Below are 57,671 nucleotides of genomic sequence, written 5' to 3'. Positions count from 1 at the left end.
ATCCCGGTTTCTTGCGATGGCAATGAAGATGAGGGGCCTATTAACCATAACCTTGGCGCCGATCATGTTGCTTATGCAGTGTTGTTTCCTGAACTCAATGATCAATTATTCGGGCTGTTTGGTTCACTGACCAATGCAGAGCTTGATGATTACACGCTAAATATTGATCTTAGATTGGGTTGTGATGTGAGTTTATTTGGTGGTGGCGCTGATGATGAAATTTGTAACGGTTTAATTGACGGTTTTGGTAAAAATATCAACAATGGCTTCGAGCAAATGTTTATTGTCACAACAGAGAGGGACATTCCGCCAACAGTCGAGGTATCTGAGCCAAAATCGCTGTGGATACTGATGTTTTTAAGCACAATCTTAATTTCATTTTTTCGCCGACAAAGTTAGATCTTCAACTTATTAATACCAAAAAGCCGAGCAAAGTGATTGCTCGGCTTTTTTTGAGTAGATTTTAGAAATAGGCATTATCATTCATTTAATAACTGCCGGTGCGAATGCGTTCGCCGCGAGCGCGTAAATATTCAAGGGTAAATAACATCATTGCCGACAACGTGACCAACAACACTGCCACAGCGAGAATAGTGGGGCTGATTTGTTCGCGCAAACCTGAAAACATTTCTCTGGGAATGGTTCGTTGCTCGGGACCCGCAAGAAATAAAATGACAACGACCTCGTCAAATGAAGTAACAAACGCAAATAACGCACCAGATATAACACCGGGGCGAATTAGCGGCATAATTATTTTGAAAAAGGTATAGGTTGGAGTCGCGCCAAGCCCCATTGAAGCCCGCATTAACGAGAAATCAAACCCGGCCAAAGCAGCATTAACGGTAATAATGACAAAGGGAGTACCCAGTGCTGCATGGGCAAAAATGACCCCTAAGTAGCTGCCAGACAGCCCTAGTTTGGTGTAAAAGAAATACATGCCAGCTGCGGTTATGATCAGCGGAACAATCATTGGTGATAGTAACATCGCCATGATCAAGCGTTGAAATGGCATTACTGGGTTTGACAGCCCTATGGCAGCAAGGGTGCCTAGAACTGTGGCGATTATTGTGGCGCAAAGGCCAATGAAAAAGCTATTTCTAATGGCTAATTGCCACTTATCATCGGTCATAAATTCGCTATACCATTTCAGCGAGTAAGCTTCGGGATCTAATGCCATCATGCCAGGGGTGAATGAAAAGTAAGGTTCGACATTAAAAGACAGTGGCACAATCACCAAAATAGGCACCATCAAAAAGGCCAATACCAACCACGCGGTTAGTCTGAGTCCATGCATGCCAATTTTTTGTGGCAAAGTATAATAGTTTGGAAATTTCATGGTTGCACTCCAGTGGCATTAAACCACATAGGATTAATCAAAATCATTAAAAATCAGCAGCTCACCTGCTTAACCAAGCTTGATGTTACTAACACCGACCAAGCGATCGTACATCCAATACAACAATAAAATAGCGCCGAGCAATAATGAACCTAACGCGGCCGCTAATTCCCAGTTATTCGATGACTGCATATGGAACGCGATGATGTTACTAATCATTTGACCATCGGTGCCACCAACCAAGGCTGGCGTGATGTAATAGCCGATTGAAACAATAAAGACTAACAAGGCACCAGCGCTGATCCCTGGCAAGGTCATAGGCAGATAAATACGAATAAAAGCGGGAATAGGTTTAGCACCTAATGACATCGCGGCGCGTAAATAGGTTGGGTCTATGCCTTTCATCACGCTGTATAGCGGTAAAATCATAAAAGGCAGTAAGATGTGCGTCATCGCGATAACCGTTGAAAATTGGGTGTACAGCATATCTAACGGCTCGGTAATTATATTAAGCGTTTGCAATACACTATTGACCACGCCATTGGTTTGCAGCAAGGCAATCCACGAAGTGGTGCGGACCAACAATGAGGTCCAAAAGGGCAGTAATACAAACACCATCAAAATATTGGCTGTTTTGGTCGGGGCTGTCGCTAAATAGTACGACAAAGGAAAACCAATCACTACGGTCAGCAAGGTAATCAATAACGCAATTTTTAGACTTTTCAGATAGAGTTTGACGTAGATTTGAGTATCTCGAGCAACCACTTCATCTTTGGCATTGTGCATCAAATCGAGCGCAGTCAGATAAAAACTGGTAGTGAAAACAGCGCCAGATTTTTTGATCACTCGCCATATTTCTACGTTGTGCCATTGCGGTTTTAAGCTAAATAATTTGGCTGCGCCAGTTTGCTGTAACTGCGCTTCATCTATTTTCTTTAGTTTACGTGCGGTTGATTTTATGACACTGGAGCTGCCGGGCAGTGAGCGATTGATCTCTTCTGCCAATTTGCCAGATCGGCGAGCGTGTGCCAGTTTTTTTAATTCAACAGCAAATATATTAATTATCCGATCGTCGGGTAAGTTATTTTTAGTTGCATCCCAATCTTCCAAGGCGGTTAATGTTGCTGGGACTAATTGGGCTACGGTTGGGTGATATACACTGCGGTAGAGCATGGTGCCAATCGGAGCGAGAAAAGACACGATAACAAAAATTATTAACGGGGCAGCAAATGCAAAAGCAACCAATTTTCGACGACGAATAATTTTACGGCTTTGAATTATTTCCGTCGCTGATAGCTCTGATAAAGAAGCTGAGTTAACATTACTTTCTGATGTCGACTCGGAATTTAAAACGGTTTGTTGCATAGGAACTGCCTTATCTCTGGTGATGCTATTGGTCAATTGATTCAGCCGATATGATCGGACTGAATCAATCATTTAAAAACCAAACTAGCTTATCCGCTACTCAGGTTATTTAAGTAGCCATTCATTGAACTTTTCACCGAGTGACTCGCCATAATCGGCCCAAAATTCACCGCTGGCTTGCAGACCTTCATCAAGGTGCGCAGAAGGTAATTTAGGAATAACTGCTTTGTCGACATAGGCATATGAAGAGTTACGAGTTGGGCCATAAGCCACTTCTTGCATGCCACTTTCAGGACGAGAGCTCGTTGCATAACGAATAAAATCTTCAGCTAATGCTTTCTTTTTACTGCCCTTTACAATAGCCCAAACGTCTAGATCATAAACATGCGCATCCCACACCATTTTAAACGGCTTTTTATCACTTTGAATTGCATCGAAAATCCGGCCGTTGGCCGACTGCACCATGACTGCACCACCGTCATTAAGTAGTTGCGGTGCTTGCGACCAGCTATCAAACCACACTATTTGATCTTTAATTGTGTCTAATTTAGCAAAGGCGCGCTGTTGACCTTTTTTAGTGGCAAGCAATTCATACACTTGCGCTTTAGGCACACCATCGGCTAATAAAGCCCATTCCATGTTTACCTGTGGACGTTTTCGCAGGGCGCGTTTGCCAGGGAAAGTCTTGGTATCGAACAAGTCATTAATCGAGTCAGGCGTACCACCTTTAATTGTTTTGTCGCTATAAGAGAACAGTACGGTCCAAATAATATTGCCGACCCCACATTCATTTGATAAAGCTTCCGGAATAAAATCTTTATTCGCTGCTACGCCGTCATCACCGGCCGGTAAGGTATCATGCGGGAAAATTTCTAATAGGCCTTCAGAACAAGCCCGTTCAAGATCAATAACTTCAATATCAACTACATCCCAAAGAATGTTACCACTTTCGACTTGCGCTTTAATTTCGGCAATACCACCTGAGTAGTTCTCAAATAAGATCTTATGGCCGGTTTTTTTCATGTAAGGATCTAGCATATGCTTTTGTTGAGCAGCGCCATAGGCACCACCGAACGATACTGCGGTAAACTGTTCCGCTATAGTAGGGCTTACTGCTGTGCAAAGCGCGAGTGCTGCGCCGAATCGCTTGAGTTTATTCATTGTTGTTCCTCTTGCGTTTTTGGTGGGTTAATATAAATATTTGAGTTTAGGGTGCTAACGCTAGTCCACTGGCGGTCGACCAAGTTAATTTTGCGAGTTCGCCGGGCTGGAAAATTGGCGCCATGCTGTCATTAAGAGACTTGACCATTATTTCTAATCCATTGGATAATTTGAAGAAATAACGAATGGAATCACCGACATAGAGCCTGGTCATAAAAGTGACATTAATGTGATTATCCATTAATTGGCCGTTGGCAATAAACAAGTTTTCGGGCCTGATCATTACATTGCAAGGCTCATTTTCTTGCGGTGAATTTGAGTTGCTCGTGGTAACGATAGCGCCATCTTCGAGTCGAACATGGTTTAAGCCGTCACTGCACTTGATAACCGTGCCAGCGATCGAATTATTTTCCCCGATGAAATTGGCCACAAAAGCGTTGGCTGGTCGCTCGTACAGATCTTCAGGAGATGCACATTGTTCAACAATGCCGTTGTTAAACACCGCAATACGGTCAGACATGGTCAGCGCTTCAGTCTGGTCATGGGTAACATAAATAGCAGTAAAACCAAGATCTTGATGTAAGCGTTTAATTTCAAACTGCATTTGTTCTCGAAGATTTTTATCGAGCGCGCCAAGAGGCTCGTCCATTAATACAATGCTCGGTTCAAAAATTAAGGAGCGTGCTAGGGCCACTCGTTGTTTTTGGCCACCTGAAAGCTGACCTGGATAACGTTTAGCAAAATTAGATAGCTCAACTAAGGCTAAGGAGTCTTTAACTCGTCGCTCTACTTCACTGGCAGGTAACTTTCTAACTTTTAGTGGGTAGGCGAGATTTTCTGCAATAGTCATATGAGGAAACAAGGCGTAATGTTGAAAAACCATGCCGATATTACGATGATAAGGCGCAATGTTAGTGACGGGTTCGCCGTTGATAAGAATGTTGCCGCTGGTGACATCTTCAAAGCCTGCTAGCATCATTAAGCAGGTGGTTTTTCCTGAACCTGAGGGACCAAGTAAGGTGACAAATTCTCCTTTTTTTGTATCGAGATTGAAATTTTTTACAACCAAGTTTTTTTGATCATAGCTTTTTTTAACATTCACGAATTGGACATAGTGATCATCGTCATTTGCCTGATTCGCTGCGGCTGTGCTACTTGTCATCAATTTGAAACCTCTACTATTATTCTGTTAGTGAACTGAGAATATTGCCGGGTTTTTCACTGGAACCTTAAGATATTAAGCTTCAGGTTACATACTATTAGTATTGTTCGAACGTTATAATGTTGTCTTTTTAACCAAGCCAAAGAAAATTGCACTATTGACCATAGTGCAGAGTGTTAACACTTCTATAGATCCAACGCTAACTCAATGTTCGATCCAGATGGGGTTACTTATCACCGTGGCCTTGATGGATTAAAATCAGCCAAATAATTAATAGTCACGGCCTATTTCGTATTTTTAATGCTTTGAATTAAAATAATTTTCTAGTTGGCCACACAGCTTCGTACTTTATTATCTTGTGGTTGAACAGCCCCAGATTGCTGGTCTTTAGGGTTAATTACTCGCACGGTGGCGACTTTATTTTGAGTGAAAAAGTCAATTGCGTCTTTGCCCTGAACCTTGTTATTGCCAACTAAAGATCCCTTGATCCCGCCAAAAGGTAAATAAGGGTGAGGCGCACAAATACCCACATTAACGCCAACCATGCCAACGTCTGCTTGGTTGATAAAATGCTCGGTGTAATAGCTATTTTGAGTAAAGATACAAGCCCCGTTACCCATGTCGTGTTGCTTAATCATTTTTAACGCGCCATCAATACAGCCAACTTTGATCACACTTAACACTGGACCGAAGATTTCTTGTTTGGCAATTGTCATGCACGGGGTTACGTCGGTAAAAATAGTCGGACCAATAAAGTAACCATCATTGTTTAACTTAGCAACAACTGGATTACGGCCATCGAGCAACAAGGTTGCGCCCTCGCTGATGCCTGTTTCAATTGCACGGTGAATTCTGTTTTTGGCGGTTGCTGAAATGACCGGGCCCATAAATACCTCGGGGTCCATTGCATCACCTAGGGTTATTTTTTGTGAAGCGGCGAGCAAACGTTCGATAAATTCATCGTAAATCTCAGCCACAACCGCAATGTTAGACACCGCTAGGCAGCGTTGACCTGCAGCGCCATAACCAGACATTAAAATATTATCAATCAACAAATCAAGCGGGGCGTCTTCCATCGCAACCAAGAAGTTTTTGGCGCCACCGAGCAGCATGGTTTTCTTGCCACTGCGGCCACAACCTTGCGCTATCGCTTTGGCGGTTGGGGTTGAACCAACCAAACAGACACCTGCGACATTGTCATCGTCATACCAAGCTTCAACGACAGAGCGATCGCCATGCACGACATTAACCACGCCTTTGGGCAGACCAATATCGACTAGTAGCTGCATCATTTTTTGCATAAATAACGGAGATTCAGTCGATGGCTTATAAACAAAGGTATTGCCAGCGCCGATAGCAAAGGGAATAAACCAGCCGAATACTAAGGCGGGGAAATTAAAGGGTGCTACGCCGCAGAAAACGCCGAGCGGCGCTTTAATCAGGCGACCATTAATATTGTTGGCAATGCCTTGCACAGTTTCACCTTGTAACATGGTCGGAATAGCACAAGCCATTTGCAGAATTTCGATCACCCGGCTCACTTCACCGCGCGCTTCCGATATGTGCTTGGCTTGATCCAAAGCAATGGCAATAGCAAGTGCTTCTAAATTGTCTTCCATCGCCCGTAACATTTTAAAGATATAATCCATCCGTTTTGGCAGAGGCAAGTCGCGCCAAGCTGGGAAGGCGTCGGCTGCTGCCTGAACGGCCTGACTCGAGGTAGCAGCGCTTGACAGTGGAACGTCACCAATGACTGCGCCCGTTGATGGGTTATATAAGGACTCTTTGGCGCTATTAGGTTGTTCTACCCATTGGCCGTTGATATGATTTTTTATGGTAATAAAATTGGCATTCATTATTGCAGCTCCGGTTCTTCTACGTGATGTAGTTATACCTAGAACATCGCTGGAAGTGGACGTTCTCTCGGATCTGAATATAGGGTAAGGAGAAAGGGCTTTATAGTACCAACTCAGTGCCTTTTTTTAGATCCAATAGTCTAACTTATCGCCCAGTTCCGAGTCGCGCAGACATAATAAAACGCATTGTTTAGCGTTGTGATAAGTTAAGTTATCTGCTTGATTAATTCGCTTAACAACTTGATTCCCGGCCTAATTTTTTCAGTTTGGATCGCTGAGTAACCGAGCCTGAAATAGTTCTTTTTGACATTGTGGTGGAAATAAGAATTGCTCGGCTCAAGCACTATGCCATGTTGTAACGCGAGGCTTTTTAACTGATTGGCATCAAGCTCAGCTGGCCCCTGGACCCAAAATGCCGAGCCACCAAAGACCGGAGCGGTGGCCGAACCCGGTAAATAATCTTGCAAGGCTTGGTCTAATGTATGCCAGCGCTCTTCATAGACCTGAACTAAATTACGGATTAAAGAATCGTGATGACCACGGGCCAAAAAGAGACCGATGGCGCGTTGATTGTTCATTGGTGGATGACGTAATATCATTCGTCTAAATTCGCGTAGCTCGTTAATTAGTTCCTTTGATGCGACCATGTAACCTAGCCTTAACCCCGGCGCTAAGGTTTTTGAAAAACTACCGAGGTAAATAACGCGATCGTTATCATCGAGGCTTTTAAGCGCAGGAGTCGGATGGGATGCAAAGGTCGTTTCGCACTCATAATCGTCTTCAATAATAAGAAAGTTTTTGCGCGATGCTTGTTCTAATAAAGCGAGTCGACGTGGCAAGGGCAGGGTGACAGTCGTCGGAAATTGATGGCTAGGCGTGGTGAACACAACATCGCAATTGTCGAGCTGTTCGTTGATAATTAACCCATCATGATCAATAGCTAATGGTTTTATTTTGGCACCAGTAAGGCTGGCGATACTGGTTAAATCTGGATAACCAGGATCTTCTAAGCCAAAGGTTGACTTTTTATCCAGCAGCAAGCGCAGCGTCATATATAGCGCGTGTTGAGATCCCACTGTAATAAGAATTTGTTCAGGATCGACCCAGATACCGCGTCGCGGTAAAACTCGGGTATGAATTTGCTCGATTAGCAAGGGATCATCCTGATCAAAACGGTCACCTGACCAGTCCCTAATCGATTGCACCGACATCGACTCACGGCTGCACTCGCGCCAATGATTGGTTGGAAACATTTTAGGATCGAGTTGGCCGTAAATAAATGGATAAGGGTAATCTTGCCAGCGTGATATTTTATTATGGGTCGGTGGGGTGCTGCGTAATTTTATGCAGCGCTCCCAATTAGGCGACGTACCTTTAACCGCTGGGATCTGAACCGAGTCACGAACGCAGCTCTTGAGAATTTTTTCATCAACATAAAAGCCGGCGCGCGCCTTTGACACAATATAACCGTCATCAATTAAATGTTCATAAGCCAAAATAACGGTATTGCGAGAAACCAATAACATTTCAGCTAACTTGCGGGTTGAAGGCAAGGCAATGTTACGCGGAATATGACCACCGACAATGGCTTTACTTATCTGCTCACGGATTTGTTGCTGCAAGCTTGCATCGCTATCCGGCGACAGCTGAAATAGATGATTTAGCATGTATTACCTTTATCAAAACTCGGGTGCTGATCATCTAAATACGGCTACAAATTGATAAAATACGACAGTGAGACGTTATTATATTGAGACGGAAAGATCATGAAACAGCGGCTGCTACAATAAAATAGTCGCTCTACCATATAGTTAATTTACCGTCAGTGTCTATCTAATTTTTGAGCAGATTGCTTAGTCTGCCAGCATTTTTGTTAATGCTGGCTTGGCATCCTAAAACCAACCTTTAAGCTAACCTGATAATGGCCAACCTTGCCCTCGACAATATGGCCGCGAGTTTCGGTTACCTCAAACCAGTCTAATTGTTGGTTGGGCTGGTTACAGTGACTTATGGCATTCTCAATCGCCTCTTCAATGCTGGTGGTGGACGAACCTACCACTTCGATTTTTTGATAACAATGGCTTGTGGACATGACGATTCCTCTTTGTGAAATTACGTGAGTTATACCAATTGCAATAAAGGCTGTAATATCAATATAGCGGAGGATTGAGGGTGCTGCTTAAAAGTCGTCATTGTTGCAGGATATTTAACTTAGCCAGCGGGGATAAATAACTGCTCGATGCCGTAGAGAGCCTACGACACCGGTAGTTATACTTGTTAGCGTATAATCTTAGTTTTTCTTCATGTCTCGGTCGTAGTTTAAGCGCTTGGCCGCATCGAGAGTCAACATTTTCATAAAGGCTTTTACTTCGCCGTCGCTGCCGACAGGTGCACTGGCGCCGCCGCTACTGCCACCAAACACAGTTGTTGGTACTTTTCGTTGAGCAAAGGCTGAGCCCATAATGATTGAATTTGAATTTCAGCATCTAACTTCTGAGCCAAGGTGTTATCAGCGAGTAAAATAACTTCTTTTTTATAGCCGCTAGGAAAAGATTTAAAGCCTTAACGTAACAATAAATTGGTGTCGGAACACACGCAGTGGCTGTTGGTCATTAACTAAATGACGAGCACTTTAGTTAAAAGCACTTTAATGAAGAGCACTCTAATTAATAGCACTGGAATTAACAGCACTGGAATAATGACGGTATGGCAGGTTCGTGGACGCTAGCAAATAGAATAACTAGCGGCCACAGGATAGTTCCTAAGCTAAAAGCTTAATATTTAAACTTAATCACTAAATGCTGTAGTTCATCGATCATATTATTGAGCTCGTCGCTCGACTTTGACGTGTGCTCAGCTGCCGTGCTGACATCATTGGTTAATTCGCTGATCCGGGCAATGCTTTGATCGATACTGTTGGCCGCAATCGATTGTTCTTGAGTCGAGTGGGCTATTTGCTGATTGGTGTCGTTGATCGCGCTAACCGACAGTAATATTCCACTGATTGACTCGGTGGTTTGGGCTGCATCTTCAAGAGTTTGACTGGCGTTAACACTATTTAACGCCATTTGAGATACTGCACTGGCTGCTCCAGCTTGCAATTTCTCAATCATCTTTTGAATTTCATCAGTCGACTCACTCGTTTTGCCGGCTAATGATCGTACTTCGTCGGCTACCACGGCAAAACCACGACCTTGTTCACCGGCTCTGGCGGCTTCAATGGCGGCATTAAGCGCTAATAAATTGGTTTGATTAGCGATACCGCGTATTACGTCAAGCACCGAGCCTATAGCGTCGGTTTCTTTGGCTAAGTTATTAACTGCGGCCGAGCTCTCGTTGATTTGGTCTGACAACGATTCAATTGCACCCATCGTATTAGCGACAAGTTGCTGGCCATTGCGACAGGCTTGTTGTGCCTGTTTTGCTTGTTTAACTGCGTCATCGGTACTGACATTAACTTCTTGAACCGTGCTGGCAAGTTGGCCGGTAGCAGTGGCGACTAAATCAGTTTCTTGGCGCAAATTTTGCGCGCTATTATTGGTTGTTTCACTAACTTTGGCACTGGTTTGTGAAGAATCACTTAGTTGATCGGCACAGCGCGCCAATTGCACAATAATATGATGAAACTTTTCTAACATTGCGTTAAATGCAGTGCCTATATCACCCACTTCATTATTACCTTGATAGCTTATGCGACGACTTAAGTCTGAGTTTCGATCAATATCTGTAATTACCGAAGTGAGCTGCCGGATGGGTGTGATAATAGAACGCGCCATTAACACACCAAAAATCAAACTAATAATGGACGATATGGCCATAACGATCCAAATTTGTGACGTTAGGTTATGACCTGACTGTGCCACTTGCTCGCTACCTACTAATACCTGATTCGCAGCTTGGCGTACTTGGTCACCCGCAATTTTGACGCCTTGGTTAGCTTCTTTAACAGCATTGCCGGTTTGCTCTAAAATTGCATCAAACATTGCATTCATTGCCATGCTATGAGTTTGAGCTTCACTAACTTTTGAGCTAATTCGATGCTTAGAGGCATTGCTTTTAGTGCGTTCTACGGCTTGAGCAATGGTCGAATTAAAATCTTCTAGATAAATAACGACAACCTCAGCAGCCTCTGCGAGACCTTGATCAAGAGATGATATTTGTTGTAATTTAATTCTCAGTGACTTTTCCGCTTTGTTTATTTCTGCCTGAGAGCGGTCGCTGGTCGTTAATACCCAATCAAAACTCCAATACAGGTAAGTCGAATAAAATGCATAGGCTTCAAGTGTTGTTGTTTGCAAGTTTATTAATTGCTCTTGATCGCTAACCAAGCTACTTTGCTGATTAACAGCGTCGGTTTGGCTTTGCAGGTGGGTCGTGTTTCCTTCGATTGAGGTAACCATATTCGCGACACTGTTTAAAATAAAACCTAGTGCAATAAGTAAAATAGCAATTGAGCTAAGGCTCATTAATAGGGTGCGATGAAAAATAGTGAAACGAAAATTAAAGGTTGAGGATACAGCCATGGGGTATTACCTTTCGTAGTGCGTTGTACTTGTCATGCAGGGGTCATTACAACCAGACGATATTAAAAGAGCGGCCAAATTAGCCAGCAAAAGTATCATTTTAATAAGAGATTAAACGCTTGTTTTTATTTTGAACGCAATAACCTAACATCTAATACTCATGGTCGCAACAAATCGTTAACTGGGTTTGTTGGTGTAATTGTTTTGTTTTACGAAAAAGTCTTTTATTATTAACGTTTAATTACTACTTAGGCGCGGATTTAAATTAATTTTAATTGAACTGACCTGAAGTAGAGATAAATTTGTTAACGAAATTAAGGAGCCACCAATACGATGCTTGACGATCCAATATTATTGCTAATCGCGTTTGTTGCGGTGATGTTTGGACCAACGCTGCAAAGTTTAGCTGGCTTTGGCATCTCAGTTATAGCAGCCCCTGTGTTGGTCTTGATTGATCTAGACTTCTTAGCTGCGCCTGTCTTAATCTTTGGTTTCTCTCTTTCATTACTAAATACCCTACGGTATCGAAAGCGGCTCCAGATTAATAATACAAAATTAGCGTTAGCGGGACGTCTAGCAGGCTCCGTGGTTGGCATTATGTTATTAGGAATATTATCACCATCAACCTTTGTCGTGATATTTTCGTTGCTCATTATGGTATCTGTTGCGCTGACTTATCATCGCTTTGCGGTAACTAACTCTACGCTAAACTTAATTATTGCGGGTTTTTTTTCTGGCGTGATGGGCACCACGACGGGTGTCGGCGGACCACCGATTGCGCTGGTTTACCAAAACTGTACGTTACACCGTGCTCGCGCTGAGCTGGGCTTATTCTTTCTTATTAGCACGATGATATCTCTGGCACTGCTGGCGATAACAGGCAATATTAGTGCGAAACAAATGGATTTGACTTGGCCATTATTACCGGCAGTTATTGCTGGTTTTTATCTCTCGACCCTGATTGAGCACTTATTTAAACCGCATTATTTAAAGCCTGTCATTGCAATCTTTTCACTGCTTTCTAGTGTGATGATTTTAGTAAAGGTTGTCGTTTTTTAATCGGCATAACAATACTCAATTTTAGTCATCAATGCACAAGGTCTCACAGGGTCATTTTTAGATTAAGTGACTTTGATAAGATTATGCCGCTGCAGTATAAGCGACACCTTACACAACATCTATTAACGTGCTAACCCTGCAACAAACATGGCGACACTGTGTTGAACAAGTGGCATAAAGTACTCAGCGTACCTTATGTTAGCGAGAAATGAGTTGCCGAAAATACGGCATATTATGCTCAAACGTCCCCCTTTGGATCATTAGATAATATCGCAGCCTATTGCAATAGGCTCACTTGAAAATCAATTACGGTGAGATATTAAAACAATAATAAGTAAGCTGTTTAGCTCTAGGATGTCGTTATTGACGGTGCAGGAGTCGTATAAGCTACGTTCTATTTTAAGTGATTTATTTATCTTGTATTTGTCGGTAATACTAGGCAATTTAATAGCTCATTGGCTAGTCGTGCTACCGTTAAATCAGTTATAAAAATAAACAGGAGGTTACACCTTGCGAATTGCTGCTACTTTTGGTCTTAATCAGATCGTTAGCCATGGCTTTGGGGTGTTTTTATTTGCTGCTTTGGTGCCACTGATGCGTGAAGATATCGCGCTTACGCATTGGCATTTGGCGACGATTGGTGCAATCTCTCAACTAGCATACTTAGCGGGAGCCTTATTACTGGGGGTGATAGGGCACCGCTTGAGCAGTGCAACGTTAGCACTTGGTACGGGCACCATCTCGACAGGGCTGTTATTTACAATGTCACAAGTGCAAGACCCATTAATCATTACTATCGTACTAGCAACTCTTGCTGCTAGTGCTGCGATTAGTTGGGGCACTATTGTCGAGATTATTAGCCGCTGTGCCAAACCAGAACAATGTTCTACCCAGCTCTCTTGTGCCGGCAGTGGCACAGCTTGGGGTTATGGAATTAATGGCTTGCTTATTCTTGTCGTTGTACCAAGTTTGGGCTGGCAGGCAAGTTGGCAAGCGGCAGCTGCGTTTGGGGTGTTTGTTGTCGTGATGACATGGCGACTATTAGCGAGAATTAGCAGTGACGAAGCCCGTCAAACTGCTGGGCCAGCGACCAATTCATCCGCAGACACCAATATTCCTGCCGCCAACACAATTGCTGCTAAAAAATTATTTTCGGTCATTATTAATGAACGTACGGCGCTGTTTTCCTGCATCATTTGTTTCTTGGTAGGTATTTCTGCTATGCCATTTGCTACTTGGTTTAATACCTATTTAGATGAGCTAGGCTTGCCCGCCGCGCTAGGAGGATATACGTGGAGTATTGTTGGCCTTAGCGGCATGGTGGCTGGTTTTGCGGCAGGATTTATTGCAGATCGCATGGGGCACGCTATTGCGCTGTTGGTGATATTTAGTGGTTTTGGCATGTGTCTGGCTTGTTTTATTTATCAGCCATCGCGTTATGCCTTAATAGCAGGGTTTGGTTATGGGTTAATGTACTTTCCTGTATGGGGGATCTTGGCGGGATGGATTAGACAGCGGTTTTCATCAACAGCCACCATGCAGATTAGCAGTATTTGCATGGTGACATCGGGTTTAGGTGGCGCACTAGGTAATCTGCTGGCAGGTTATATTCGCGAGGTAAGCGGCTCGTTAGATCTTGTCTATCTGGCTATTACAATGGCTGTTATATTGCTGGTGCTGTTAATGATATTTATTATTTGCTTAGATCTTAAAAAGAACCAAGCAGTTACAATAAGTTGATTGTCTTTAGATTAATAATCATGGGTTTACTAAGTTGTGGCAGTTATGGTGCTGTGTGCAGGATTGCCCAGCCATTCTAATCACTCGACTTTGTTAACAACGGTACTTTTAAAAAAAAATAAACTAAAGGTGCCGACATCAGGGTGTTGTTAATAAGGGTGTTGTTAGTAAGAGGGCATTTAAAAAATGACAAGCAGATCCACGCGCTAAAAATGGGATTGGTGCAATGAATTATCAATTTAAATCATCGAGCCTAAGTACGAAAAAGTACCCAAAATTAAGCGATCAATACATGCTGACGAAGATATTTTAGAAGGCATATTGTTTTAAACAAGAGCATTACGCGTGACGTGAGTAGTGCTCTTGTTCTTTATTTAGCAACGGCTGACTATTAGTACAGCGCTAGCGCACGGTACTTTTTTTATCAGCCATTATTCGTCCTGTTTGTTAAATAGCTGCTGGGCAGGCGCAATATTTTTAATGAAAACAACATGCCTGTCGCAACAAAACCAAGCCCTAAATACTCGACCAAGGAAATTGGCTCTTTAAGGATTAGCGCGCCAAATAAAATAGAAAAAGGAGGAACCAAAGCGGTGAAAACAGCGCTGGTACTAGGTCCTAATAAGCTAATCGCTTTAGAATAAAAATAGAGCGCTAAAATCGCGACTACCACGCCTTGAAAAACCCCCTGAAAAATTAGCGTATTTAAAGGTTGTTGTGACAATTGGCTGTTCATGCCAAACCAATAAATAGGTAAATAAATGAACATAGAAACGACCGATACTAATGCCGTAGCCGTCCACGGATTAATCTGCCAGCGGCGACATAACAAGGTGTAACTGGCCCACAGCATGCCACAGCCTAAAAACATCAGATCGCCCAGTAAAGTGCCACTAGAAATATCACTGATTCCACTGCCGCCAACGACAAAAATACCGGCTAAAATGAGCGTTACTCCAATTATCCGTGCAGTGCTAATCGACTCGCGTAACCACAATACACTGCCTAAAGTAGTGAATGCTAACATTGAGGTTGGCGCAATAATGCCAAAGTGAGCGTTGGGCGCTAAAGTAAGGCCGGTGGTAGCCAGTAACACATAAGGCGCGCCAGCGCCGATTGCTAGCAGCAGGCCCTTGCTGGCAATTTGCTTTAACTTGATCCCTTGGTACAACAGCACTGGCAATAACAAACAACCAGCCACGCCAAAGCGTAATGCTGCAATATCAGTGGCTAACAAGTTATTGTTGGTGGCCATTTTTGATAAAACTGGCCACGCACCCCAAATAATTGCGGCTAGCAGGCCAAATCCAGCCCCCATCATTTTGTCATTATTGGTTATGCTCATCGCTATTGAACCTCGCATTTATAATATTTCTAATAGATTATCTTAATTGTTTTATTGCACTGTTACGCTGCGAATGTCATCTTGTTAAGTCGTTAAGCTGCATATTAGTCGAATTTGAGAGGAAAATAACCCGATGGATGATTTTGACCTGCATATTTTAGAGTCACTACAGCAAAACGCTAAGCTGTCGACTCAGGCGCTTGGTGACCAAATAGGTTTGTCAGCGACAGCATGTCAGCGTCGGATCAAGAAATTACGTGACAGTGGGGTGATTAAAAAGGAAGTTGCGGTGCTCGATGCTACGTTAGTTGGCAGTTATGTTACCGTGATTGTCTCTGTCATAATGAAGCAAGGAGGCGCAGCGATTATCGATAATTTTCGTACTAGCATGCTTGAGCATGACGAAGTTCAGCAATGTTATTATGTGACAGGTGATGCTGATTTTATTTTAATTATTGCGGCGGCCAATATGCTGCAGTATGAAAAAATAACTCGAAAGTTATTCTTTAATAATACCAACATCCAAAGATTCAGTTCGTCGGTCGCGATGGAGAATGTCAAGGTGGGGCTCGACATTCCAATGCATCTCCCCTAATGGCGTGATGCTCCTCTACAGCATCATAACAGCCAAACAGTTTAGCTTGGAGCAAGCATGTCAAACGGGGGGCGTAGCCCTTCATACTACCCAAGCAAGTGTTAACTAAAATATTGCTTGCGCGTTGATAATCGAATGACCTTAGTGACTATTTGGGTTGTTAAGTTAATTGTTAATCGTGAGTTTACCGCTATTTGAATCATAAAAGTAAACTCAGGCAGGTCGACATAGGTGTAAGTGCAACTATTACAGCCTCATATACTGATTTGAAATCGGCTGTGTGATCACTAGCTACTAAAGCATCTTGTGAATCGAGCACTGCGCGCCACACATCATCACAGTCTCTACTGCTGTCCAGGTTTCGGCTATAACCACGGGCAGCCGATATTATTAACGCAAATATCTCCCCCTGCTACCTGGTCCAAATAGTGATGAAATTTTGAATCTCTAGTCCGTTCCCTCTAATGAGCCAAGTAAAGTGTACTCGCTCTACACCCGCTCTAAAGGCTGCAGCAATAGCGGTAAAAGCCGCTTTTTGGGCTTCTTTACCTAGGTCAATAAATTTAGGGGCTGCTGTGATGGCGATAATGACTAAAATCACAATGACTAAAATCAGTTCTATGAGGGTAAAACCTTTGTTTTTAGTTATATTCGACCTCCGGTGAGGGTAAGCAAACTTAGTTGACCACTACACAATAGTGCCAGTATAGCTCCGGAGGTAAATTGAGGCGGAAGAAAGCTAGCGCAGCGGCCAGAAAATCATAATAACGACAGTAAGTATTTGGGATGAAAATATAAGGTTATATGATTATATTTTTTATTAACAGTTAAACCATTGTTAAATTAATAGTTAGGTTCTTGGTGTTAGATGTTTTATATCAAACGTAAATTGTTAAGCTATTGTTGTTTCTGATAACAGAGTGATGACCCGCTTTTACTTTTATTTTATTGAGCTGTCGATAAGTGATTTTGATGTGAAATAGCCTTATAACTAGGCTATAAAATTAATGGAAATATTGCGTCGCTCCTGTTACTAAGTAATACTAAAGCATTAGAAAAGTGGATTTTTCTAATGCTTTAGGCTATGTCGTTGAATTATGGAGAAAAGTATTCGAAACGGCCAGGTAGATGCTGTTTTTGGAATGATTATTAGGGAACGTTTTTACTTGCAGGTAGCTTAACATTGTCTTAAATAAGACTTGTTATATTAAATTTCAAGATGCGACAGAGCCATTAGATATTTTAATATACAATTAACAAAGAAGTTTAAATCATGAAAATAAGAACCAAATTACTGACTATTTTTTCCCTGGCTATCGTGATGATTAGCCTTGCTGTTTTTTCTGAAAAAATGGCTTCAGACAAAAATAAACAACAGTTCGAAGCCAGTACAAATCGTTATTTGTCCTTTGCCCTTGCCGATGAATTTCGACATACTTCAATGGACCTTACCCGACTTGCTCGAGCATTTGTTGCTACCGGCGAACAACAACATTGGGACGAATACTGGAATATTGTCAAATGGCGTAGCGGTGAACAAATTCGACCTAGCACAGTCAACGCGGCGCTTTATCCTAGTCAGTTGAAAAAACAAAGTGACATTATGCGTGAGCTCAACTTTTCAGCTAAAGAATTTGCGCTGCTCAAGCACGCAAATGAACAGTCGAACGCGTTAATTAAAACTGAAGACCAAGCGATGAAAACCATCCGTGATGGTCGCATTGTTACCGGGCCCTTTACTCCTGCCCTTGGTGAAAGCGTAAAAGCCTTTGCCTTAAGAATTGTATTCGATCAAAACTATCACCAGGAAGTAGCCAAGATCATGGCTCCTGTAGAACGTTTTTTTGCAGAAATAGATAGTCGTACCTCAGCTGAGTTACACAGTGCCAATCAAGCCGCTAGCTTTTGGATGAATCTGGCTTTTTCTTTACAAGTTATTGTCGGCCTAATTGTTGGCTTGGTTATCATATACTCGGTTAAAAGCGTGTTTAACCCGCTGGATAAAGTCGTTAGTGCGATGCAAGAGATTGGTAATGGCGATGGCAATATTAGCAGCCGCCTTGAAGAGCGTGGTAATGACGAACTTACTGCGTTGGCTAAAGGGTTTAATCGTTTTGCCGACAATATTCAAAATCTAGTAGGTCAGGTTCGGGGCTCGGTTGATGATATATCAGTAGCGTCGACCCAATTAAGCACCACGGCAGAAGAAACCGAGCAAGCGGTATTTCAACAAAAACGTGCTATAGACCAAGTATCTGCAGCGACAACTGAAATGGTAGCAACGGTGCAAGACGTCGCCGAAAATGCCGGTGACGCAGCTACCGCAGCAAGCGATTCAGACAAAGAGGCTACTCAAGGGCAGGTTATTGTTACGCAGGCAATTAGCAGTATTAATCAGCTGACTTCAGAAATTGAGCACGCGTCGAATGCTATTTTGCAAGTTGAGAAAGACAGTAATACTATTGCGACCGTGCTTGATGTTATACGTGGCATTGCCGACCAAACTAACTTACTTGCATTGAATGCCGCGATTGAAGCTGCCAGAGCAGGTGAGCAAGGTCGCGGATTTGCCGTCGTTGCAGATGAAGTACGTACCTTAGCACAACGTACTCAGGACTCGACTCAGGAAATTCAGAGTATGATCGAGCGCTTACAAGCCAGTGCGAATACTGCGGTTACAACTATGGGCGCTAGCCGTAGCCAGGCTCAAGCTTGTGTTGAACACACGAGTAAAGCCGGTGACTCTTTAGGTCGGATAACTGAATCGGTAGCCGCTATTACCGAAAAGAATACCCAGATTGCCACGGCAAGTGAGCAGCAAAGTGTTGTTATTGGCGAGATCAGCCGCAATATCCATGACATTCTAGACATGGTTGAGCAGACGTCTAGAGGATCGCAGCAAACAGCGGTTAGCAGTGATGACTTGACTCGTTTATCTGAGCAGTTGCAAGGTCTTGTTGGTCAGTTCAGAACCCACTAAGAGCAATCTAGGCGCTAGTCTCCGCTCTTAGTAGGATTAGCGCCAGTTTTGTAACATAGCCACTCCAAATCAACGGCCCAAAGGCTGTTGAACCGATGGAGTCATAGAAACAAAAAACAGCAGCAATAGTTGAACTATTGCTGCTGTTTTTTTTGTTCTCGTTCATGATAGTGTTGGCATGCATGACTACACTAGGTTTTAAGTATTTAAAGCCTAAGCCATTCACTAAAACGTCATCTAACAAAAGCGACTAAATTACGTTTAGGTTATTAGCTATATGCCGAATAAGAGCTTTTCTAATGAACTTGCACTCGAGAATTTTTAGTATCGTTATCTGTTTATAAAGCCACTCGTGCGGCAACGGCTAGCAGTCCAATGCCGGTGACTTTGTCAACGATATGAGCATTGGCTTTTAATTTCACCAACAAATTCGATTGTGATAAAACGATAACAATAAGGCAATACCATAAGGTGTCAGTGCTAACAACGGTAGCGACCATGATGGCACTGTGTTGCCAACCTGCCTGTTCGTCAACAAACTGACCGAACAGGGCCAAGAAAAATATCGTTAGTTTGGGGTTAAAAAAAGCGATAAAAAAGCCGTGTAAAAAACTTTGTTTGAGCGTTACTGTTGGTCCTTGTTCGTCCAATTTGGTTACTGCCGCTTTAGAGGTTAGTGATTTATAAGCTAGCCACAGCAACATAATCACACCGGCATATTTTATTAAGTTAAAAAGCCAGGGCGTTTCTTTAATGATAATTGCCAAGCCGATAACCGTTAAAGTAGCATACAGCGCAATACCTAACCCGTGCGCCAAACTTGCCACCACACCATTCATTCGCCCACCTGAAACAGTATGTTTCAATACGACAGCTAGGCTTGGCCCTGGAGTCATCGCTCCCATCATACAAATGAAGGCCAAGGAAGCCCATGCCGTAAATTCCATATTTTTATCCTTTAAATAATCAAGCTTAAGAAACAGTGATTATGTTAAGGGAAAATCGTTATGATTAAAAATTGCCATTTTTACTTATTAGTATGAATTAATTTCATGCCTTGCTTGATGCTTTGCTGCAGATGTTGCTTGAGTAATGGATAACACAACTCTCTAAACCATTTATGTTCAGGATCTTGATGATGCTTTGCATGCCACAGTAAATAATAGTGATGCGGTTTTATATCCAGAGGTAACTGTCTTATTTGTAAATCGTAATTTTGTGCAAAATCGACAGCGATGTGTAATGGCGTTGTCAGCATGGTATTTGTTGTTAATAACAACTCGATTGCCGATTGAAAAAAAGGCACCGTGGCGAAGATGTTTCTCTGTCGGCCAACTTTTGATAAAGCGTAATCCACCGAGCTATCTTTATCCCCGCCACCGCTGATTAAAATGTGTCGGGCATTGATATAGTCATCAAGAGACATGCCACTATCGGATTGGGCATGGGAGGTCCTAAAGACAACAACCAACTGGTCTTCTGCCATCATTTTTCCGTGCAAGTTTTCGGGCACTGTTTTGGTGATGGTTGACACGAGATCCAATGAACATTCCGCTAATTGGGATAACTTATCTTTGTTCCATAACTCATATTCAATGCTGGCACTGGGCGCGTCGAGTTCCATTTTACCAAGAATTGATGGGAAAATGGCTTGAGCAACATAGTCGCTGGACGCAAATGTAAATTTTCTATTGCACAGGCTTGGATCCATAGAATGTGGTAAATATAAATTGTCTAGTTGTTGTATCAACAAGGGAAGTTGTGATTTTAGGGCTTCGCCCTTTTGTGTCAGTACGAAGCTATTTGCCTCTCTGATGACAATTTTGTCATGAAATGCCTCGCGAATTTGATTCAACGTTTTACTCATTGCCGATTGCGTAACGTTTAATTGTTTTGCAGATTCAGTAAGATTTCGAGTTTGTAATATTGAAACTAACGCCGGTAATAACTTGTAATTATTCAAAACAAAATTGCCATACTAGGTGATAAGGCAGTCATGATAACTTAAAGGGGATAGGGGCTACAAAATTAGAATTTAGATATTTATAGTGTATTAGTCGGTAGGTCGGTCGCTTGATTGGTTTATTTTATTATTCGTTACTCTCATCGATACAGGCTTTTATGCCGTGTTGCTTGCCATTATTATAGCCTTTGAAATAGTCTTCATTGTTCAAGTCAATGGCAACAGTCGTTGCTCTTATATTGCATTGAGCATTATAGCCAACGGCATGCCCATCGCTAAAACCAACATCATATCGTTCTTGAGCATTTGGGCTAAGCACTTTAAAGATTATAAATATGATCACAGCCAAAGCGATTACATGTTTCAAAAGTTATCTCCTTTAAGTTGATCATTATAGCAACGTGAATAATTTACCGACCTATTTTGCGATGGGGAATAAATGAGGGAGGCAAGAAATGATTAGTGGAATTGAGTTTTTATTAAACGCCAGCCAATAAAAAAGGGCCTATCACGTGAGTGATAAGCCCTTTTTAAGGTTTGCGGTAACAAACCCGAATGTGGTGGAGGCGGCGGGATTTGAACCCGCGTCCGAAAAACCTACATCCTCGGTCCTACATGTTTAGTCATGTCTTTTAGTTAACCGCGACCACTCCGACAGACAGGATTGATATTGGCGAGTCAGATTGGTTTTAACGCTTCAACTCCTGACAAAGTTTCCACGCGATCAAATGTAGGGTGACTTTCCGAATCTCTGCGCATAAGAAACACCTGAGTGGAAAGCTAGCTAGCCTAAGCTGCTAGAGAGTACTGTTCGTCGTTTGCGAATAGTTTAAGTGCGGCTTTTTACGAGGCCAACCGCCCCTCGACATGCACCTTGGGTTTCAAGAATCTCGTCGAATCCAGAATCGCCCCCAAGCGATAATTCAATTCTACGCGTTGCGGCGCGTGATCGCAACTAGCGAATTGTTGTTTGTTCTTTTAATCAGCAAATAAGTTCGCTGATTAGGCATTACGTAAGTTGTTTTAACGTAATGAATCTTTCATCACGCGAGACTTTTCACGATCCCAGTCTTTGGCTTTGTCGGCATCACGTTTGTCGTGATCTTTCTTACCTTTACCAACGCCAATTTCTACTTTAGCCCAAGGACCTTTCCAGTAAAGAGACAAGGCAATAATCGCAAAACCTTGACGTTCTACAAAGCCTGTTAGCTTGTCAATTTCACGACGATTTAATAATAAGCGACGTGGGCGCTCTGGCTCACAAATTACGTGAGTACTGGCGGTATTAAGCGGGGTAATGTAACAACCTAGCAATAAGGCTTGGTTATTTTGAATGATTACATAAGCGTCGGTAAGGTTAACCTTGCCAACTCGCATTGATTTTACTTCCCAGCCTTGCAGCTCAAGTCCTGCTTCGGTTTTTTCTGAGATGATGTATTCGTGGTGGGCTTTTTTATTTTTAGCAATGTTACCGCCACCTGCTTTTTTGCCTTTATGGTTGGCCATATAATATTTTAAACTCGTCAGTGATTCAGGGCTGCTTGCTTTATTACGCGGCAAATTAATTGGTTGGCGCGTTAAGCCCGACAGAAATTGGCTTAAGTTTAACAGTTAATTAAAGCCGATCAATAGTCAATGCAATGCCTTTGTTAAAACTTAAGCCAGATAAGAATAATTCTAATGAAAAAAATTTAATAACTTATGAACTGCACCGTCTATCGACTTAAGATAGCAGCTTATATTGATTACACGCTGTGTTATCATGGCAAAAATTTTTTTAGGAATGATGATGGCGCAGGTTAACCGCAGTGCTTTAGTGATGTTTAGTGCGGCTCAAATGTATGATTTAGTCAATGATGTTGCCGCCTATCCAGAATTTTTACCAGGTTGTGTTGGCAGTTGTGTTATTGAGCTAAAAGATAACGTTATGACTGCCAGCGTTGATGTATCAAAAGCTGGGGTAAAAAAAACCTTCACCACCACCAATACCCTTATTCATAATCAGCGCATTGACATGATGTTGCTCGATGGCCCATTTAAAAAGTTGCAGGGCGGGTGGCAGTTTGTTGCATTAGACGAACAAGCTTGTAAAATTGTATTAGCGCTCGATTTCGAGTTTTCAAACAAGCTGGTCGAAATGGCGTTTGGCAAAGTATTTAAAGAAATGGTCAACAATATGGTTAAGGCATTTACCGAGCGAGCAAAAACAGTTTATGGATAATAATACGATTAGTGTGCTGGTGGTTTTTGCACTGCCTGATCATCAAAAAGTTATAGAATTAAAAGTAGAGCCAAACGCAACTATTGCTGAAATTATTGTGCAATCAAATATTAGTCGTTTTTTTTCTGAGTTTGATTTTAGTGCACCCAAGGTTGGCGTGTTTAATCGTTCGGTTAAGCTGACCGATGTTTGTCGCGATGGTGATCGGATTGAAATATATCGGCCATTAGTGGCAGATCCTAAAGCGGCACGGTTAAAGCGCGCACAACGGGCAAAAGATGAAGGTCGGGCCGATAAAGTGACTGGTGGCCGGGTTAATCCGCAGCGCAAGGAAGATGAAGAATAACGAATTTAATTACTGAGGTATGAGACTTATTGCTGCATACCTCAGTAATAGTAGTAATAATATTAGTGGCTAGTGCCACAACATGAATCGTCTTGCTCTGCTTCATCATGATCGACATCATCATGAGAACCACCACAACAACCGCCGCCAGCATGGATATGACCGTGTTCTAATTCGGTTGGCGTTGCGCCGCGCAGTTCAGTAATTTCTACTTCAAAGCTAAGAGTCTTGCCAGCAAATGGGTGGTTGCCGTCAACGGTAACGAATTCGTCGTTCACTGCTAGCACATTGATCTGTTGTGGACCATTTTCAGTATCGGCAGTAAATTGCATCCCAGGCTGAGGATCAAGACCGGCGAAAGACTCAATAGGAACGTCTTGCTTAAGCGATTCGTCGTAAGCACCGTAACCATCTTCAGGTGCCACAGTAACGCTTAGTTGATCGCCAGGTTGCTTGCCTGTTAATTCTGACTCAAGGCCAGTAATTAAGTTGTTATGACCGTGCAGGTAAACCATTGGCACACCATCGTCAAATGAGTTTTCTATTTCTTGCTGGCCGTCGCTCAAGCGGTAATGCAGAGTAACCACTATGTCTTTTTCAATATGCATCATTTTGCCTCAATAATTTTGATGACGTAGTGTACCTTAATTGCCTTAAGTTTAACTACGGTCAGATTGAACTTTTGTGGCTAATATCTTTGTTAATTCGCCTAAATTGTTGGCTAAATCAGTCAAGACTCAATCCATTTATAGCCCCACAGTAGGCGATATAACATGATTACGCTGCTAACTGTTGCTTAAGTAACCAACTGAAAGCTTAGTAAGACTAAAGTTCAATCACTTGTTAGTTGTTTGTAATTGACATCATGGCTAAAAGTGGCCATGCTGTTACCAATTCGTTTTAACGCTATATATTTGGGCTACATGACTAACTCTTGTCTTACTACCATTATTATCACCATTACCACCGGGATTATTACCGGCGGCTAGGGTGTTGCGTTTTAACAAAAACAACTGCAAAACCCGCGCCCTAACCGACGCGGGTTTTTTTATATCACAAATACTGTGAAAAACAGGGGACAGATTGATGCGAGTAATGAAGTTTGGTGGCTCTTCGTTAGCCAATGTTGAGACAATCGAGCGCGTAGCCAACATTTTGGTTGAGCGCTGTGCTCAAGATCAATTGGCAGTAGTATTGTCAGCGCCGGGAAAAACAACCAACAACTTGGTTGAAGCGGTAGATCTTAATTGTAAAGGGCGCGATGCTCACGACGCAATTGTGCTGATCGAACAAAGGTTCCGCGGCATTGTTGACGCCCTAGCTGAGAAATACACCAACTTTGAGTTAAAAACCCTTAATGCGGTCTGGAATAAAGAAAGTGAGTTCTTAAACCGGATGTTACACGGCGTGCGTTTGTTGTCGCAGTGTCCAGACAATATTCGCGCGCAATTATTGGTGATTGGCGAGCGCTTAAGCATTGCGATCATGAGCGAATTATTACGGGTTCGTGGCGTCAATGTTGGCATATTAAACCCGCAAGAGTTTATGGTTGCCGACAGTAACTACCTTGAAGCACAGGTTCAAATTGAAAAATCACGCGGTATCCTTGAAGCGAAAGACTTATCTGGCGCTCGAGTTTGGTTAATGCCTGGTTTTACTGCGGTCAACGACCAACTAGAAATTGTAACCTTAGGCCGTAACGGTTCTGATTATTCTGCGGCTTGCCTAGCGGCTTGTTTACGCGCAGATTGTTGCGAAATTTGGACCGATGTCGACGGTGTTTACAACGCCGATCCACGTTTGGTTAAAGACGCACAGCTGATTGAAAAATTAAGCTACCAAGAAGCGATGGAATTGTCGTACTTTGGCGCTAAGGTATTGCATCCTAAAACGGTCGCACCGATTGCTCAGTATCATATTCCGTGTTTAATCAAAAACACTTTCAACCCTGCTGCACCTGGTTCGTTGGTTAGTTCAGATCGTAGTGATGAAGAAAATCAGGTTAAAGCAATTTCTAATCTTGACGACGTCTCAATGATCAGTGTGTCTGGCCCTGGCATGAAAGGCATGGTTGGTATGGCGAGCCGAATTTTCGAAGTGATTTCACTCGCTGGTGTTTCGGTGAGTTTAATTACACAGTCGTCGTCTGAATACAGCATAAGCTTTTGTGTGCCATCAGAAGATCAATTAGTGGCGCGACGTGCACTAGAAGCTGAGTTCGAATTAGAACTGCGCAGCGACTTGCTTGAACCGTTAGAAATTCGTCATCAGTTGGCCATCGTGTCATTGATTGGCGATCGAATGAAAACAGTGCAGGGCGTGGCGGCGAAGTTTTTCCAAGCGCTATCACAAGCACGGGTTAATGTGGTGGCAATTGCTCAGGGGTCATCAGAGCGTTCAATTTCAACCGTGATTGACCAACACCGATGTGGCCGTGCCATTAAAGCCTGTCACCAACGTTTCTTTAATTCATTGCAATACATTGACTTATTCTTAATCGGCTGTGGCAATGTAGGCCAAGAATTGTTAAAGCAGATAGACAGCCAGCAAGAGTATCTTGCCAAAAATAATACGGCGATCAGAGTGTGCGGTTTGGCTAACTCACGTCATATGGTGTTAAACGCTGAAGGCATCGCGATTAGCGAATGGCAAGAGCAGTTAACGGCCACAGATAGCGGTTACGATGTTAATCGCCTGATCTCTTTCGCAAAAGAAAACCACCTACTCAATCCGCTCGTGGTTGACTGTACTAGTAGCCAGCAAATTGCTGAGCAATATGTGTCGTTGTTAGAAGCGGGTTTTCATGTTGTTACACCAAACAAGAAAGCCAATACTAGTAGTCAGCAATATTATAATGCGCTGCGCAAAGCGGCCTTAGTTAAGCGCCGTCGCTTCTTATACGAAACTAATGTTGGTGCTGGTTTGCCAGTTATCGACAACCTGCAAAACCTATTAAGCGCCGGTGATGAATTACGCTCGTTTAGTGGCGTATTATCGGGTTCATTATCCTTTATCTTTGGTATGTTGGACGACGGCATGAGCTTGTCACAAGCCACCGGCATTGCTAAAGACAAGTGCTTTACTGAACCTGACCCGCGTGACGATCTTAGCGGCATGGATGTGGCGCGTAAGGTGCTTATCTTAGCCCGTGAATCAGGTCTTGAATTAGAACTTGAAGACATTGAGGTTGAGTCGGTTTTACCTGCTAACTTTGATGACTCTGGCACGGTTGAAGAGTTTATGGCGCGTTTACCCCAAGCCGATGCTGAGATTGCTGCCCGTATTGATAAAGCAGCAACTGAAGGCAAAGTATTACGTTACATCGGTTTGATTGAAGGCGAGGGTGACGACAAAAAATGTAAAGTTGAAATTCGCGCGGTAGACAGCAGCGATCCATTGCACAGTGTTAAAGGTGGCGAAAATGCCTTAGCCTTCTACAGCCGTTATTATCAGCCACTGCCATTCGTATTACGTGGTTACGGTGCTGGTAATGCAGTAACCGCCGCCGGGATCTTTGCTGATATGCTAAGAACACTGGCATGGCAGCGTGAGGTTTAAATGACTATTCGCGTATTTTCACCGGCATCAATGGGTAATGTTAGTGTCGGTTACGATGTATTGGGCGGCGCATTAGCGCCGATCGATGGCACGTTACTCGGTGACTGCGTTAGCATTAGTGAGCAACCGTCGGGACTTGACGTTTCGACGGTTGGCCCTTTTGCTCATAAGCTACCGAGCGATCCAAAACTTAATATTGTTTATGATTGCGCAGTGGCTTATCAGGCACAGCTAACTAGCAAAGGCATTGCCCATTTAGGGCTTAAGCTAGTACTAGAAAAGCTGTTGCCAGTGGGTAGTGGTTTAGGTTCAAGTGCGGCGTCAGTGGTTGCCGCCTTGTATGCCTTAAATGAGCATTATAATAATGCGTTATCTCGTCATGAACTGTTAGTATTGATGGGGCAGTTAGAAGGTCAAATTAGCGGCAGCGTTCATTATGATAATGTCGCGCCAAGTTATTTAGGCGGCCTGCAACTGATGATCGATCAACCCGGCCAAATTTGCACTGAAATTCCAAGCTTCGACTCATGGTATTGGGTGGTCGCTTATTCTGGGGCTAGCGTATCGACCGCTGAGTCGCGCAAAATTATGCCAACCGAGGTGCCATTAAAAACGGCATTACGTTTTGGTCAAAATTTAGCGACCTTTGTTAATGCCAGCCACCAAGGCGATCAAAAGCTAGCGGCGCAAGTCTTAGTTGACGTGATTGCAGAACCCGTACGTGGCGCGATTATTCCAGGTTTTACAGCGGCTAAAAAAGCGATGTTAGAGCTTGGCGCAATGGCTAGCGGCATTAGTGGCAGTGGTCCAACCCTGTTTGCAGTGACCGACGATTTAGCCAAAGCACAGCAATTAGAAAACTATTTAAAACAACACTATTTAATCTCAGACGAAGGCTTTAGCCACATCTGTAAACTTGATACTCAAGGTACCCGTAGGGAGGCGTTACGTGGAACTGTATAACCTAAAGAAAGAACAACAACGTGTAAGTTTTTCTCAAGCTGTAAAATTAGGCTTGGGTGATAATCAGGGCTTATTTTTTCCAACGCAGGTGCCGGTACTTAACGACATTGATGCTGTTTTAGAACAAGATTTTGTTAGCCGTAGCGTTACCATCCTTGATGCTTGGTTAGGCGAAGAGCTAGGTCATGAGCAAGTTGAAACTATGGTGCGTAATGCATTTAACTTCCCGTTAGCGGTTACTGCTGTTAATGAGCAAACTTATGCGCTTGAACTAACTCACGGTCCAACCTTAGCGTTTAAAGATTTTGGCGCGCGTTTTATGGCGCAGTGTTTAAATCTGTTATGTAAAGACAGTAAAGCAACCATCTTAACTGCTACGTCTGGTGATACTGGCGCGGCTGTGGCACATGCCTTCTTTGGCCTTGCTAACATCGATGTTGCTGTCTTGTACCCGAAAGGCCGAATCAGTGTGCTGCAGGAAAAACTGTTCTGTACTCTAGGTGAAAATATTCATACCTACGCGGTTAACGGCAGCTTTGACGATTGTCAGCAGTTAGTTAAAGACTCGTTTGACGATCTTGAACTACGCGAAGCTATTGCGCTTAACTCCGCTAACTCAATTAACATTTCGCGATTACTAGCACAAATTTGTTATTACTTTGAAGCGGTTGCAAAAGTACCTGCAGATAAGCGTGACAACATTGTGATCAGTGTGCCAAGTGGTAACTTTGGTGACTTAACCGCTGGTTTGTTTGCTAAAGCGATGGGCCTACCGGTTAAGCGCTTTATTGCTGCAACCAACGAAAATGACACGGTGCCTCGTTACTTAACAACGGGCGAGTGGCAACCAAAACCTACTATAGCAACGCGTTCAAATGCAATGGATGTGTCGGCGCCAAACAACTGGCCACGCGTTGAACAATTGGTTAAAAGCCAAGGTTGGGACAAGTCATTAATCGCTGGGGTTAAAGTTAGCGAAGATCAAATGAGTGAAGGGCTTAAGAGCCTGCACGCGCAAGGTTACTTATGTGAGCCACATGGTGCAATTGCAGCTTACGCGTTAAATGATGCGTTAGGCGATGATGAAACCGGTATCTTCTTATGTACCGCTCATCCGGCGAAGTTCCAAGAGTCGGTTGAAGACATTTTGTCAATAAAACTGACTTTGCCACAGCCGCTGGCTGATGTTGCTGATAAAGAAATTTTATCACAAGAAATTGATGCTGATTTTTCTCAGTTACGTCAAAAGTTAATGGCGATCTAGATTGTTAGGATAATAAGCAGTGTTCTATAGGGCCAAGAGTTTGGCCTTTGATGGAACACTGCAGCTAGCAGTCGTTATTAAAGTCCGACTACATTCTCAGCTTGCAGCCCCTTTGGGCCTTCGGTTAGGGTGTAGTTAACGGCTTGTCCATCGGTAAGCGTCTTAAATCCCTCATCCTTTATTGCGCTAAAATGTACAAATACGTCCGGGCCATTGTCTTGCTCGATAAAGCCAAAGCCTTTTGCGTTATTAAAGAATTTTACCTTGCCATTGATTACATCAGACATCTATCTGTTCCTGTATTGTTTAAAGTAAGACTGGAAACTACCAGCTTGTTAAAGATAAGTTAATTCTTGCCGTTTTAAAAGGGGCTTAGCAATAAATTTGTACGAATTGTTGTTACCTTGTCTGCAGTTTATTTGTTAAAATTTATCGATTTAACCTTAACAAGGACTCACTATTGTATTTCTCCAATGTACTTCGACACACCAGCTTGGTGCTTTTGGGGCTGCTATCACTGGCTAGTTCTGCAGCGCAGGCACAGTCGCTGAGCTTAACGCCTTGTTTTATTGATGAGCTAGCATTAGAGGTTAAATGTGGTTCATTAAGCGTGCCTGAAAATTGGCAACAAGCTGACTCTCGTAAAATTTCACTCAATTTTGTGGTTATTCCGGCGATTGCAGCAAATGCCGAGCCCGATCCTTTATTTGTACTGGTCGGTGGTCCGGGTCAAGCAGGGGTCGAGTTAGCCCCCATGTTAAGCCGAGCATTTCATCGAGTGCGTCAAAGTCGTGAGTTGGTGATTATTGACCAACGCGGCACTGGCAAGTCAAGCCCACTGAGCTGTGACGACGATAACGGCGATGTTTATGCCGATATTGCGAGCGAGAACGTGGTGGCGCAAGTATTAGATTGCGCCAACAACTTTACCGTTGATTTAGCGCAATATCATACCAATAACGCGGTGCTCGATTTTGACGCTGTGCGTCAGGCGCTGGGTTATCAGCAGATTAATTTATACGGTATTTCCTATGGCTCGCGTGCCGCGCTGGTTTATATGCGGGAAAGACCACAGGTATTACGCAGTGTTATTCTAGACGCTGTGGTACCAACGCAGGCCGTGGTTGGCCCCGTTGGGGTTCAGGCCGCGCGCGCATTTGACTTGTTGTTGAGCCAATGCGCTGCATTAACTGACTGCCAAAAGGCCTATCCTGATTTAGCCGCCGACTTCCAAAAAATTAAACAGATGCTTGCAGCTGAGCCATTAACAACTCAGGTTTTTCATCCGGTCACGGCGCAGCCAACCCTGCTTAAAGTGGATGAACTTAAATTCATTAGCGTGATCCATTCGCAACTCTATAATCGGGCGACTACCGAGCAATTACCTTTTATTATTAGTCAGTTTGCTCAAGGTAACTACCGGCCGTTTGTTGGCGCGCTGTCTCAAACTGAGCAAACCGGTGCTGGAATTTACACTGGGCTTAATTTTAATATCTTGTGTAATGAAGACATGCCACGGGTTACCGAGCAGCAGCTTGCACTGGAACGTAACAATAGCTTTACTGGCGATAAATTATTTCGCAGTGTGCGCGAAGTTTGTCAGGCTTGGCCTAAGTTTAGCCCGCCGAGCAATTTTGCTGCGCCGGTGCGTTCGGCTATTCCAACCCTGTTATTGTCGGGTGAACTAGACCCTATTACTCCACCTGCCTGGGGGCAACTCGCCGCTAATGGCTTAAGCAACGCCAAACATTATGTCGCTAAACAAGCGGGGCATGGCTTGATTACTCAAACCTGCGCCGCAACCATGATCAGTCAATTTTTACAGCACAGCTCATTTACCGATATTGATGCCGCTTGTTTAAATCAACAGCCTCAGGTTAAGTACTGGCTCAATATCAATGGTAATAGGTAGCTTATAACATGCTAGAAGTAACAAACATTTCAAAAACCTTTGGTGATTTTAAGGCCGTAGATTCGGTCTCTTTTAGTGCAAATAATGGTGAAATCACTGGTTTGCTCGGGCCAAATGGTGCAGGGAAAACGACCTGCCTGCGGATCCTTTATGGTTTGTTAAAACCAGCACATGGCAGCGCGACTATTGACGGCATCGATGTGCATCAAGCCCCGATTAAGGCGCGCCAATCGTTGGGGATTTTCCCCGATCAATTTGGTTTAAGCGAGCGACTCACCGCGCGTGAGCAAATTGAGTACTTTGCGACTCTACATGGTTTAACGGGCGCAGTGCGACAAGCAGCATTGGATCGGGTAATTAAAGATCTAGATATGAGCGATTTTGCCGATCGGCGTACCGAAGGTTTTTCGCAAGGTCAGCGCATGAAAGTGACGTTGGCACAAGCCTTGGTTCATCGACCGCAAAACTTAGTGTTAGACGAGCCAACTCGTGGCTTAGATGTTATGAGCACCCGCATTCTGCGTCAGCACTTATTGCAGCTTAAAGCACAAGGTCATTGCATCTTATTCTCCAGTCATGTGATGCAAGAAGTTTCGGCGTTGTGCGATCGGGTCATTGTAATGGCTCAAGGCAAGGTGGTGGCCCAAGGATCGCCGCAGCAACTGTGCGAACTGGCGGGAAAAGATAATTTAGAAGAGGCTTTTGTGGCCATTATTGGTAGTGACGAAGGGATCGAGGCATGATTGCGATATTTAATGGGCTGTTACTGAAAGAATTTCGTGAAGCGTTTCGCGATCGACGGGCAATTTTTGCTGGCTTGTTTATGATTGTGATGGGGCCCATTTTAATGGCGGGACTTATGCTGTTTCAAATTGAGCAAGTAACAGAAGTTGAGCCAATTTATGTCGAGTTTAATGGCAGCGAACATGCACCTGTTTTAGTCGATTATTTGGCGAACAAAAAGATATTAGCGCGTGCTGATATGCCAAAAGATCAGCGAGAAAAATGGCAAAACATGCCAATTAAATTAACGATCCCAACTGATTTTAGTGACAAATTAGCACAGGGGACAGGCATCTCCTTGATCTTAAACGCTGATTTTAGTCATAAAAACCTGATGCAGCCGTTAAGGCGGATCAGAAGCACGATTGCTGGCTACAGCGCCAACATTGGCAATAATCGCTTGCTGATGCGAGGCATTGACCCGCGCATTGTTAATCCAATAACGCTCAACAATCAAAACACTGCGACCCGCGAATCTAAAAGCGGTTATATTATGGGCATTTTAGTGACCTTTATCATGGTGTCATTATTTACTGCCTCAATGACAGCATCGATAGATACCAGCGCTGGTGAACGTGAACGCCATTCGTTGGAGTTAATTTTGTGCCAGCCGGTACCGACCAGTTTAATCGTGATGTCCAAGGTCATTTGTGTCAGTGTTTATGGCGCGTTAGCGGCTATTTTAACCATGATCAGTATGACACTGACCATGGCGCTATTGCCGTTAGAAAAAATAGGGATGTCGGTGGTGGCTAACCCACTAACCATGTTAATTATTGCGATTATGATCCTGCCATTGGCGTATTTAGCGGGGATATTTCAGTTGTTTTTTGCTTATCGTGCTAAAAGTTTTAAAGAAGCGCAATCGTATTTGTCGATGTTACTGACCTTGCCAATGCTGGTCGCGATGGCTATCGCACTAATTCCGCATAAACCTCAGTGGCTAGACTATGTGCCATTGGCTGGACAACAGTTGTTGATTGAGTCGTTATATAAAGGTGAGGAAGTTAGCTTAGTGGCGTTTATCAGTACAGGCTTGGTTACGCTTGCACTAGCCGGATTAATGACTGCATTGCTGGCTAAGTCGCTGACCTCAGAAAAAGTAATTTTAGGATTAAGTTAAAGCGACCCATCATGAATAATAATATTTTTAGTCACCACAAAATTAGTCGATTCACTGAGCAATATAAGGTGCCAATTTGCGCGAGCTTAGCGTTACTCGCTTTTGCTGGTAACTCAATTTTATGCCGCTTGGCACTCGGGCAAAACACCATTGATGCCGCCAGCTTTACCATTATAAGGTTATTGTCTGGCAGCTTAATGTTGGCGCTGTTACTGCTTTTTACCCGTGGTAACAGGGCTCAATTGAAGACTGGAGTCGACACTAATATCAGTACTAATACCAGCAGTACTCATACCAGTAGTGCTAAGAGCAAGGGTAGCTGGTTAGCAGCGTTAATGTTATTTGTTTATGCAACGGCATTCTCTTATGGTTATATTTCCTTAGATACCGGAACCGGGGCGCTAATTTTGTTTGGTGCGGTTCAGCTCACGATGATTTTATTTAGTGTTTTTAGCGGCCAAAAGCTGCAATTAGGCCAATGGGCTGGGTTAGTTTGTGCCTTTGCTGGTTTTATATATTTGGTGGCGGACAGTTTAGCGACGCCTTCATTGCTTGGCTTTATGTTGATGACAATATCAGGCATTGGTTGGGCTATTTACACCTTGTTAGGTAAAGGGTCTAGCAATCCGCTGGCTGACACCAGTTATAACTTTATCCTTACTACGCCGCTGGTCTTGCTGTTATTATTGTGGTTGTACCCTGCTGGGTATTGGTCGGTAAACGGCGTATTGCTGGCCGTTATCTCGGGTACTTTAACCTCTGGTTTAGGTTATGCGTTGTGGTATGTGGCATTAGGTGGGCTAGCTATTACACAGGCCGCGGTTATCCAATTATTGGTGCCAATCATCGCGGCCATTGGCGGAGTGATCTTCGCCGGGGAAGCGCTTTCGTTACGATTAGTTATTTCCTCGCTGCTGGTGTTAGGTGGCATAGCTTTGGTGATTTTCGCTAAAAAGAGTGAAGCGAGCACTCGTAAAGTCAGCTAACGCGATTTTTTTACCAATATGACAATATAATCACTGTTAATGGCCGTTTGCAGCCATTTTACTGTTTCTTGTATAACCACTCTTTGCTAAAATTTGCGCCCCGTTGTCAGTGGAGTTGTTTCAGGTGTTACTACCCAATAGTTTTTCTCGTATATTTTATACGCTAACGTTCTTTACGACGTTTTCATTTTTGTCTTTTGTTGGGGTTAAACCTGCCGTTGGCGCTACGCTGCCAGTGCCGACCGAGCGAGTATTGTTAACGGTTAGCGGCAATGTAGTACATAGCAATGTAGTAAGTGGTAACGGTTCGTCGCAGGCCACTTTTGATTTGGCGATGTTAAAGCAATTACCGCAACATCAATTGTTAACAACTACGCCCTGGACTGACGGTATTCAGAGTTTTACCGGGGTATTGCTCAAGGATTTATTAGCACGGGTGACAAATAGTCACGCTGGCATAAAAGTCTTAGCGATTGATAACTTTAGCGCAAAAATATCAGCCCAAGAAATCAAAGATTATCCAATCATGATTGCCTATCTACGCAATGGAAAACAGATGAAAATTCGTCACAAGGGGCCGTTATGGGTTATTTATCCATTGGATCAATACCCACAATTAAAACAATCGGTTTATCACGACCGAATGGTATGGCAGCTAGACAAGATCCAGGTTCAGTAAATGCGCCACAAAAGATTTATTTTAATGATATTCACTGTATTCGTTTTTGCAGTGAGCTCATTTGTTGCTTTAAAGCGCCATAATCAAACGATAGATTTACTTTCTATAACCGGAAAAACCACGGCATGGACGGTGGTGCGGCTTGAAAGCGAATATCTGAAATTTATGCAGGTCGTTCATCTTTACGCGCTCAATGAACTAGATATTGACACCTTAATGATTCGCTTTGAGTTGTTGTGGAGTCGGACCGATGTCCTGTTGATTGGTGAAGAATCAAGGGAATTGCGGCAACAGCCGATGCTGGTCAATGTAGTGCTAGACCTGCAGGCGAGTTTGGATGATCTTGAATCAGTAATCGAGAATTTACAGCCAGGTAAAAACGACAATTATCGCCATATTGTCACCACACTAGATCCTTATTACCAACTGATCCGCGATATTGTAGTAGCTAACTTTCGTGGGAAATATTCTCATTACGAACAGATGAAGCGCAATAATATTCAAATTGAAATTGGTTTTTATCTCACTGGTTTTGTATTTAGTGGCCTCATTCTACTGTGGTTTTTATGGCGAGAAAGTCGGCGTAATCACGCCTTAGCGCTCGAAGACGCCTTAACAAAATTACCCAATCGGGTTAATTTTTATCGGAAATTAGCACTCGCCGAAACTTTTGCCAAAAAACATCGGCTTAATTTTGCGGTGTTGTTAATCGATCTTAATGGTTTTAAACAAATTAATGATAAATTAGGCCATGACGCTGGTGACCAAATCTTGATCGCTGTTGCCTCTCGGTTACGATATTTACTGAGTAGCCAAGACACGGTAGCCCGCTTGGGCGGCGATGAATTTGTGATTATTAAAAATGGTCTTGATAACCGCGAGCAGGCGAAATTGTTAGCGCAGCAAGTCGTGGATACAATTAGCAATAAGTACGACTTGAGCGGCAAAGAATGTTCAGTGACAGCCAGTGTTGGCATTAGTCTTTATCCGCTCGACTCGCTCAAAGTGGAGCAGTTGCAAATTAATGCTGATATGGCGATGTACAAGGTCAAAAAAGAGCAAGAGGGCGGCTATCAGTTTTATGATCCTGATATGTTTAATAGCTTACTACGGCGCAAGCAACTTGCTAATGATTTAGTCGATGCTATTGAAAATGACCAGCTGCGACTCTTGTACCAACCGTTGTTTTCGTTTGCTTGCGGTAAAATTGAATGCGTAGAAGCGCTATTGCGTTGGTCTCATCCTAAATATGGTCCTATCTCACCCCCTGAAATTATTGATATTGCGAGTCAGTATGGTCTTGGTACCCGCCTTGATAAATGGGTACTGTTGACGGCTTGTCGTCAGAACATGTTATGGCAGCAAGCCGGTTTGGAACAAATTCAAACCTCAGTCAATATTTCGCCGGCGATGTATCGATGCGGTGACTTGCAGCAAGCGGTTGAAGATGTATTAAAAAGTACTGGGTTATGCCCTAAGCAACTGATGATCGAAGTGACCGAAACCACCACCATGAGTGACATCGAAGCTTCACCTGATGTGTTATTTATGTTGGCGTCGTTAGGAGTTGAACTGGCACTTGATGATTTTGGTACCGGTTATTCATCGTTAAGTCATTTAAAAAATCTGCCATTGAATAAGCTAAAAATAGATCGCTCGTTTATTACCGATCTCGGGCAAGATCCTAATGCATTACGATTTATTCACACCATAGTCCAGTTAGGGAAAAACTTGAATATGAAATTGGTGGTCGAGGGCATCGAAACCAAAGAGCAATACGAATTGCTCGCGGCAGAAGGTTGCGAGCAGGTCCAAGGATTTTACTTGGCTAAGCCGCAGTCCGGCTCGAAAATTAGTGAACTGTTGGCACAGCAAATGTCTGACATTTCGCCGGCATGCGATATTTAAAATTAGGTTATCTAAATTAGCTATCAGTTAGTTGCTGCACTGTATTACATATCGTTTGATAAAGTAGCTGAGCTTCAGTTGTTGGGGTTGCTCTTAAAGCACCGTGCACTAAGCCCTCAATAACGGTGAACTGTGTTGATACACCATCTTGCACCAATTGCTGGGAATAATAACGCGCGTCGTCGATGAGTGGATCATACTCACCAGCGATAATCGCAGCACGCGGCAGCAATGCGAGTGATTGTGCCTGTAACGGGTACAGCTCGGGATCTATGTCACCATTATTTTCACTATAGTTGCGCCAGCAAAAATTAAGACTGTCACGATCAAGCAAAGGTGCATCGGCCAAGTTTTGGTGTGATGGTAGGCTTGCTGGTTGTGCGAGCGCCGGATAAATCAGGATTTGACCACATGCTTGCACTAACTTATTACGGCGGCAACGTAAGGTTAACGCTGCCACTAAATTTCCGCCTGCGCTGTCACCCACCAATAACAGCGGGCTAGGATCTTGCACCAGCAATGCCTGATAAACAGCACTTAAATCATCGAGGCCTGCTGGGTATGGTGCTTCAGGCGCAAGTCGATAATCAACAGCAATAACGGTAATGCCGCAGTCATGGGCCAATTGGGCACAAAAGCTGTCGTGACTGTCGAGACTACCAAGATACCAACCGCCACCATGGGCAAATAAGATCCGCGTTTGGTTAGTCTGCGGGGAAGCTGGTTGATAACGGCGGGTCAAAACGCCGTTTATGCTTCTATCTGTGATCACTAAACTTGCTGGACGCGGTGGCGAAAAATACTGTGCCATCGCCTCATAGGCAGCCCGTTGAGCACTTAGTCCTTGTTTAACCACATCAGCAGGGAAAAAAGCCTCACTTTGCATCACAAAGCGAGCCATTGCATCACTTAATAAATAAGATTTGTTTATCATGGTGATGCTCCTGCCAAGGTCAAACTCCTGCCACAGTCAAACTCCGATTACTGGAGCCAGCTTTGAACAATATTGGCATTGGCATCGACCCATGCTTGTGCCATGTCGATAGGATCTTCTTTGTCTTGGGCTATCTTGTTGATCCAGACGCTCACGTCATTGGCGTCTAATTTAACATTACTTAAAAACTCTGCGACCTTAGGTGAGCGTTGCTCAAGTGAACGCGAGTAGGCGATGTATACCTCAGTGGTTGGGGCACCACAAGTAATTGAGCTATCTTCAAGCCAGTTTTCGGTGTCGTTGAACTTGTAGCAACCTTGCGCATTGTATTGGACATGTTCTTTTTTACTGTCGCTGGCATAACCGGTGAATTTGGGCTCTTCGAGTTTTCTTAAGTCATAAGCCGAATGGATCCATTCTGGCGTCCAAGAATAAAACAAAATGCCTTTCTTTTTACGAAATGCTGTTTTTATTTGCGCTTTGATCAACGAATCAGAAATAATCACTGGCTTGAATAGTTTGTCAAAGCCGTAACTTTTGGCTTTAATTTGATTGATTTTAACCCCAGACCAACCGGGAGCGCCGGGCCAATATTCGCCTTTGCCGTCGCCGTCGGTATCGAACAGTTTAGCAATTTCTGGACGCGCTAGATCGTGCACGGTTTTAACTCCATATTTGTCTTGAATGAAACCGGGAATAAATAAACCGTCGGTACCAAGATAAGGCGTTTTGTTGGCGCGAACCGATTCTTTACCGCCTTTGGCAATGAATTTTGCCCAAGCCTGGGTTTGTGCAGACGACCAAACATCGGGGTGAACATCAATGCTGCCTTTGCCTTTGTTCATTGCTGACCAGATCGCTGCCTGATCTGCTGCGATAATTTCAACATTAACATTTAAATGCTGTTCCATAATTATTTTTAGCACGTTTTCAATCGCCAGTGATGCATCCCAGCTTACTTCACCAATTACCACGGTTTCTTTGGCAGCAACGCCCTGAGACAGTAGCCCCAATGCTGCGGTTAAACTAATTGTTTTTAGTAGTTTGTTCATCGCTATTTCCTTTTATTGTTTGATATTTTTTATATAGTTAAATTTTTGGCTAATAGCGGGGCCCAATGATACTGAGCCCCTGTGAAAACTTGCTCAAGACGATTTATGGTGGCCTTGAATAATTCGATCCATGATCATTGCACAAAGCACAATAGCGAGTCCGGCTAATAAACCTTTGCCCGCTTCAAGATGCTGTAGTGAAAAAAGCACGTCATAACCCAAACCTCCAGCACCGATTAACGCGGCAACCACCACCATCGACAGGCTCATCATGATGCTTTGATTGATGCCAGCCATAATTGAAGGTACGGCGAGTGGTAATTGGGCTTTGAATAATATTTGTCGAGGACTGGCACCAAAGGCTTCCATCGCCTCGATCACACTCGGACTGACTTGCTGAATGCCCAGTGTGGTCATGCGGATCATCGGCGGCATTGCAAAAACGACGGTGGCAAGTACCGCTGGCGGTTTACCGACCGAAAAGAAAGCAATAGCTGGGATTAAGTAAACAAAACTTGGCATGGTCTGCATAATATCGAGAATGGGATTTAGCACCGCATTAAAGCGTGGATTTCTCGCTGCAATAATGCCCAGTGGCGCGCCGATGCTTAAACAAATAAATACCGATGCACCAACCAATGCCATGGTGCTCATTGCTTTATCCCAAAAGCCAAAGAAACCAAGATATGCCAAAGCCAGTGCGGTAAAAGCAACCACGCGCCAGCCTGCTGACTTCCACGCCATTAATAACAGCAGCAAAGCCATCACCGGCCAAGGCGTGCCAATGAACAGTAATTCGAGAAAGTCCAACATGCTGCGGATTAACCAAGTAATGGAATCAAACATGTCTTCGAACGTGATGGTTAACCAATCAACGGCGTTGTCGATGCTACGCGCGGTGGTTGAGGCAATTTTTCGTGACGTTGGGAATGTTGCTACGAAATCGACGACGTCTTGGGCACTAAAGCGATAAATGGTCAGCGGGTAAGTCGCTGCGATTAATAACAAGCCGCGGCCAGCACGCTGGTTGCTAGTGCCAGACTGAACGTTGGGATTAATTCGCCATTGACTAAAATTACGATGATAAAGCAGGTTAGCAACACATCCGCCGATGCCGCGACACAGCAACAATATGCCAAGGCCTAATGCTAGGCTAGCATCGGCATACATCTCACCGCCCCATAGGCTGCGGCCAATGATAATAAAAGCAGTAATGTCGGTTACCGCTAGCAGCCAAAACAGCTGCCAGATATTACGGCTGGCCGCCCACATTGGTCCAAATAACACAGCGGCCAAATTGAGCTGATATTTTCGGCCTTGCGCTATCTGGTTAAATTGTTCGAGGTAATAATCGCTTGAGCTGACTAAAAAGTCTTTAAGTTGCTCGGTTTCTCGCTCATTCATGGTGTGGTTATTGAGATTATTCATTGGCATTGCCCCCTTGAATACCGCGTAATAACTGACGCTTGGTCACAACTCCGACCGGTACATGCTGGTCGTTGACTATTATTGGTGAATCATGAGTGACCGCTAAGTTAATGAGATAATCCAAATCAGCATCATGAGGCGCGGTCGGACAGCTGCTAAGGTCAAGATCATGCAAGGCTAAGTAATTGGCCAGTGGCTCCATGATTGTTTGGGCCGAGACTAATTTTAAGCGTGAAATATCTTTTACAAAATCTGCGACATAGTCGTTGGCAGGTGCGGTGATTATTTGCTCTGGGGTGCCAATTTGAACTATTTCACCATCTTTCATAATCGCGATGCGATTGCCAATGCGAATGGCCTCATCAAGATCGTGGGTAATAAATAAGGTGGTTTTGTTCATTGAGCGAGCCAGTTCCAAGAATTGATCTTGCAGTTGGCGACGGATCAAAGGATCTAACGCACTAAAGGGTTCATCCATTAGTAAAATTTCAGGATCGGCAGCCATCGCTCTGGCCAAGCCAACACGTTGTTGCATGCCGCCAGAGAGTTCTGAGGGCATGCGATCTTCCCAACCAGTTAATTGGACCAAGGCTAATTTTTGTTCCGCAATTTTAAGCCGTTTTTGCTCATCGACATCACGTAACTCAAGACTGAGCGCGACATTTTCTCGGACCGTACGATGCGGCAGCAGGGCGGTATGCTGAAAGACCATCCCGATTTTTTCGGCACGAATTTGACGAAGTTGTTGAGCGTTAAGGGCGTTAATGTCTTGATCTCCGATTAATATATCACCGGCGGTTGGCTCAATTAAACGGTTAATGTGGCGCACTAACGTAGATTTACCGCTGCCAGACAGACCCATAATACAAAATATTTCCCCTTCTTTGGCGTCGAAAGTTGCATCGGCGACAGCGACTACACAATCATATTCTTGATGAATTTGTTCTTTGGTTAGGCCGCGAGTTTTGACCGCTTCAAGGGCCTCGTCGGCGCGTTTTCCGAAAATTTTCCAAACATTACGACATTCAATCGCCGTTCTGGCGGTATTGTCTTTAATCATTTTGCACACCTTATTTATACCAATTTCATTATATAGATGATCATTTTTCACGGTAAAAACGAATAATAAGGCTATCGCGTCCTGCTAGCGCCCCTTGCCTACGTCCTGTAGGAAATTACGTTATTTCTTTAATATGTAGAACGACTAGATATAAAATAAATGCCTTGTTCTAATCCTTTTTTCTACGCTACAAAATTGATCACTTAATTAATCAAATTGGTATTACCAGACCAATTCAATAACGGGCGGGTCTGGAATTTATTCGAGTTGTTGCGCCATATCGCTCAGTAAATAAATAGTAGACTTGCTGAGGCTCTATTAAAACTACCCATCTTAAGCCATAGTTTTTTATATTTTTCGAAGACTAGTTGACTAAATTCGACGATAAATCAAATGTGTCGTAAATGGGCCGGTTTAGCTTGTGACGGCGTGTATTGACTTATATTTGTTAAATACCAACAGATTATTAAGATGCTCTGGCTAGGTGGGCGACGTGGTTAATCGTTAATAATGTCAATGGCGTGAAAATATGGCGTGAAAGCGTGGCGTGAAAACATGGCGTGAAAATGTGAGGTGAAAATATGAGGTGAAAATATGAGGTGAAAATATGAGGTGAAAATATGAGGTGAAAACAGATGGCGATTACGTGCTATAAATCGACGGTTTTGGGCCATCGTTGTGATGAGCTAACAGTATATATTTTGAATCATAATCTCAGTTAATCAGTGAACACCTCAAGGATAAGCGAGCCATGAATCAAGCAATAAATATATCGGAGCTACCGGATTTTACCCCCTATAAAATTGAGCATCTGCCAGTGGCTGTTGATCTTGGCAGTGAATTATTAACGGTAAGTTGGAATGATGACGTTAACAGCGAATTTCATTATTTGTGGCTGCGAGATAACTGTGCTTGTGCCGACTGTGTCACGCCGCTAAGTCGCGAGCAAGTCTTTGAAATTTGTGATGTACCATTAGATATCGCCCCTTCAAAGGTAACCATTGCTGACGATGGCCGGCTATTAGTAACTTGGGGTAATGACCAACACATCAGTCGCTTTCATCCCGGTTGGTTAAGGTCACATTGCTACAGTGTCCAAGCGCGAGCTAAGCGTTATAAAGCGCCTAAAATATGGGACAAGGCTCGGATCTGTGAGCAATTGCCAAAGCATCAATATGAGCAGGTGATGCAAGACGATTTGGCATTGCTTGATTGGTTACGCGATCAACGAGATTATGGCATTGCCTTGATTAAAGGCGTCGACACTAGCGTTGGCACTGTGGCTAAGGTCGCCAATAGAATATCCTTTATTCGAGAGACTAACTTTGGGGTGTTATTTGATGTTAAAGCCAAACCTAATGCTAACAGCGCGGCTTATACGACCCTGCGCCTACCACTACATACCGACTTGCCGACTCGAGAATTACAGCCAGGTTTGCAGTTTTTACATTGCCTGATTAACGATGCTGGTGGCGGTGAATCAAGATTGGTTGATGGTTTTAAAATTGCCGATCACATGCGCCAACACTTTCCGGCTGAATTTAAAGCCTTAAGCACTATCGCAATGGAATTTCGCAATACCGACAAGAACAGTGATTACCGCTTTAGTGGCCCAGCCTTAGTCCTTGATAGCAAGGGTGACGTGGTGGAAATACGGTTAGCTAACTTTTTGCGCGGGCCGTTAGATCTTCCGGCCGAGCAAGTGATCCCATTTTATCGGGGTTATCGTTGTTTTATGACATTAACCCGTCAAGCCAGTTTTCAGTTTTACTACCGATTGGAGCCCGGTGACCTAGTAGTGTTTGATAATCGGCGAGTATTACACGCCAGAAACGCTTTTGATCTGCAACAAGGAGAACGTCACTTGCAGGGCTGTTATGTTGACCGCGACGAACTAATGTCACGAATTAGAGTGCTAGAACGGGTGATATCAATCTGAATAGGTGAGTAGTCATCGCGTGTGCATGTGGAATTTTTCATGCGCATTGCGATTACTTAACCCGTCGTTGTGCCCCTGGGGTGATGCCAAAATATTTGCGGTAAACTCGACCAAAATGTGAGGTGGAGTTAAAGCCACTGGCTGCGGCGATTTCTGGGGTACTTAAGCTCGACTCACACAATAATTGGCGGGCGCGATACAGCCTAAGGTTAAGGTAGTAATGTGAGGGCGAACAATTGAGAAACTGCTGGAATAACCGTTCTAGTTGACGCAGCGATACAAAGCTCATTTTCGCCAACTGGTTGAGAGGCATTGGGTTGTCAATTTGACTTGCCATTAAAGCTAAAACTCTTAACAACCTTGGATTATAGATGTTGAGGCTATGGGCTAAATTAAGCCGTTGTTTATCTGAATTTTGTCGAATAGCCCCTTTAATAAACTGATCGCAAACCGACGAGGCTAAACTGCTATCATCGGTTTGTTGCAACAACTCAAAGAATAAATCTAATACAGCAGTGCCACCTGCGCAGGTGATCCTATTGGCGCTAATCTTAAACAGATCGGGACTTACCTTGAGTCTGGGGTAAGTTTCTTCAAACGCGGGAATCGCCTCCCAGTGCAAGGCAACGGGATGATCATCGAGCAGATCCGCGGCAGCCAGCAAGTAGCAACCGGTATCAAAAGAACCCAACAAACAGCCCTGACGATTAAGTTGCCGCAGCCAGCTAATGGTGACTTGATTGATATAATTTTGTGGGTTAAAACTGCTCACCACAAAGAGGTTGCGCGGTGTTGCGACCTCGTCCATGGCCTGGTGTTGCTGCAAGGCCATGTCATTACTTGCAAATACTGGCTGACCATTTTCACTTAAACATTGCCAGCGATACAAAGTTTTACCGGCGAGCCGATTAGCGACTCGCAGCGGTTCAATCGCACTAAGCAGTGAGATCATCGCGTATTCAGGCAATAATAAAAAAGACAAAGTGATAATGCCGTTTTGATCGGGCTTTAACACGCTGTTAGATTGCCGCCGCTTGAGTGATGGCTCACGTAAAGCGGGGTAGTTGCCAGAAGTCGTCATTTCGCTATTCGCACTTAATTTACCTGCCTACAATTAAGGTTGCTTACACCGTTGTCGGCGCAACGACTGCCGCACGAGAATCTTGATATAAGGATTTTAGCAGCCCTACAGTCATCAATAATATCACGACACTTAGCGGTAACGCGGCCATCATGTTAGCGGTTTGCAGTGCACTTAAGCCGCCAGCAATAAGTAAGGCCGCGGCGACCAAACCAATTACGACGCCCCAAAATACTCTAAAGATCTTCGGTGGCTCTTCATTGCCCAGCGATAAAATAGTCGTCAATACCAGGGTGCTTGAGTCAGACGAGGTAACAAACCAGCTGAGCAACAAAAATACCATCATCGCAGACAAGACCCAGCCCAAAGCACCATCACCAGCAACACCGTCTGAGCTCGCGAATAAGGCGGCGGGCAGGTTCCATGCGTTGACCATGTCAATTAAACCAGCAGTGCCAACACCACCACTGGCATGAAGTTCTTGATAAAGCGCGGTGCCACCAAAAATGCCAAGCCACACAAAAATGATTAAGGTGGGTACCAGTAATACCCCGATCACAAATTCACGTAAGGTCCGACCGCGAGAAATTCGGGCAATGAACAGGCCAACAAAAGGTGCCCATGCTAGCCACCAGCCCCAATAGAAAACGGTCCAACCGCTTTGCCATTTTGCTGGTCCCTCTTCTTGTGGAAACCACAGGCCCATTTGCACAAAGTTAGCGAGATAATCCGTTAAGGACTCGGCAAAAACATCGATTAACCAGCCCGTTGGGCCCGCGAAGAGAAAAAACGCAACCACCAAAATTGAAACGATAATATTGGCTTCAGAAATTACTCGAATGCCTTTACCGACGCCCGACAAGGCCGAAAATATCGAAACAACAGAAATCAGAGCGATTAAAACGATTTGAGTGATTAGGCCGGGGTCAATGCCAACTAGACGTTCGAGACCAACCGCCATTTGGCTAACACCAAGGCCCAGTGATGTCGCAACACCAAATACACAACCAAGTACTCCGAGCAGGTCCACCGCATGGCCGATTGGACCATAAATACGGTCGCCAATTAATGGATAAAGTGCAGAGCGCAGCGCCAGCGGTAATTTTTTACGATAAGCAAAATAAGCCAGTGACATGCCAACAATGACGTAAACAGCCCAACCGTGTAATCCCCAGTGAAAGAAGGTTACTCGAAGTGCATCGACCGCTCGTTGATGCCCCATCTCTGTTGCGCCAGCCATATCAGCATAGGGGTTGTTGGGATAACCAAAGGCACCGCTGTTATCAAAATAAAAAATCGGTTCAGCGACGCCAAAAAAGAGTATGCCAATGCCGATGCCTGCAGAAAACAACATTGCAAACCAAGAAAAATAACTAAATTCCGGTTTGCTATCATCATCGCCTAAGCGAATGCTGCCATGGCGGCTAAATACAATGTAACAGCAGACTAAGCCTAAAAATGCCACTGTTACCATGTAATACCAACCAAACACTGATTCGATCCAGCTGCGCGCGGCACCAAAAATAGTGCCAGCCAATTGAGTATTAAACGCGGTAAACAGCACAAAGGCTAATACTAGGCTCGCGGCGCTAATGCACATTCCTCGGTGCATGTCTTTAAATAGTCCGCTTTTGGCCAATAGCTCGGCTTTAAATACGGTGGTTGTGGCACTGCTGTGTCCTGACTGGGGGGACGCCATAATAGATTCTCCATTGTTTTTATTATTGTGAAGATTGACTGATAGTGAACGTGATTTTTACATTATTATCATCTTCGAAACAATATTTTGATCCGTAGTCATTTGATAATAAAACGGGACGAGTAATTCTTAATGTGTGTTTACGACCTGTGTTGGCCTATACCATCTCCTTTAACTGCTCGCCTTTAACGGAATTAAAATCGGTCAGTTAAAAGGTGGTGGTAACAGTTTTATTAACGAATTATTTTACGTTCTTCGCGGTATTCTTGCAGCGTAGCCATAATGCGGATCAAGCAATCATCTCGTTCCTCAATCAGATCGTTAATGCTCGCACCATTGGCTTGAGTTAAACAACCTGCAACCATGTCATCTTTAAGTTGCTGCGTTAACTTGGGTGCTTTTAGGCGGGTCCATGGTTCTTCGAGTGCATCTTCAAAATGGTCGAGCAAATGTGCCATGCCGCCTTGACCGCCGCCTAAATGATAGGTTAAACAATGGCCCATAATCGCCCAACGCAAACCGGGGCCATAGGCAATGGCTTTGTCAATATCTTCTACTGAACATTCGTTGTTGGCCACCATGTGCAAGGCTTCACGCCAGAGTGCTTCTTGCAGACGGTTACCGATAAAGCCCGGCAATTCTTTTTCCATCTTGGCGACTTTTTTCTCAACCGCTTCATAGAATTCGGCTGTCCAATCAACAACCTCTTGACTGGTACGTTCGCCGCCACAGACTTCACAAAATGGGATTAAGTAAGGCGGATTAAACGGGTGGCCAACCACAAAACGTTCGGCACTCAGTTGTAATTCTACCGCCATATCCGACATCGCAAAACCAGAGGTGCTAGATATAATCACCACATCTTTAGGGGTTAGGTGGTCTAACTCGGCAAATAGAGCTCGTTTGTTGTCGAGGTTTTCTGGGGTGCTTTCTTGAATAACTTCAACACTATTAACCATTTCTTCAAGGCTATCGGCAAAGTGCAGTCGGTTGCGACTTGCCCCTTGGCGCAAACCTAGCTTTTCCATCGTTGGCCACGTATGGTCGATCATTGCTTGTAATTTTTCGCGGGCATTAGGGCCCGGATCGTAGGCGACTACGTCCATGCCCATGCGTAAAAAATGCAACGCCCACGCACCACCAATTACGCCAGTGCCTAAGATCCCGACTCGGGTTACTTCATTTGGATTTGGTCTGCTCATTGTTAAAACTCCGTGGTAAAGCTCTGTGGTAAAAAAGTTTAATGGAAATAGTATTATTGGCTGCCGCGCAGGCGTAAATGGTCGCGGGCTTGGGCAGGGCTTAATACTCGCCCGCCAATGTTTTCAATAATGTTGACCGAACGTTCGACGAGTTGACCGTTGGTCGCCAGTTCGCCTTTGCCCAAGTAGAGGTTATCTTCAAGTCCGACTCTGACATGGCCACCTAATAAGGCAGACTGGGCGGCCCAAGGCAATTGATTGCGTCCAAGTGCGAACGCGGTCCAGTTGGCATTGTTTGGCAGCATATCAACCATGCCTTTTAATAAACTAAATTCCGGCGGGCACCCCCATGGCACGCCCTGGCAAAGTTGGAACATTGCGTTGTCATTAACCAAGCCTTCTTTGATCATTTGCAGTGCAAACCATAGGTTGCCGGTATCAAATATTTCCAGTTCAACGGTCACGCCCAGCTCTTTAATACGCGCAGCGCCTTGGCGCAACATTTGGGGGGTTGAAACATACACTAGATTCTCGTCGCCAAAATTGAGCGAGCCACAATCTAGGGTACATATTTCTGGCTTTAGCGCTTCTATGTGGATCAGGCGTTCAGCGGCACCGACCAAGTCAGTTTCTAGGGCAAATTCGGTTGGATTGGTATCGGGGCCAATGTATAAGTCGCCACCCATGCCTGCGGTTAAGTTAATAATAATGTCGCAGCTCGATGCGCGTAGCCGCTGACAAACGTCGGCATAAAGATCTAACCGACGAGAGCATTGTTTAGTCTCGGGATCTCGCACATGAATATGAGCAATCGCAGCCCCGGCATTCCAAGCTTCGATGGCGGCATCGGCAATTTGTGCAGGGGTTACTGGTACATGAGGGCTACGGTCTGCTGTGTCGGCGGCACCCGTGATCGCACAAGTGATAATTACATCTTGATTCATAATATTCCAGACTCTATTAAGGTCGAAACTGACGCGGATTGCTCAGCTCGAGTTGCGGTATGAGTTCATATTACGCATCGAAATTGTGATATTTTTGTCATTTTTCGCTGTTTATTTGCCTAAATTCGCAATTGAGAGCAGGGTGTCGTAAAGGGACTATTTGAGATTTTTACGACATCGCAGTGTTTGAGGACGGATCAAGAGACTAAGCGAAGGGCATGGAGTTGCTAGCGCTGCTGGCTAGGATTTTTATTAAAACGTTTTTGGTAACTACGGGTAAAATGGGAAATAGAGGCAAAACCACAAGCCACCGAAATGCTGGTGACACTGTTGGTCGTTTGTTGCAGCATCCAGCGTGCTTGATCAAGGCGTAAATTACGGTAAAAGGCATTTGGGGTAATTTGTAGGTAATGTTTAAAGACCCGTTCGAGTTCTCGGTCTGACACCCCGACATATTCAGCAAGTTCAGGAATGGACAAGGGCTCTTCAAGGTTACGCTCCATCAGTTGAATTGCTTCATTAAGTCGCGGATTTCGACTGTCGATCCGCACTTGTAGCTGAGTACGCTGCGGTGCGTTATGATCGCGTTTGTCGGTATAAATAAGCTCATCTGATACCGCAGTTGCTAGCCCATTGCCGTGTTGGGTAGTAATTAGGTGTAACATCATGTCGAGCCCTGATAGCGCGCCGGGGCAGGAGAAACGGCGGCGGTCGACCACCAGTAATTCCTGACACAATTTCACTTTAGGGTAGGTTAGGGCCATGCTCTCGAGGTTTTCCCAGTGCATAGTCGTACGATAACCATCGAGAATGCCCGCAGCCGCAGCGATATAAGCGGCAGTATCTTGGGTACCAATATCGGCGCCATGATTGGCCTGACGACGAATAAAACCAAGCAGCGCTGATGAAATTTGATCTTGCGGCTGGTAACCAGCACAAATAATTAAGGTTGCACAGTCGAGCTGTGGATTTATGCTGGTATGACTCATTATTTCTATTTCGTCACTGCTGCAGACCAGCCCGCCAAATTCAGAAATTAACTGCCATTGATATAACTCACGATTGCTGGTGCGATTGGCGTGGCGTAATGGCCCTAGCATTGACGTGAGGCCGAACAACGAAAAGCCGGGCACTAACAAAAAATTAATTTTCTGGGGGTAACTCGATGGATTATCACCAAACATTGTTGTATTTCCCTGAGCGATTCAAGACCTCGTTAGTGTCGAAATATATCATTTATTGTGCGAGTTTTGTCAAGTTGTTATTTTTATTGACCGCTAACATGGCTAGAGAGATAACGGTGATAAATAACTGTGAGAGATAACTGTGAGGGATAGTAATGACAAAACAAATGACAGCAAAAATTCCAACCAAATTAATCGTGTTCGAAGCACCGGTCAGTTCTGATTGGATTGATTATAATGGCCACATGAATGACGCTTGTTATGTGGTGGTATTTAGCAAGGCAATTGATGAATTAATGGTACGGTTAGGTTTGGACGAAGCATTTAGAACTGATCATCAGGTGACCATTTATACCCTGCAAAGCATGGTTCATTATTTACGAGAAGTCAGTGAAGCCGAGCCGTTGCGAGTTGAAGTGCAGTTGTTGGAAAGCGATAATAAAAAATTGCGGGTGTTTTTTACCATGTTACATGGCACTAGTGGCCAAGAGCTGGCTGTGATGGAGTCGTTATTGCTACATATCGATATGAAAAGTCACCGCGCTGCACCATTTTTAAGCCAGACTCAAGCTCAGGTCGACGGGATGTTACATGCTCACTCTGCCTTTGAGTTGCCCGCGTTAGCAGGGCGGAGCATTGCGCTTAGTCGTCGCAAATAAAATAATTTCTCAAACAACATTAAGGCAATGGTATCATTAGCTCTTTAGCAGTCAGAGTTTATTTCGTGCAATCTTTTGAGCTTCATCTTGATGTATCCGAACCTACCACCGCAATTTTGTTGTTAAGCGAACACAGCACTTTATCGAAACAACAACTTAAGCAGGTAATGCATAAAGGTGCTGTTTGGCTGACTGTTGGCACTAAAACCGAACGGTTACGCCGGGCCAAAAAATTATTACAAGCTGGGCAGTCAGTGCATTTGTATTATAACGAAGTGGCGCTAAGCGATGACTTTACCAAACCTGAATTAGTGGCTGATTGTGGGGACTATAGTGTGTGGAGCAAACCTAGCGGCATGATGAGTCAGGGTTCTAAGTGGGGCGATCACAGCACCATAACTCGGTTTTCCCAATTAAATTTAGAACCACAACGGCCCGTTTTTATTGTGCATCGGCTCGATCGGGCAACCCAAGGTTTAATTTTGATCGCGCACAGCAAAGGCGCAGTCCAGCAACTAACTCACTTGTTCGAACAGCGTCAAATTAGCAAAAAATATCAAGCGGTGGTCGCGGGTCAATTCCCGGCGAAGCTTGAGTTTGATTTGCCAATTGACGATCGCAGCGCTCAGACGACTGCGCAGTTATTGCAATATGATCCGTTACAAGACCTTTCATTGCTCGACATTAGTATTGGCAGTGGCCGTAAACACCAAATAAGACGCCACCTTTTAAGCGCTAACTTTCCTATTGTTGGTGACCGACTTTATGGTCAAGCGCAGCACCATGAAGCTGACCTACAGCTTTGCGCCTATGCCTTGGCTTTTATTTGCCCGTTAACTGGCGAAAGTAAAAGTTATCAAATCACCCCAGAGCTACTGGTTGCAATAAACAACAGTTAGATTTAGATCAAAAACTCCTATTATTCAATCTATTAATTCTCGTTTTAGATCGCTAGAATAATAAAAATTAATATTTTTTGAAAGTTATTCGGTGGACACAGGTCTTTATATAAGACGCCGGTATGCTCTTGTTCTTTATCGAGCAACTCGCCAACTTACTTCTTCAGCTTAAATTAGGATTTATTATGAATAATAAAGTAATACTCAATACTGCAGTAGCAGCAGCGATTACCCTTGCAGTCGTTAATTCACCAGTAGTAGCAGCCAAAGGTGACATGGAAAAATGTTATGGCGTCGCTAAAGCGGGCCAAAATGACTGTAAAGCTGGCCCAGGTACTTCATGTGCCGGTACATCAACTAAAGATGCTCAGGGTAACGCCTGGATGTTAGTTGCTAAAGGCACCTGTGAAAAGCTAGTTGGTGGCAGCTTAACTGAGAAGTAATTTGATGAGCAGCCCGATCAACCTCGGTGTTGATTCAATTCCCGCTACGGCGGGCGTTGGATTAAAACCCCAGCATTTCGAACATATTTTAGCGGCAGCGCCTAAAGTCGGTTGGTTTGAGATCCACGCTGAAAACTACATGGGCGGTGGTGGGGCAACCCATTATAATTTGACTAAAATTCGTGAGAATTATCCGCTTTCAATCCATGGCGTTGGTTTATCTTTAGGTTCCAGTGAAGGCGTTTGCAGCAATCATTTGAACGCGCTTAAGCAGTTAATTGACCGTTATCAACCCGGTTTAGTGTCTGAACATCTGGCTTGGAGCCGCTACCACTCAACGGTATTAAACGACCTATTGCCGGTGCCTTACACCGAGCAAAGTTTAACGCTGATGGCCCAAAACATCGATTATACTCAAACCGTATTACAACGCCAAATTTTGCTAGAAAACCCATCGAGTTATTTTGAACTGTCAGCCTGTGATTATACTGAAGCTGAATTTTTAGTGAGTTTAGCGCAGCGCAGTGGCTGTAAAATATTGCTCGATGTTAACAACGTGTTTGTTAGCGCCTGTAATCACGGCTTTGATGCCAAACAATATATTACGGCAATTCCTGCAGATTTGGTGGGTGAAATTCACTTAGCCGGGCACTCTGTTCAGTCATTAGCAGGCATGGGCGAGATTAGAATTGACGACCACGGCAGCATCACCTGTGAAGCCGTGTGGCAGCTTTATCAATTTGCTTTAGCGCATGTTGGACCTGTGCCAACGTTAATTGAATGGGATACCGACGTGCCAGCTTGGCCCGTGTTACAAGCCGAAGCTGATAAGGCGCAACATTACCTTAATCAATTAGTTGGGGTGCGAGGTCTTCATGACTAAAAATGCGCTAAACGATTTTCAGCAACAACTATGTCAGCATTTATTGTCGCCGCAGCTTGAGCAGTCAAGTGAACTATTGCTGGCACAGTTTAAGTCTCAGTTTTCGCCAGTAAATGGCGAAAACAAAGGTAAAAACAAAGGTAAAAGCAAAGAGTCTATTGATGGCTTAATCGAAGCTAGAACTCGACTCGACATTTATCGTAATAACGTTATTCATTCACTAAGTTGTGCGATTGGTGATTTGTATCCGATCGTCAAACGCTTGGTGGGTAAGCAATTTTTTAATGGTTTGGCAATTGAATTTGTTCGGCTTTATCCGCCAAATAATAGCGCCTTGGTTTTATATGGTCAGGGCTTTGTCGAGTTTATTGCCCAACATCAGGCCTGTGCTCAGTTACCTTACTTAAGTGATGTCGCCCAACTAGAGTTAATTTGTCACCAGTGTTTTCATGCGACCGATTGCGATAATTTTGAGCCAAGTCAATTGGCTAACATTGCGCCAGAGCAACTGGGATCGCTAAGCTTTACCCTTGATCCTGCGGTGCATTTATTACAGTCGAGCTGGCCAGTTGAAGACATTTGGCAAGAGAACCTTAAGGCGGACCCGCAGCCGCTTAATATTGATCAGGCTGGTGGTTGTTATTTGTTAGTTTTTCGCCGCGAGTTTGAGGTTCAGGTGGTTGATCTTAATCCGCATTGTTTTAACTTTATCAGTCAACTTAGCGCTGGTCATAGCATAGCGCAAGCGTGGCAAGCTACTTTGTTGTTGGCTCAACAATCGGTCAGTGAAATAACCGAGTCGCTTAACGAAGATGAATTAGGGCCGATGTTGGCTTATTTGTTTGGACTGCCACTGTTTAGTGATTTTCGGTTACAGGAACAATTGCAGTAACGATGACAGGAACGCTTACAGAAACAATTACAGGAGCATTAATATGATCAATAACATAGTAGTTACATTGCGAGGTTGGTGTTGCCGTTTACCTAATCAGTTGATTATTTTAGCTGCTCGATTGGCGATCGCAGCGGTCTTTTGGCGCAGCGCCCAAACCAAATTCAGTGGCTGGCAGCTGTTTGGTCAAGATTGGCAATTTTTTAATCTCAATCAATCGACCTTTACCTTGTTTGAATACGAATATGACTTGCCGATTATTGATCCTGAAGTCGCGGCTTATTTGGCAACCTTTGCCGAATTTTGGCTGTCGTTGGCGCTTATTTTTGGCTTGTTTACTCGTTTAAGTGCCTTGGCTTTGCTCGGCATGACTGGCGTTATTCAAATGTTGGTATATCCGGATGCGTGGCCAACGCACATTTTATGGGCCGCAAGTTTACTGTTTTTAATTAAACACGGCGGTGGTTTGTTATCGCTCGATCGTTTGCTGTTTAAAGGCAATGCATAATATAGCCATTAGTATTATTACGAGCAAAAAAACGCCGACAATTGTCGGCGTTTTTGTTTAGACACTAAAAAACTTAATTAAATTAAGCTTCTTTAGTGGCTAAGAACTCGTCGTAAGTACCACGGAAATCATTAATGCCCTGTGGGGTGATTTCTAGAATACGGGTGGCGATTGACGAAACAAACTCACGGTCATGAGAAACGAAGAACATGGTGCCAGCGTAGTTCGCTAGTGCCAAGTTTAGTGCTTCGATTGATTCCATATCCATGTGGTTAGTTGGCTCATCCATTAGCAATACGTTCGGGCTATGCATCATGATTTTACCAAGTAACATCCGGCCTTGCTCACCACCAGAAATTACTTTAACTGACTTACCGATGTCATTTTGCGAGAACAACAGACGACCTAAAATGCTGCGAACTGCTTGCTCGTCGTCACCTTCGTGCATCCATTGAGCCATCCAATCGAATAAACTTAGGTCACTTTCAAATTCGTCTGAGTGATCCTGTGCGTAATAACCAAGGTTCGCGTTATCAGACCATTTCATTTCGCCCGATGTTGCTGCCAAATCACGTTGTAAAATACGTAATAGGGTAGTTTTACCAACACCGTTTTGACCGATAATTGCCACACGCTCACCAACTTCAGTGATCATGTTAAAATCTTTAAAGATGTGGTTATCGTCAAATGACTTGCTTAAACCTTCAATCGTAATTGCATTACGGTATAACTGCTTTTCTTGCTCAAAACGGATATACGGCGTTTGACGGCTAGACGCTTTAACTTCAGCTAGCTGAATTTTGTCAATTTGCTTAGCACGTGACGTTGCTTGTTTTGCTTTAGAAGCATTAGCAGAGAAACGGCTAACAAATGACTGCAGTTCAGCAATTTGTGCTTTCTTCTTAGCATTGTCAGACATTAGCTGTTCACGTGACTGATGTGCAGCAGTCATGTATTCGTCATAGTTACCTGGGAATAATGACATTTCGCCGTAATCAAGGTCAGCCATGTGAGTACATACTGAGTTTAAGAAATGACGATCGTGCGAAATAATAATCATGGTAGATTTACGTTCGTTAAGCACGTTTTCTAACCATTGAATGGTGTCGATGTCCAAGTTGTTGGTTGGTTCGTCGAGCAGTAGAATTTCTGGATCAGAAAATAATGCTTGAGCAAGTAAAACACGAAGTTTCCAACCCGGTGCAACTTCAGACATTGGACCATAATGAAGCGCTTCTTCAATGCCTAGGCCGAGTAACATCTCACCGGCACGAGCTTCAGCGCTGTAACCGTCCATTTCTGCGAATTCGGTTTCTAAATCCGCAACGCGCATGCCATCGGCATCGCTCATTTCTGGCATTGAGTAAATGCGGTCACGTTCTTCTTTAACGGTCCACATTTCTTTGTGACCCATGATCACAGTATCGATAACCGAAAAGTCTTCGAACGCGAACTGATCTTGGCCCAACACGCCTAAACGCTCGCCAGTATCGACTGATACGTTGCCAGAAGAAGGCGTTAAGTTACCGGTTAAGATCTTCATAAACGTTGATTTACCACAACCGTTTGCGCCGATAAGACCATAACGATTACCGTTACCAAATTTAACCGAAATGTTCTCAAACAACGGCTTAGCGCCAAATTGCATGGTGATGTTAGCTGTAGAAATCAATGTAATTTACTCTTAAGTGATTTAATAAAGTTTAGGAGATTTTTGCTGCGCTAAGCGCAAGGTTTAAATTCCTAAAAAAGCGGCATATTTTAACCGTTTGGGCAGCTAATTACTATCTTTGATTTATTTGATGTGGTTGCTGTGTGACATGGCACCGCTATCAACTTGCGTTCGTTGACGAGATAATAGCGATCAAAAATTAATTAGCCAAAAGCACGGTTAACTTTTCTACTTGTTGCGTTAACTGGTCAACCCGGCGCTCTAGTTCGTCAATCCGCTGGTTGGCGTCTGACTGAGGCTGTGGCGAAGGCTCGGTAGTGCTAGCAGGTATTTGTTCTGGCACGATTTTTTCAGGCGCGCTTAGCTCACTAAACAACTGAGCATAACGAGATTCACGCTTGCCCGGTTCGCGCTCGAGCTTGGCGACTAACTGACCTTCGCAGTGATCACTTAAACTGCTTAGGGCCGCTTCTACTTCGTCAACATTAGTAAAATCAGCTAATCGGTTAGATCGGGTTCTTAACTCACCCGGAGTTTGCGGGCCACGCAATAACAATAGACAGACAATAGCGCGCTGCTGGGGTGTAAACTGCAAGCTGCCAAATTCGGTGTTACAAAAACGGTGCTTGTATTTAATGATCCGGCTGCCAAAACCGGTTTGCTCACCAACTAGGTGCTGTGTGGTTAATTGATCTAACAGATCTTGAACCTCGGATTCGGTGAGATCCATCACTGGCTCGCGGCTACTTTTTTGATTGCAAGCATTGGTCAGGCTATTTAGCGATAAAGGATAGTGATCTGGGGTGGTTGTTTCTTTTTCTAGTAATACCCCAATCACTCGAGATTGCTCGGCCGTTAGTTTGAACATTATCTTAATCTCCTGATCTTGCAAAATTTTATCCTAACCTATTTACCTTGGTCGGTCATTGACTTGTTATCAATAACCTTAATTATTAGGGTTTTAGCCATAAAACTTAATTGACCAGCTGTCAAATAATGAATAAGCAACTAGCCACATTATCAAGCCAATTATGACATCAATGGTTTGCTTAACTTTAGGGCGACTGAGGTAAACCGAGAGCTTGGCAGCTCCAATTGCAAGACAATAAAACCACACCACCGACGCAGACATCAGTCCGAGCACAAAATAGACCTTGGCCGAGCCATGGTATTGACTGCTGACACTACCAAGCACCATCACCGTGTCGATGTAGACATGAGGATTAAGGAAAGTAACCAGCAAACTGGTGATAAGCACATATTTTAATGACTTTTTCTTAGCTGCTTGGTTTAAATCGGAATTGTTTAGCGTCAACGCTTGCTTAAATGACATTGAGCCGTAGGCCAGTAAAAATATAATACCCGCCCAAGTTAGCGCACTATACATCAGGTCGCTGGTATTCATTAATGTGCCGCTGGCAATAACACCCAAACCGATTAAGGATACGTCGTAGATCGCGAATAAGGTCGCGGTTGTTAAATGATAATTACGATTAATGCCGTTATTTAATATCATCGAGTTTTGCGCGCCAATAGGTAAAATCATACTAAGACCTAGGCTAAAGCCTTTTGCTAACACTAATATGCTCATGAAGAAATTCCGCTGATTGATTTGATGCCTTATTGTGAACTTGAAATGTTAAGTAATAAAATTAATAATATTTATTTATCATTAGCTCAGCTAATGTTGAGGGTGCCTGTTAATGAGGGTGTCTATTGATGAGGAGTATCAATTAATGAAGTTTGACTATAAGTTGCTCGACGCACTAAATGCGGTAATGGCGCACCAAAGCTTTGAACAGGCAGCGGCTAAATTATTTATTACCCAGTCGGCCGTATCGCAAAGGATTAAGTTGCTCGAAGAAACGGTTGGTCAGCCAGTCATTGTGCGCAGTCAGCCCATTACCGTGACTGCGGCCGGCGAGAAGCTATTACGCCACTTTCAGCGAGTTCAGCAGCTTGAAAATGAGCTATTACCCGATTTATTACCCGATGTTCCAGTGCAGCCAATTAAGATCGCGCTCGCGGTGAATGCCGACAGTGTCGCGACTTGGTTTCTTGATGCGATAGCGCCAATCTTAAAAAATAATTTGGTAGAGCTCGATTTAATTATTTGCAATGAAAGCCGCAGTATCGACAAATTACGGACCGGTGAGGCTATTGGTGCGGTAAGCCGGCAAAGTAAGCCACTCGCTGGTTATCAATCATTCAAGCTCGGGCGGGTTGATTTTATCTTAGTTGCTTCGCCTGAATTTAAGCAACGTTACTTTGCACAGGGCATTAGTGCGCAGACGCTAATGCAGGCACCGGGCATTAGTTATGATCATAACGATGATATGCATGTGCGCTTTATTGCTGAGCACT

General features: G+C 43.9%; 52 protein-coding genes, 1 other RNA gene and 1 pseudogene (2 of these 54 cut by a window edge). 24 read left to right on the top strand and 30 right to left on the bottom strand.

Going from position 1 to position 57,671, the window contains the following annotated elements:
• On the top strand, positions 1-399 hold the 3' end of the coding sequence (locus HRU23_08830) for a hypothetical protein (protein ID NRA54232.1). The gene continues 708 nt to the left of window position 1, outside the view; the window shows 399 of its 1,107 coding nt (coding positions 709-1,107); its start codon lies beyond the left edge, outside the window; its stop codon occupies positions 397-399.
• Between the two features lie 88 nt (positions 400-487).
• Here HRU23_08830 and HRU23_08825 read toward each other — a convergent pair whose 3' ends face one another.
• The 9 genes and pseudogenes from HRU23_08825 to HRU23_08785 form a co-directional block, all read right to left on the bottom strand.
• Positions 488-1,336: an ABC transporter permease gene (locus HRU23_08825; protein NRA54231.1), complete on the bottom strand. Its 849-nt coding sequence runs from the start codon at positions 1,334-1,336 to the stop codon at positions 488-490.
• Positions 1,337-1,405: 69 nt separating this feature from the next.
• Positions 1,406-2,701, bottom strand: a complete 1,296-nt coding sequence (locus HRU23_08820; protein ID NRA54230.1) for an ABC transporter permease — start codon at positions 2,699-2,701, stop codon at positions 1,406-1,408.
• A gap of 105 nt (positions 2,702-2,806) precedes the next feature.
• Entirely contained in the window at positions 2,807-3,862 is a 1,056-nt protein-coding gene (locus tag HRU23_08815) for an ABC transporter substrate-binding protein (protein NRA54229.1), read from the bottom strand.
• Positions 3,863-3,908: 46 nt separating this feature from the next.
• Complete coding sequence (locus HRU23_08810) at positions 3,909-5,024, bottom strand: ABC transporter ATP-binding protein (GenBank protein ID NRA54228.1); 1,116 nt, start codon at positions 5,022-5,024, stop codon at positions 3,909-3,911.
• Positions 5,025-5,347: 323 nt separating this feature from the next.
• Entirely contained in the window at positions 5,348-6,880 is a 1,533-nt protein-coding gene (locus HRU23_08805) for an aldehyde dehydrogenase family protein (protein NRA54227.1), read from the bottom strand.
• Positions 6,881-7,086: 206 nt separating this feature from the next.
• Positions 7,087-8,547, bottom strand: a complete 1,461-nt coding sequence (locus HRU23_08800) for a PLP-dependent aminotransferase family protein (protein NRA54226.1) — start codon at positions 8,545-8,547, stop codon at positions 7,087-7,089.
• Positions 8,548-8,753: 206 nt separating this feature from the next.
• Positions 8,754-8,972: a dodecin domain-containing protein gene (locus HRU23_08795; protein ID NRA54225.1), complete on the bottom strand. Its 219-nt coding sequence runs from the start codon at positions 8,970-8,972 to the stop codon at positions 8,754-8,756.
• A gap of 198 nt (positions 8,973-9,170) precedes the next feature.
• A pseudogene (locus HRU23_08790) lies at positions 9,171-9,418 on the bottom strand (hypothetical protein).
• Between the two features lie 236 nt (positions 9,419-9,654).
• On the bottom strand, positions 9,655-11,403 hold the full coding sequence (locus HRU23_08785; protein ID NRA54224.1) for a methyl-accepting chemotaxis protein: 1,749 nt from the start codon (positions 11,401-11,403) through the stop codon (positions 9,655-9,657).
• Positions 11,404-11,736: 333 nt separating this feature from the next.
• On the opposite strand from HRU23_08785, the gene HRU23_08780 reads away from it, so the two are divergent.
• Both HRU23_08780 and HRU23_08775 read left to right on the top strand, forming a co-directional pair.
• Positions 11,737-12,462, top strand: a complete 726-nt coding sequence (locus tag HRU23_08780; GenBank protein ID NRA54223.1) for a sulfite exporter TauE/SafE family protein — start codon at positions 11,737-11,739, stop codon at positions 12,460-12,462.
• Positions 12,463-12,972: 510 nt separating this feature from the next.
• Entirely contained in the window at positions 12,973-14,202 is a 1,230-nt protein-coding gene (locus HRU23_08775) for an MFS transporter (protein NRA54222.1), read from the top strand.
• 424 nt (positions 14,203-14,626) lie between these two features.
• Here HRU23_08775 and HRU23_08770 read toward each other — a convergent pair whose 3' ends face one another.
• Positions 14,627-15,547: a DMT family transporter gene (locus HRU23_08770; GenBank protein NRA54221.1), complete on the bottom strand. Its 921-nt coding sequence runs from the start codon at positions 15,545-15,547 to the stop codon at positions 14,627-14,629.
• Between the two features lie 133 nt (positions 15,548-15,680).
• Here HRU23_08770 and HRU23_08765 point away from each other — a divergent pair, with 133 nt between their 5' ends.
• Entirely contained in the window at positions 15,681-16,142 is a 462-nt protein-coding gene (locus HRU23_08765) for an Lrp/AsnC family transcriptional regulator (GenBank protein NRA54220.1), read from the top strand.
• Positions 16,143-16,554: 412 nt separating this feature from the next.
• Here HRU23_08765 and HRU23_08760 read toward each other — a convergent pair whose 3' ends face one another.
• Positions 16,555-16,791 carry a prepilin-type N-terminal cleavage/methylation domain-containing protein gene (locus tag HRU23_08760; GenBank protein ID NRA54219.1) on the bottom strand — a complete coding sequence of 79 codons (237 nt, stop codon included), beginning with the start codon at positions 16,789-16,791 and terminating at the stop codon, positions 16,555-16,557.
• Positions 16,792-17,415: 624 nt separating this feature from the next.
• Between HRU23_08760 and HRU23_08755 the strand changes: the two genes are divergently transcribed.
• Positions 17,416-19,122: a methyl-accepting chemotaxis protein gene (locus HRU23_08755; GenBank protein NRA54218.1), complete on the top strand. Its 1,707-nt coding sequence runs from the start codon at positions 17,416-17,418 to the stop codon at positions 19,120-19,122.
• 338 nt (positions 19,123-19,460) lie between these two features.
• Here HRU23_08755 and HRU23_08750 read toward each other — a convergent pair whose 3' ends face one another.
• The 5 genes from HRU23_08750 to smpB form a co-directional block, all read right to left on the bottom strand.
• Complete coding sequence (locus tag HRU23_08750) at positions 19,461-20,069, bottom strand: LysE family translocator (protein NRA54217.1); 609 nt, start codon at positions 20,067-20,069, stop codon at positions 19,461-19,463.
• 80 nt (positions 20,070-20,149) lie between these two features.
• Positions 20,150-21,085 (bottom strand): LysR family transcriptional regulator, encoded by a 936-nt coding sequence (locus HRU23_08745; protein ID NRA54216.1) that lies wholly within the window; start codon positions 21,083-21,085, stop codon positions 20,150-20,152.
• A gap of 127 nt (positions 21,086-21,212) precedes the next feature.
• Positions 21,213-21,452, bottom strand: coding sequence for a hypothetical protein (locus HRU23_08740; GenBank protein ID NRA54215.1), 240 nt, complete (start codon positions 21,450-21,452; stop codon positions 21,213-21,215).
• Positions 21,453-21,643: 191 nt separating this feature from the next.
• Positions 21,644-21,998, bottom strand: a transfer-messenger RNA (tmRNA) gene (gene ssrA, locus HRU23_08735).
• 110 nt (positions 21,999-22,108) lie between these two features.
• Positions 22,109-22,591 carry an SsrA-binding protein SmpB gene (gene smpB / locus HRU23_08730; protein NRA54214.1) on the bottom strand — a complete coding sequence of 161 codons (483 nt, stop codon included), beginning with the start codon at positions 22,589-22,591 and terminating at the stop codon, positions 22,109-22,111.
• A 283-nt stretch (positions 22,592-22,874) separates the two neighbouring features.
• Between smpB and HRU23_08725 the strand changes: the two genes are divergently transcribed.
• Both HRU23_08725 and HRU23_08720 read left to right on the top strand, forming a co-directional pair.
• On the top strand, positions 22,875-23,306 hold the full coding sequence (locus HRU23_08725; GenBank protein NRA54213.1) for an SRPBCC family protein: 432 nt from the start codon (positions 22,875-22,877) through the stop codon (positions 23,304-23,306).
• Positions 23,299-23,652 carry an RnfH family protein gene (locus HRU23_08720; GenBank protein NRA54212.1) on the top strand — a complete coding sequence of 118 codons (354 nt, stop codon included), beginning with the start codon at positions 23,299-23,301 and terminating at the stop codon, positions 23,650-23,652. Before HRU23_08725 ends, HRU23_08720 begins: the two co-directional genes overlap by 8 nt.
• 62 nt (positions 23,653-23,714) lie before the next feature.
• On the opposite strand, the gene HRU23_08715 is transcribed toward HRU23_08720, so the two are convergent.
• Positions 23,715-24,260 (bottom strand): peptidylprolyl isomerase, encoded by a 546-nt coding sequence (locus tag HRU23_08715; GenBank protein NRA54211.1) that lies wholly within the window; start codon positions 24,258-24,260, stop codon positions 23,715-23,717.
• Positions 24,261-24,738: 478 nt separating this feature from the next.
• Between HRU23_08715 and thrA the strand changes: the two genes are divergently transcribed.
• Genes thrA through thrC form a run of 3 tightly spaced genes read left to right on the top strand, consistent with a single transcriptional unit; the run spans position 24,739 to position 29,437 of the window.
• Complete coding sequence (gene thrA / locus HRU23_08710) at positions 24,739-27,210, top strand: bifunctional aspartate kinase/homoserine dehydrogenase I (GenBank protein ID NRA54210.1); 2,472 nt, start codon at positions 24,739-24,741, stop codon at positions 27,208-27,210.
• Positions 27,211-28,173, top strand: a complete 963-nt coding sequence (gene thrB / locus HRU23_08705) for a homoserine kinase (protein ID NRA54209.1) — start codon at positions 27,211-27,213, stop codon at positions 28,171-28,173. It abuts the gene before it with no gap.
• Entirely contained in the window at positions 28,160-29,437 is a 1,278-nt protein-coding gene (gene thrC / locus HRU23_08700) for a threonine synthase (protein NRA54208.1), read from the top strand. The genes thrB and thrC overlap by 14 nt, the downstream gene beginning before the upstream one ends.
• Before the next feature lie 77 nt (positions 29,438-29,514).
• Here the strand turns inward: thrC and HRU23_08695 are convergent, their stop codons facing one another.
• Positions 29,515-29,724 carry a cold-shock protein gene (locus HRU23_08695; GenBank protein NRA54207.1) on the bottom strand — a complete coding sequence of 70 codons (210 nt, stop codon included), beginning with the start codon at positions 29,722-29,724 and terminating at the stop codon, positions 29,515-29,517.
• Between the two features lie 173 nt (positions 29,725-29,897).
• Here HRU23_08695 and HRU23_08690 point away from each other — a divergent pair, with 173 nt between their 5' ends.
• From HRU23_08690 to HRU23_08665, 6 genes are all read left to right on the top strand, one after another.
• The gene (locus HRU23_08690) at positions 29,898-31,349 is read left to right on the top strand and encodes an alpha/beta hydrolase (protein NRA54206.1); all 1,452 of its coding nucleotides are present in this window, start codon (positions 29,898-29,900) and stop codon (positions 31,347-31,349) included.
• 8 nt (positions 31,350-31,357) lie between these two features.
• Positions 31,358-32,092, top strand: coding sequence for an ATP-binding cassette domain-containing protein (locus HRU23_08685; GenBank protein ID NRA54205.1), 735 nt, complete (start codon positions 31,358-31,360; stop codon positions 32,090-32,092).
• Positions 32,089-33,255, top strand: a complete 1,167-nt coding sequence (locus tag HRU23_08680; protein ID NRA54204.1) for an ABC transporter permease — start codon at positions 32,089-32,091, stop codon at positions 33,253-33,255. Before HRU23_08685 ends, HRU23_08680 begins: the two co-directional genes overlap by 4 nt.
• An 11-nt stretch (positions 33,256-33,266) precedes the next feature.
• Positions 33,267-34,241, top strand: a complete 975-nt coding sequence (locus HRU23_08675; GenBank protein NRA54203.1) for a DMT family transporter — start codon at positions 33,267-33,269, stop codon at positions 34,239-34,241.
• A gap of 124 nt (positions 34,242-34,365) precedes the next feature.
• Positions 34,366-34,920 (top strand): molybdopterin-dependent oxidoreductase, encoded by a 555-nt coding sequence (locus HRU23_08670; protein NRA54202.1) that lies wholly within the window; start codon positions 34,366-34,368, stop codon positions 34,918-34,920.
• Between the two features lie 24 nt (positions 34,921-34,944).
• The gene (locus HRU23_08665; protein ID NRA54201.1) at positions 34,945-36,828 is read left to right on the top strand and encodes an EAL domain-containing protein; all 1,884 of its coding nucleotides are present in this window, start codon (positions 34,945-34,947) and stop codon (positions 36,826-36,828) included.
• Positions 36,829-36,844: 16 nt separating this feature from the next.
• Here HRU23_08665 and HRU23_08660 read toward each other — a convergent pair whose 3' ends face one another.
• The 4 genes from HRU23_08660 to HRU23_08645 all read right to left on the bottom strand — a co-directional run bounded on the left by HRU23_08660 (position 36,845) and on the right by HRU23_08645 (position 41,302).
• Positions 36,845-37,762 (bottom strand): alpha/beta hydrolase, encoded by a 918-nt coding sequence (locus HRU23_08660; protein NRA54200.1) that lies wholly within the window; start codon positions 37,760-37,762, stop codon positions 36,845-36,847.
• A gap of 47 nt (positions 37,763-37,809) precedes the next feature.
• Positions 37,810-38,814, bottom strand: a complete 1,005-nt coding sequence (locus tag HRU23_08655) for an ABC transporter substrate-binding protein (GenBank protein ID NRA54199.1) — start codon at positions 38,812-38,814, stop codon at positions 37,810-37,812.
• 93 nt (positions 38,815-38,907) lie between these two features.
• Positions 38,908-40,242, bottom strand: coding sequence for a proline/glycine betaine ABC transporter permease (locus tag HRU23_08650; GenBank protein NRA54198.1), 1,335 nt, complete (start codon positions 40,240-40,242; stop codon positions 38,908-38,910).
• Positions 40,235-41,302, bottom strand: a complete 1,068-nt coding sequence (locus HRU23_08645) for a glycine betaine/L-proline ABC transporter ATP-binding protein (GenBank protein NRA54197.1) — start codon at positions 41,300-41,302, stop codon at positions 40,235-40,237. Before HRU23_08645 ends, HRU23_08650 begins: the two co-directional genes overlap by 8 nt.
• A gap of 751 nt (positions 41,303-42,053) precedes the next feature.
• Here HRU23_08645 and HRU23_08640 point away from each other — a divergent pair.
• Positions 42,054-43,241: a gamma-butyrobetaine dioxygenase gene (locus HRU23_08640; GenBank protein ID NRA54196.1), complete on the top strand. Its 1,188-nt coding sequence runs from the start codon at positions 42,054-42,056 to the stop codon at positions 43,239-43,241.
• Positions 43,242-43,293: 52 nt separating this feature from the next.
• Here the strand turns inward: HRU23_08640 and HRU23_08635 are convergent, their stop codons facing one another.
• From HRU23_08635 to HRU23_08615, 5 genes are all read right to left on the bottom strand, one after another.
• Positions 43,294-44,322 carry a GlxA family transcriptional regulator gene (locus HRU23_08635; GenBank protein NRA54195.1) on the bottom strand — a complete coding sequence of 343 codons (1,029 nt, stop codon included), beginning with the start codon at positions 44,320-44,322 and terminating at the stop codon, positions 43,294-43,296.
• Positions 44,323-44,365: 43 nt separating this feature from the next.
• A complete protein-coding gene (locus tag HRU23_08630; protein ID NRA54194.1) occupies positions 44,366-46,021 on the bottom strand; it encodes a BCCT family transporter in 1,656 nt (551 codons plus the stop codon).
• 233 nt (positions 46,022-46,254) lie between these two features.
• Positions 46,255-47,223 (bottom strand): L-carnitine dehydrogenase, encoded by a 969-nt coding sequence (locus tag HRU23_08625; protein NRA54193.1) that lies wholly within the window; start codon positions 47,221-47,223, stop codon positions 46,255-46,257.
• Between the two features lie 53 nt (positions 47,224-47,276).
• Entirely contained in the window at positions 47,277-48,167 is an 891-nt protein-coding gene (locus HRU23_08620) for a 3-keto-5-aminohexanoate cleavage protein (GenBank protein NRA54192.1), read from the bottom strand.
• A 227-nt stretch (positions 48,168-48,394) separates the two neighbouring features.
• Positions 48,395-49,351 carry a GlxA family transcriptional regulator gene (locus tag HRU23_08615; GenBank protein NRA54191.1) on the bottom strand — a complete coding sequence of 319 codons (957 nt, stop codon included), beginning with the start codon at positions 49,349-49,351 and terminating at the stop codon, positions 48,395-48,397.
• A 179-nt stretch (positions 49,352-49,530) separates the two neighbouring features.
• Between HRU23_08615 and HRU23_08610 the strand changes: the two genes are divergently transcribed.
• The 6 genes from HRU23_08610 (at position 49,531) to HRU23_08585 (ending at position 53,635) form a co-directional block, all read left to right on the top strand.
• Positions 49,531-50,010, top strand: coding sequence for a thioesterase family protein (locus HRU23_08610; GenBank protein NRA54190.1), 480 nt, complete (start codon positions 49,531-49,533; stop codon positions 50,008-50,010).
• Between the two features lie 65 nt (positions 50,011-50,075).
• The gene (locus HRU23_08605; protein ID NRA54189.1) at positions 50,076-50,909 is read left to right on the top strand and encodes an RluA family pseudouridine synthase; all 834 of its coding nucleotides are present in this window, start codon (positions 50,076-50,078) and stop codon (positions 50,907-50,909) included.
• 185 nt (positions 50,910-51,094) lie between these two features.
• On the top strand, positions 51,095-51,352 hold the full coding sequence (locus tag HRU23_08600; protein ID NRA54188.1) for a DUF2282 domain-containing protein: 258 nt from the start codon (positions 51,095-51,097) through the stop codon (positions 51,350-51,352).
• A gap of 4 nt (positions 51,353-51,356) precedes the next feature.
• The gene (locus HRU23_08595; protein NRA54187.1) at positions 51,357-52,235 is read left to right on the top strand and encodes a DUF692 domain-containing protein; all 879 of its coding nucleotides are present in this window, start codon (positions 51,357-51,359) and stop codon (positions 52,233-52,235) included.
• On the top strand, positions 52,228-53,127 hold the full coding sequence (locus tag HRU23_08590) for a putative DNA-binding domain-containing protein (protein ID NRA54186.1): 900 nt from the start codon (positions 52,228-52,230) through the stop codon (positions 53,125-53,127). The genes HRU23_08595 and HRU23_08590 overlap by 8 nt, the downstream gene beginning before the upstream one ends.
• A gap of 43 nt (positions 53,128-53,170) precedes the next feature.
• The gene (locus HRU23_08585; protein ID NRA54185.1) at positions 53,171-53,635 is read left to right on the top strand and encodes a DoxX family protein; all 465 of its coding nucleotides are present in this window, start codon (positions 53,171-53,173) and stop codon (positions 53,633-53,635) included.
• A gap of 82 nt (positions 53,636-53,717) precedes the next feature.
• Here HRU23_08585 and HRU23_08580 read toward each other — a convergent pair whose 3' ends face one another.
• The 3 genes from HRU23_08580 to HRU23_08570 all read right to left on the bottom strand — a co-directional run bounded on the left by HRU23_08580 (position 53,718) and on the right by HRU23_08570 (position 56,898).
• Entirely contained in the window at positions 53,718-55,307 is a 1,590-nt protein-coding gene (locus HRU23_08580) for an ABC-F family ATPase (protein NRA54184.1), read from the bottom strand.
• Between the two features lie 199 nt (positions 55,308-55,506).
• On the bottom strand, positions 55,507-56,175 hold the full coding sequence (locus HRU23_08575; protein NRA54183.1) for a DUF480 domain-containing protein: 669 nt from the start codon (positions 56,173-56,175) through the stop codon (positions 55,507-55,509).
• Positions 56,176-56,268: 93 nt separating this feature from the next.
• Complete coding sequence (locus HRU23_08570) at positions 56,269-56,898, bottom strand: amino acid transporter (GenBank protein NRA54182.1); 630 nt, start codon at positions 56,896-56,898, stop codon at positions 56,269-56,271.
• Between the two features lie 112 nt (positions 56,899-57,010).
• On the opposite strand from HRU23_08570, the gene HRU23_08565 reads away from it, so the two are divergent.
• Positions 57,011-57,671 carry the 5' portion of a LysR family transcriptional regulator ArgP gene (locus HRU23_08565; GenBank protein NRA54181.1) on the top strand. Its footprint extends 266 nt past the window's final position, so the window shows 661 of its 927 coding nt (coding positions 1-661); the start codon lies at positions 57,011-57,013; the stop codon falls past the right edge of the window.

It is taken from the genome of Gammaproteobacteria bacterium, from assembly GCA_013214945.1.
Taxonomy (GTDB): Bacteria; Pseudomonadota; Gammaproteobacteria; order Enterobacterales; family Psychrobiaceae; genus Psychrobium.
Note: the sequence above shows the minus strand (reverse complement) of the source record. Positions and strands in the feature narration are given on the sequence as shown.

What these genes read in the sequence shown, in the direction of transcription:
- HRU23_08715 (NRA54211.1), bottom strand. Translation starts at nt 24,260, where the DNA reads ATGCATATTGAAAAAGACATAGTGGTTACTCTGCATTACCGCTTGAGC.
- HRU23_08680 (NRA54204.1), top strand. Translation starts at nt 32,089, where the DNA reads ATGATTGCGATATTTAATGGGCTGTTACTGAAAGAATTTCGTGAAGCG.
- HRU23_08800 (NRA54226.1), bottom strand. Translation starts at nt 8,547, where the DNA reads ATGCTAAATCATCTATTTCAGCTGTCGCCGGATAGCGATGCAAGCTTG.
- HRU23_08600 (NRA54188.1), top strand. Translation starts at nt 51,095, where the DNA reads ATGAATAATAAAGTAATACTCAATACTGCAGTAGCAGCAGCGATTACC.
- HRU23_08685 (NRA54205.1), top strand. Translation starts at nt 31,358, where the DNA reads ATGCTAGAAGTAACAAACATTTCAAAAACCTTTGGTGATTTTAAGGCC.
- HRU23_08720 (NRA54212.1), top strand. Translation starts at nt 23,299, where the DNA reads ATGGATAATAATACGATTAGTGTGCTGGTGGTTTTTGCACTGCCTGAT.
- HRU23_08650 (NRA54198.1), bottom strand. Translation starts at nt 40,242, where the DNA reads ATGAATAATCTCAATAACCACACCATGAATGAGCGAGAAACCGAGCAA.
- HRU23_08825 (NRA54231.1), bottom strand. Translation starts at nt 1,336, where the DNA reads ATGAAATTTCCAAACTATTATACTTTGCCACAAAAAATTGGCATGCAT.
- HRU23_08750 (NRA54217.1), bottom strand. Translation starts at nt 20,069, where the DNA reads ATGGAATTTACGGCATGGGCTTCCTTGGCCTTCATTTGTATGATGGGA.
- HRU23_08695 (NRA54207.1), bottom strand. Translation starts at nt 29,724, where the DNA reads ATGTCTGATGTAATCAATGGCAAGGTAAAATTCTTTAATAACGCAAAA.
- HRU23_08620 (NRA54192.1), bottom strand. Translation starts at nt 48,167, where the DNA reads ATGAATCAAGATGTAATTATCACTTGTGCGATCACGGGTGCCGCCGAC.
- HRU23_08805 (NRA54227.1), bottom strand. Translation starts at nt 6,880, where the DNA reads ATGAATGCCAATTTTATTACCATAAAAAATCATATCAACGGCCAATGG.
- HRU23_08660 (NRA54200.1), bottom strand. Translation starts at nt 37,762, where the DNA reads ATGATAAACAAATCTTATTTATTAAGTGATGCAATGGCTCGCTTTGTG.
- HRU23_08635 (NRA54195.1), bottom strand. Translation starts at nt 44,322, where the DNA reads ATGACGACTTCTGGCAACTACCCCGCTTTACGTGAGCCATCACTCAAG.
- HRU23_08575 (NRA54183.1), bottom strand. Translation starts at nt 56,175, where the DNA reads ATGTTCAAACTAACGGCCGAGCAATCTCGAGTGATTGGGGTATTACTA.
- HRU23_08795 (NRA54225.1), bottom strand. Translation starts at nt 8,972, where the DNA reads ATGTCCACAAGCCATTGTTATCAAAAAATCGAAGTGGTAGGTTCGTCC.
- HRU23_08585 (NRA54185.1), top strand. Translation starts at nt 53,171, where the DNA reads ATGATCAATAACATAGTAGTTACATTGCGAGGTTGGTGTTGCCGTTTA.
- HRU23_08640 (NRA54196.1), top strand. Translation starts at nt 42,054, where the DNA reads ATGAATCAAGCAATAAATATATCGGAGCTACCGGATTTTACCCCCTAT.
- HRU23_08820 (NRA54230.1), bottom strand. Translation starts at nt 2,701, where the DNA reads ATGCAACAAACCGTTTTAAATTCCGAGTCGACATCAGAAAGTAATGTT.
- thrB (NRA54209.1), top strand. Translation starts at nt 27,211, where the DNA reads ATGACTATTCGCGTATTTTCACCGGCATCAATGGGTAATGTTAGTGTC.
- HRU23_08615 (NRA54191.1), bottom strand. Translation starts at nt 49,351, where the DNA reads ATGTTTGGTGATAATCCATCGAGTTACCCCCAGAAAATTAATTTTTTG.
- HRU23_08665 (NRA54201.1), top strand. Translation starts at nt 34,945, where the DNA reads ATGATATTCACTGTATTCGTTTTTGCAGTGAGCTCATTTGTTGCTTTA.
- HRU23_08625 (NRA54193.1), bottom strand. Translation starts at nt 47,223, where the DNA reads ATGAGCAGACCAAATCCAAATGAAGTAACCCGAGTCGGGATCTTAGGC.
- HRU23_08810 (NRA54228.1), bottom strand. Translation starts at nt 5,024, where the DNA reads ATGACAAGTAGCACAGCCGCAGCGAATCAGGCAAATGACGATGATCAC.
- HRU23_08570 (NRA54182.1), bottom strand. Translation starts at nt 56,898, where the DNA reads ATGAGCATATTAGTGTTAGCAAAAGGCTTTAGCCTAGGTCTTAGTATG.
- HRU23_08590 (NRA54186.1), top strand. Translation starts at nt 52,228, where the DNA reads ATGACTAAAAATGCGCTAAACGATTTTCAGCAACAACTATGTCAGCAT.
- HRU23_08785 (NRA54224.1), bottom strand. Translation starts at nt 11,403, where the DNA reads ATGGCTGTATCCTCAACCTTTAATTTTCGTTTCACTATTTTTCATCGC.
- HRU23_08655 (NRA54199.1), bottom strand. Translation starts at nt 38,814, where the DNA reads ATGAACAAACTACTAAAAACAATTAGTTTAACCGCAGCATTGGGGCTA.
- HRU23_08725 (NRA54213.1), top strand. Translation starts at nt 22,875, where the DNA reads ATGGCGCAGGTTAACCGCAGTGCTTTAGTGATGTTTAGTGCGGCTCAA.
- HRU23_08595 (NRA54187.1), top strand. Translation starts at nt 51,357, where the DNA reads ATGAGCAGCCCGATCAACCTCGGTGTTGATTCAATTCCCGCTACGGCG.
- HRU23_08815 (NRA54229.1), bottom strand. Translation starts at nt 3,862, where the DNA reads ATGAATAAACTCAAGCGATTCGGCGCAGCACTCGCGCTTTGCACAGCA.
- HRU23_08755 (NRA54218.1), top strand. Translation starts at nt 17,416, where the DNA reads ATGAAAATAAGAACCAAATTACTGACTATTTTTTCCCTGGCTATCGTG.
- HRU23_08780 (NRA54223.1), top strand. Translation starts at nt 11,737, where the DNA reads ATGCTTGACGATCCAATATTATTGCTAATCGCGTTTGTTGCGGTGATG.
- HRU23_08765 (NRA54220.1), top strand. Translation starts at nt 15,681, where the DNA reads ATGGATGATTTTGACCTGCATATTTTAGAGTCACTACAGCAAAACGCT.
- smpB (NRA54214.1), bottom strand. Translation starts at nt 22,591, where the DNA reads ATGGCCAACCATAAAGGCAAAAAAGCAGGTGGCGGTAACATTGCTAAA.
- HRU23_08770 (NRA54221.1), bottom strand. Translation starts at nt 15,547, where the DNA reads ATGAGCATAACCAATAATGACAAAATGATGGGGGCTGGATTTGGCCTG.
- thrA (NRA54210.1), top strand. Translation starts at nt 24,739, where the DNA reads ATGCGAGTAATGAAGTTTGGTGGCTCTTCGTTAGCCAATGTTGAGACA.
- HRU23_08675 (NRA54203.1), top strand. Translation starts at nt 33,267, where the DNA reads ATGAATAATAATATTTTTAGTCACCACAAAATTAGTCGATTCACTGAG.
- HRU23_08630 (NRA54194.1), bottom strand. Translation starts at nt 46,021, where the DNA reads ATGGCGTCCCCCCAGTCAGGACACAGCAGTGCCACAACCACCGTATTT.
- HRU23_08645 (NRA54197.1), bottom strand. Translation starts at nt 41,302, where the DNA reads ATGATTAAAGACAATACCGCCAGAACGGCGATTGAATGTCGTAATGTT.